The organism is Scytonema hofmannii PCC 7110, from assembly GCF_000346485.2.
Lineage (GTDB): Bacteria > Cyanobacteriota > Cyanobacteriia > Cyanobacteriales > Nostocaceae > Scytonema > Scytonema hofmannii.
On the sequence record NZ_KQ976354.1, the window covers coordinates 1,948,892 to 2,005,772 of the forward strand.

The window sequence follows — 56,881 nt, forward strand, 5'->3', positions numbered from 1 at the left end:
AAAGACAGCCCTTTTTATATAGTGACGAGCAAGAATGGGTAGAAAAAGGGAATCGCTTAGTCATTGTTGGAGTGCGCGAACCCGTGACAGCTGCAAAATTTACCACAAAGCAAGAATCCTCGGCTGGTGAAGTCAAGATTGATACACGACGGCGACACCCATTTAATAAAGGAGAAAAAGTTAGTTTGGGCGATCGCTTTGGTGCAATTGTGTGGGAAGAAAATTACGGTAAAGGAACAGCAATTTTTGTGATTCCTTCCTACTTAGGTGCTAATGCTTACCAAGATAATCCAGAGAATTTCCAATATTTAGCAAATTTAGTCAGCCAGAAAGGTAACTTATTATTTGTAGACGAGTACATTCACGGTTATAAAGAACCCAGTGTTAGGAAACAAGAAGGCAAAGGGGACATATGGAGTTACTTAGCACAAACCCCCTTAATGCCAGCGTTCGTCCAAGGAGGTGTACTGTTACTGGTACTGATTTGGGGACAAAACCGACGCTTTGGTAAAGCAGTCGTCTTAGAGACGCCCATTCTTGATAACAGTGAAGCTTATATTCAAGCGTTAGCAGGAGTTTTACAAAAAGCCGAATCTAGGGATTTTGTAGTGGAGATGGTTGGGAAAGAAGAACAACTGCAACTCCAAAAAGCTTTGGGCTTGGGACAGCAATTACTCGATCGTCCCAGTTTAGTTAATGCTTGGGTACAACAAACAGGGGTTGCTGCTACAGAATTAGATGAAGTGTTAAACTTACAATCGCAAAAACGTCGCTTGAGTGAAAAGGAACTGGTCAGTTGGTTGGAAAAATGGAAAATACTAAGGCAGCAGATCTTAGTTAAGAATCGTTAAAAACGAAAAGTGTATTCCATCTCAAATCAGTTTGGGTAACTTTTCACCATTTAAGGGACTTCCAAATAAAAAAAAAGGTACGGTCGAACTTAGAGATGTATTTATCAACTCTGAAGATTTTTTTGTATATCAAATAGAAATAGTACACGAAGATAACTCTAAAATTGATATTAGGACTATTTATTGCGATGAGATAGTGGATGAATACTTACCAGACACTGGTCAGATAATTCAATATTGATTTGTGACAATTGACTGTACCTAGATCCCCGACTTCTCCAAGAACTCGGGGATCTAACTTTTCATTAATGATTGAGGACTGCTATATAACTATAGAGTAGCCAAAGAGTAGCCAATTAACCTACTCCTAACATATAACAAAAATCGGTATGCTTATGTGAGATAAGCATTGTGTCAGTTCTTTACGAACAGATAATTCTTCTATTTTGTTTAATTTTGTATCAATAAATGAATTCAACCAATCCTGTATTAAATCGCCTTAACCACGAACTGAATCAAGTTGTTGTCGGTCAATCTACCCTAATAGAGCAGTTATTGGTGGCACTGCTAGCAGGTGGACACGTTATTTTGGAAGGAGTACCGGGAACTGGGAAAACTCTTTTGGTCAAAGTCTTGGCACAGTTCATTCAAGCTGAATTCCGCCGCGTTCAGCTGACGCCCGATGTCTTACCTTCTGATATCACTGGTACAAATATTTTTGATTTAACAACCCGCAGTTTCAGTTTAAAAAAGGGACCAGTGTTTACTGAAATATTGCTTGCAGACGAAATCAACCGTACTCCTCCCAAAACGCAAGCAGCACTGTTGGAAGCAATGGAAGAGATGCAGGTTACGCTAGATGGTGAAAGTTTACCTTTGCCAGATTTATTTTGGACGATCGCAACGCAAAACCCCCTAGAGTTTGAAGGGACGTATCCATTACCAGAAGCCCAGTTGGATAGGTTTTTATTTAAACTGGTGGTCGATTACCCAGATCAAGCTGCAGAAAAGCAGATGTTACTCAATCGTCAAGCAGGATTTGCCGCACGACGAATGGATATTTCTCGCTTGCAACCAGTTGCAACTGTAGAGCAAATTTTGGAAGCACGACAAGCTGTTAGAGAAGTCAAAGTTTCTGAGGTGACCATTGATTATCTTTTAGCCTTGGTAAGATCGTCGCGACAATATCCCGATCTCACATTAGGTGCATCACCTCGTGCGGCGGGTGCTTGGCTACAAACATCCCAAGCAGCTGCATATTTGGCAGGAAAAGATTTTGTCACACCTGATGATGTAAAATCTGTTGCACCTCCTTTGTTGCGCCATCGTTTTATTCTTAAACCAGAAGCAATGCTAGATGGGGTACAAATTGATGCAGTTATTTCTTCAATTTTGAATAAGGTTCCAGTTCCAAGGTAAACAGTAATACCTGCGTTTTTCTGTTAATCATAACCTATAGATTAGCAAAACTAAATTGACCAATCTTGAATGGTTAATCCCGGAACTTTCTCAAAATCTTGTAGGTTTCTTGTTAAAAGAATACCGTTATGAGCTAGTGCGATCGATGCGATGCGTAAATCTTGAGTACCGATGCGAATCCGTTGCGCTCTAAGCGCTTGGTAAATCTCATAAGATTTTGCATCATACTGAAGAATATTAAATTCAGACAGTAGCATAACCGTTTCTACAAGTCGTTGGTAAGCACTGGACTGTGTAGCTCCATCCTTGGCTTCAGCAACTTGAGCCAAACGACCCCTTAACTGTTCTTCAACATTGATTGCAGTCGTAGTTAGTCGTACCTGAGCAGCCAAGAGTCTTGCGATAACTGTTGGGTGATTCCGTCCGTAGAGACTAAGATGATCCGTGTCTAAAATATAAATTGTCATCATTCATCTACTGCATTGGACTCCTTACGGATGACGGCTAGTTTCTCCATAAAATCATCAAATGTTGGATCGTCAGCAAATATTCCCGCGTACCTCATTTGCGGTTTATCTTCATGTGCTTGCTCTTGTGAATTTACTTCGATGGTCACAAACTTACCCGTTGCTAACTTTGCTTCTAGAGAGGATTTCACTTTGAAAATTGCTTCTTCTTCCGTGCTAGCCTCAACAGTTAAATTTGGTATCCCAACAACAGATGCTACAAAATGCTCTTCGGATTGATTCTGAATAAAAACTTGATACTGCATGATAGCTGTTTATTTTAAATATAGTACATGGAGACGAAAATATTCCATCCACACCAGCTACAACATCCACAAGACTATTCTATTCTACTATCACAAACTTAATCATTACTAACTGTGCTTCTAGATGATAGAAAAAACATTTTATTCTCGTTATTTAATCGGCGATCGCGAAAGTGTTTGGTCTGAACTTCAAGAATTAGGTGAAATTATTGAGCCGTCTGTGAGGACTGATGCTCTAGCTGTTGCACGTGAGACGATGAGGCGTGTTAAACTGAATTTAGAGATAATAACACCTCGGCTCAGGAAATTAGGTTTTGAATTTTCAGATTCAGAACGGGTATTTGTTCCAGTTCACTCCCGTAGCTTACAACTATTAGATGATTTTGAACAAAGCTGGGGAACACTACCATTTTCGGTTCGTGCTTGGTATGAATGTGTTCACTCAATCAATCTGTTTGCGTCACAACCTATATCAAAAGATTTAATTGAGTCTCTTGACACAAATTTGATATCGGTCAGCTTTTCCAATTGCTTAAGTAAGTCTGTTCGTTTAGATGATGAACTACGTTGGTATATGCAAGGAATTACCTTTTTGAGTTTAGAAGAAAGCTTGACAGAAGTTTTAGAATCAAAGGAACAGTTTAAGCAAGATTGGAGAGAAGGAAAGGTAGATGACTGGACTCGCAACTATTACCTTCAAAACAAAATAGACCCAGAGGTTTTGACTGTAGAATTCTTACCAGTTGGTATGACTATGAGTAATTGTGAGCCAATGAAGTTTGAGGTTGGTATGGCTAAAGCAGACTGTACTATATCTGACGATGGTAATGAAATTAAATTTGTTGATTTCCTTAGAGAACGCTTACTTTTTGGAGAATTTCTACACGGACACTGTTCCAAGAATCAACAATATGATTACCTATATATTGGAAAAATGCCTAATCACCTTCAGATAACTTCTGAAATTTTGGAAGGTCTATTATTATTTTAGTTGAGTCTAGCAAAAATTAGATTTACATAACTTAACATAAATTAGAGACGAAAGCAGATACCAGACGAGGAGTCCGAAGACAACTACATTTTCTGTGAGTCCGCGTAGGCGGACTTTGCCTGTATAGTAGTGAATTATATTCGCCAAAACTTTTCGGAAATATTCTAAACTAAGCATTTATGATTCCCTCAAAACAAGTCTATTTCTTATTAATATTAGGAATTTTGCTTGCACCAACGATCGCCATCTTTCTTGGCATTCCACACAGCATCTTGTTGACTTTGCTGTTTGATTTTGCGGTGCTAGTGTTGATGCTTGTCGATGGTTTGCAAGTACGACGCCATCGAGTGCAGGTAACGCGGGAGTTACCATCAAGATTGTCTATTGGGCGGGATAACCCAGTTTTACTCAAAGTCAGATCGGGAAAAGCCACAGCAACTCTTCAAATCCGCGACTTCTACCCAACTGAATTTGGGGTGTCTGTACCACTCCTAAATACCACCGTCCCCAGTAACAACACTCAAGAACTCACTTATACGGTTCACCCAAGTCAACGTGGAGAGTTTCCTTGGGGTGATATCCAAGTTAGACAACTCGGTGCTTGGGGTTTAGCTTGGGATAATAGAAAGATTCTTCACAGTTTGAAAGTTAAAGTTTATCCCGATTTGGTGGGGTTGCGATCGCTTTCCATTCGCCTGACACTACAATCTTCTGGAGTCAACCGTCAATCCCGCCAACTAGGTATTGGTACTGAGTTTGCCGAACTGCGTAACTACCGGATGGGTGACGATCTGCGATTTATTGATTGGAAAGCCACAGCCCGTCGCGTAGGGACTCATGGCAATACACCGCCTCTAGTTAGGGTTTTGGAACCAGAACAAGAACAAACTTTGCTTATTCTGCTTGACCGAGGACGGTTAATGACTGCACGAGTACAAGGTTTACAAAGATTTGACTGGGGTTTGAATGCGACTTTATCCCTAGCTTTAGCAGGATTGCAGCGAGGCGATCGTGTTGGTGTAGGGGTATTTGACCGTCAAATGCATTTGTGGATACCCTCAGAAAGGGGTCAACATCACTTGAGCCATCTTATAGATCGCCTCACTCCCATTCAACCCGTATTACTAGAATCTGATTATGTAGGCGCAGTCACGAGTGTTGTGCAGCAGCAATCTCGGCGTTGTCTTGTGGTTGTCATTACCGATTTAGTTGATGTGACTGCTTCTGTAGAACTCCTTGCAGCACTCACCAGACTAGCACCCCGCTATCTACCCTTCTGTGTCACCCTGCGCGATCCTCTTGTTGACCGCATAGCACATACACCAGAAAGTGAGGTCACGGCTGCTTATACCCGTGCTGTCGCCCTAGATTTATTAGCACAACGACAAGTCGCATTTGCCCAGCTTAAACAAAAAGGGGTCTTGGTACTTGATGCGCCTGCAAGTCAAATAAGTAACCAATTAGTTGATAGATATTTAGGACTCAAAGCACGCAATTTACTGTGATTTTACATTCATAAAGTTTACGTGTGCTCTCAGTATTCTTTCCGAAACGGCAGAAAGTCCCAGTGTAGATACAGATAGATTGAATTTAATAAACCGCACTGAATTATCTACACTGGAATCCTATGAAAAACCTTCTAGCAGAACAAACCAAATTCAACACCTGCAACTTAGTGAAGTTAGGCTTGATTTCGTTGGCGCTATCTCTTTCACTAGGAACAAATACTCAAGCACGTGCTGGAGAAGTTGAAGTTCTGTCAGTTCCACCCCAAGAAGCATTTTTTATAGAAGAGAAGACAGCAATAACTCCAGGTAATGATAACACTGCTTCACAAGGTGTCACCACCTCTACTGATGAAATAACATTGCCAAGTAAGCCCCACAAAGAGGAAAATTTGCAGAGTATTGGAAATACAACCAATTCCGTACTTGTAGTTCCTCAAGCTTCAAGTCAAGTACAGATGTAGAATTTATACGTAGTCAAGAATGACTTGGCGATACCAGTCGCGAGGATTTGCTGCAACGGTTATGATGAATTATTGGTTGTTTGAATTTTAATTGAATGCAGCAGCTTAGTATCGGCAATGTTGTCAACCTTGGTTTTTACTTATACCGCCTCCACTTAAAATTGTATTTAAAATTAGCATTCACTGCACATTTATGGTTGTTAGTTCCTATTTACGGTTGGGCTAAATTTTATGCGATCGCTGGTCTAATATCTCGTTTAGCTTTTCAAAATTTAATTGGTCATCCAGAAACCATTCAATCTGCAAAAATTCAAGTAAATCGTAACTTTTGGAAATTTTTATTAACAGCTATACTCGTTACTTTGTCAGTCTTTATACTGTTTTTCATATTTTACATATTATCTTCTCTAATTGCTGGAAGCCTGTTTTTAATTATTTCTTTTGTCATAGGCTCTTCGCCAACATTGTTTTCTAATAATCCGTTTATTAGTTTTTTCTTTATCATAATTATAGTACCAACAATTGCAGCTATATACATTAGTCCCTTTTGGTTTTATACTTACTTTTTTGTTACCGATATACCTTTAATTTTAGATAAGATAAACCCCTTTCAAACCATTAGTAAAAGCTGGAAGCTTACCAGAGGTCACATCAGACGCATTTTAGGAATTATTTTGATTTCTGGATTGATAACATTCCCTATACTTACGTTATCTTGGTTTGTTTGTAGTTTATTTATAGGCGGAGTTTTAGGGATATTCTTTCAGTCTTTCTTAGATAACCCTGACAATGATTCACTTTTAGGTGTGTTAGTTTTTTTTGTATTAAATACAGTGACAGGAATCTTGACAATGCCTTTTTGGCAGTCCGTCAAAGCTGTTGTTTACTACGATATTCGTTGTCGGAAAGAAGGGTTAGATTTGAAGATTATGAGCTGCTCGGTTAGAAAGATTGGTAGGTTGGGTTGAGGCTTTGCGAAACCCAACATTTTGCAGAGTTTGTTGGGTTTCTGCTCGGTTAGAAAGATTGGTAGGTTGGGTTGAGGCTTTGCGAAACCCAACATTTTGCAGAGTTGAGGAACGAAACCCAACATTTTGCAGAGTTTGTTGGGTTTCGTTCCTCAACCCAACCTACATATTGTTATTGTTTCATCTGACTACAAGCAATTCTCCCCATTATAAACCCTTTTGCTGACGGCTGAAATAGACTACTAAACCAATAAATAATCCCATTCCTACAACATACTTAAATGGATCTGGCACAGAGGGATTGGGAGAGAAAAATCCTTCAATGATACCAGCAACAACTAACATTGGTACAATACCAAAAACTAACTGTACTGCTTTAGAACCATAAAACTTGAGAGCATCCACGCGGCGATATTTACCGGGAAATAAAATGGCTCTTCCTATTAAAAAACCTGCCCCACCTGCTAAAAAGATTGCAGGTAACTCTAAAGATCCATGGGGCAAAACAAAAGCCCAAAATGGATATGCCAGATTATTTTGTCCCACAAGCGTAGCAATAGCTCCAATTAACAAGCCATTAAACACCATTAAGTAAGCTGTGTACAATCCAGCTGTCATCCCACCTGTAACAGCACCAAAAGATACCGACAAGTTATTGATCGTAATACCACTTGAAGCTAAAGGTTCAATACCAACTATCGACCCCATCCACAATTTGCGCTCGTCTCGCACCATTTTGATTAATCTCTCTGGGACTACACCAGACATAAAAGTTGGATCTTGCCATGCGTACCACCAAGCTACTAAGGCTCCTAACAAGAATGTCGCGAAAGCTGCAGCAATGTAGGGAAATGTTTGCTGCACCGCCGATGGTAGTCCCCAACGGTAAAATTGCACCACTGCTTGCCATTCCTGACGGCGCGAACCTTGATAAATTTGTGCGTAGCCTCTATTTGTTAAAAAATGTAGATTTTGTAGTATTGTGTTACCTAGCTGCTGAGTGCGGGCGCGTGCCAAATCTGCAGCAACCGAACGGTACAAACTTGCTAATTCTCTAATTTCACTAGATTTCAGCGATTTTAAACCTTTTTTCTCTACTTGGCTTAACAATACGTCGAGACGCTGCCAATTGGGTTCTCGTCGAGCAATCCAACGTTGAATATTCATAAAGTTTGGGAATACTAAGTATTAATTAACCTAAGATAGCCTCAAATTCACTGCTCTACTTGATAAGAGTCTTTAGAATCATGTCCCATAATCCCGGTTCTCCCAGCCCCATTCAGCCTCTCAGTCTTGGTAATGTTGTCAGTGCAGGGCTGAAATTATACAGTTCTCATCTTAAGTCCTATCTTACGCTTGCATCTGTTGCTTATTTATGGATATTTGTACCTGTCTATGGTTGGGCAAAGTGTTCGGCGACTTTGGCTCTAATATCCCGTTTGGCATTTGGTGAATTAGTCAGTCAACCAGAAAGCGTTGAGAGTGGTCGTCGTTTTGTAAATTCCCGGTTGTGGCAGTTTTTAATTATGGGCTTGTTAATGTTTGCCATTGGTATAGGGTTGGCTATAGTTATAATAATACCCTTTGCTATTTTTGCTGGAATTTTAACTGGGATCTTTGTTGCAAGTCAGACAAGTGGTGCAACTGTTAATCCTACGATTGTCTTGACAATTCTGTTGTTAACACTTATTTTACTGCCAGTTTTTATAGTAGCTCTGCTGTGGATACAAGCCCGGTTTTGCCTTGTTGAAATTCCACTAGCCGTTGAAGATAATGTTGATGGGACTTCAACTATTAGCCGTAGTTGGGAATTAACAAAAGGAAATGTGTGGCGAATTGCAGCAATTTTATTTGTCGCCTATTTGATTACCTTTCCTATACAGCTTCCGTTCACTTTTGCCAGTGCTATTATTCAAGGAATAGTAGAGACTTTAGCTCAAGATAACCCAGGCTACGCCATACTCTTATCTTTGTTACGTCTAGTTATTACTTTGGTAGGTGCTGCTTTGGTAGTCCCATTCTGGCAATCAATTAAAGCAGTGATTTACTATGACTTGCGAAGCCGTCGCGAGGGATTAGGCTTAAGAATACGGGAAAACAGTGACCAGTAACCAGTGACCAGTGACCAGTGACCAGTGACCAGTGACCAATGACAAATGACTTATGCATATATTTAATCGTGTAAAATTTCGTACACCAGAAAGTGTAGAACTCGAATTTACTCTCGCTGGTATTGGCAATCGAGCTTGGGCGTTACTGATTGACTATCACGTTCTAGCTGCAATTATGGTGGCGTTAATTATCATATGGACAACAGTTTCTGTTCAATTGAATGAGCTATGGACATCTATTTTTGGTAGCAAAGCTGCTCTTTGGTTGATTGCGATCGCATCCCTCATTGGGTTTACTATTTATGCAGGATACTTTGTGATTTTTGAAACGCTTTGGCAAGGTCAAACTCCTGGTAAACGAGTTGCCAAGATTCGAGTTGTCCGAGATGATGGTAGACCTGTAGGATTGCCACAAACAACATTACGTGCTTTGCTAAGACCGATTGACGAGTTTTTATTTATTGGTGCTTTTCTGATTATGTTTGCTCGACGTGAAAAGCGTCTGGGAGATTTAGCTGCTGGCACAATTGTGATTCAAAATCAAACAGTGACGGCATCAAGAACTTTTACTTTATCAGAACAGGCGAAGCAAGAAGCAGATAAATTGCTACAAATTGCCGATTTATCAGTCATGTTACCAGATGATTTTGCTGTGATTAAAGAATATTTGCACAGACGAGGTGCTATGACTGCAAAAGCAAGGGCTTCAGTCGCTTTGCGGCTTGCTAAAGATGTTCAAGCAATTCTTCACTTAGAGACAATACCAGAAAGTACTTCCCCTGATATTTTATTGGAAGCAATTTATATTGCTTATCAGAATAAGGTTAATGGTTAGTTGTTAGTGGTTAGTTGTTAGTTGTGTGGAACGGATAAGATTTGCCCTCACCCTAGCCCTCTCCCAAAGGGAGAGGGGACAAGAATTCTCGCTCCCTTCTCCCTTTGGGAGAAGGGTTGGGGATGAGGGTATTTCATACTGTTATTCAGCAACTCCGGATTTCTTTATTCTCAGTAGCTTTTGTGCTATCATAGCTAAAAGAGCCAGTTTAAAGATCGGTGTCAAAAGTGATGAGTGCTTACCCTAACCCTCAAGAAGAATGGGATAACATTCCTGCCGATCGCCTCTATGAAAAATGTTTGCTGGAACTCCGGGATCTTTTACGATCGCGGTATTCTTTGATTTTTTTACGTTCGTCTGAAGAAAACCGTGCTGTTCGATGTGCCATTCTAGCTCACGACAAGTGTGTCGATCGGGTCAACCTTAAGGAAGGAAGTCTGTGTCGATGGGATAGCAAAACTGGTTTTCAAAAACGTTTATCAGCTATTCAAGGCTCTGATGAAACACGGTGGGAGCAGTTAGCGAATCCATCGTCTGAGAATACCAGTGCTGTTATTCAAGCTCTCGATACTTTACAGAGACAGTTACAGGAGTGTGCGATCGCAAATCCCGATAAACAGTATACCTATATTCTTCCTGATTGGTCAGCTTTAATCGGCTCTGATGATTGTTCAATAGCACGTAGATTAAAAGAATTACTCCTAGAGATTGAGGATAGGATACCCCGTCCACGCATGACATTGATTGTTATTGGTGCAGACTGGTCGATTCCCACAATTCTTCGTAATAATGTTCATATTCTCGATCTACCTCTACCGACAGGACAGGAGCTTTACGATAAGGTCTTCAGTGTTGCATCACAGAAGTATGAACTTTCAGAAGCAGAAGCAAAACGACTTGCTGAACTCGCCCAAGGTATACCACTACAAGCAGCTATTCAAACAGCTCGGTTAATTAGTACCCGTGTATTGTGGTCAAAACCAGAGGCTACGGGGAAATTGTTGCTAGAAGTTAAGAAGCAGGAAATCAGAAAAACAGGTGTTTTAGAATATTACGCTCCTCAAGGAGAAGGTCTCAAAGGTGTAGGTGGACTAGAAAATGTCAAAGCTTGGATTGAGAGTCGTAAAGTTTGGTTTGAGCAGGATTTAGAACCGGAAATGCGCCCACGGGCTATTTTACTGGAAGGTTTTCCTGGCTGTGGTAAGACGTTCATCGCTAGAGCGATCGCTCAAGAATGGTGTGTCCCACAAATTAACTTTGAAATTTCCCGTCTCCAATCTAAATTTGTGGGTGAGTCGGAAAGTAATACGTTCCAAGCTTTAAGAGCTATCGAAGCCTCTGCTCCTAATATTTTGTTTATGGATGAAATTGACAAGGCTTTTTCTGGTACAGGGACTGACACCTCTGGAGTAAGTACGCGTCAATTTGGGACTTTCTTATCATGGTTGAACGATCATAAATATCCTATATTTTTCATTGCGACCTCAAATGACAGAGAAAAGCTTCCTCCTGAACTTTTTCGGGCTGGTCGTTTTGATGAAATATTCATCGTTATGCCACCAAATACTCAAGAACGAATAGAGATAATTCAGAAATGTATTCAAACACATAAACTCTTACCTATTAATCGTTCTGCTTTAGAAGAATTAGTGAGCCGAACATCAGGTTTTTCTGGTGCTGAGTTAGATAAATTAGTTAAAGAAACAAAATATTTGGCAGGTTTTCAAGGTACACCAACTGATAGTCATTGGGAGCAAGCTTTATCAAAAATTAATCCTCAATATCGGACTAGTAATATGCAAAGATTGCTGCAAAAGTATCTAAAACTTTTGGAAGATGGCGGAGGATTGCCAGCTTCATCGATTGAAGAAGGTTTTTTAAATCAACTGATTTTATAAGTCTTTTATATAAATTTGGAAGTTTAGAAAATGAGTGGGACAAAGACATTTGCAGTATCAGGTATTGCACCACTAGCAACACAAGCAGTCGCAACGGGAGTGTCTGTAGCAGGCTCTGTTGTTGCATCAGGTGTGAGAGCAACAAGAGCAGCGGTCGTTATGGCTGCTAAATCCGCTCAAGCATATCAAGAAAGAATTCGCAGAGAAAGAGAACAAGCCTTACAGCAAGAAGAAGAAATCCAACGCCAAATTGTTGAGGCTCGACGTTCTTATCCTAGGAAAAAGACGATAGTGAAATTACCTGAGACAGTTTCTCAGCCAAGATTTACAAATGTGCTTGTCAACAACGATGCAGAGTTAAAATCCAGAGATTTACAAATCAAAATTCGCGAACAAAAATCTCGTTTGCCAAGAATTCGGGAAGAGTATCAAAGCTTGATAGAGCGGGAGTTACTAGATGAGTTAACAGTGTCACAAGCTCTAAAAACTGTTGACCAAGCACTTGATTCTGGAGATGTTACAGCAGCAGAAGTTCATCTACAAGCACTGGATAACGCTCGGATAGAAGCATTTGAGCACTTGCGATCGCAACAGCAATCTGAAACCCAATATGCTCAAGCAAGACTGGATAACATAAAAGACCGTTTGCCAAAAATGCTCCTTCAAGAATTAGAAGCTGAGATTGAGCAAATACATAAGAGCGATCGCCCATTGAGTGAACCAGATTTGCTAGCAATTCATCAACAAATTACCACAGCAGAAGTGCAGGCGAATAGAGTTTGGGAAGCAGCAGAAAATATAGTGAAAGCATGGCAAACTCCTACAGTTGACTACAAATCTCAAATTATAGGCATTGATGATGGTGACGTTATTGTAGAAATTGAAACTCATAAAAATCCGGAAACAGGAGAAAAAGTTAACACAGTGATGCGAGTCCAATTTGACGGACAGCAAATCGATTTATTTGGACCTCGTGAAGAGACTTCTCACTGCGCTGCTAGAACCGGACAAGCACTGCAAATCTTTCAAGAGCAAGGATATTACTTAGAGTGGGATAGTTTAGACGGTCAACCTGTCCCAGAAGAATATAAACAGGTATATTCAGCGCAGGAAGTAGCCACTTTAAAAGTTGAGCCACAAGTACAAGAGTCCCCCAAACGTCGGTTAGAAACTGAAAGCTATTAACAATGACAAAAGAGTATTTATTAAACTTAGCTTCGTGGCTACCCCGTTCTTGTGCTAACGGTCCTGGAACGAGAATGGTGTTATGGGTACAGGGTTGTCCATTTCGATGCTCTGGTTGTCAAAATCCAGACTTTCTGGAATTTCGCATGAATCAGGTTGTAAGTGTAGATTTTGTATGGCAAGTTTTTCAACAACTACCGGATTTAGCTGGTATTTCCTTCTCTGGTGGTGAACCGTTCGCGCAAGCAGTCGCTTTAGCTGAATTAGCGAGTCTTGTTCAATCTGCTGGTAAAACAGTAGTTTGTTGGACGGGATACCGCTTGGAACAATTACACTCAGGTCAGGTAAAAGGAGGCGATCGTCTATTACAGCACGTCGATTTATTAATCGATGGTCTTTTTCAACAACAACAATCCAGTGATGATGTGTTGCGGGGTTCACGCAATCAACAGCTACACTTTTTATCTGGACGAATTATACAAGCAGATCTAAAAGATATTCCCCGTCAGGAATGGATCGTTAATGATACACTCCTGACTTATACAGGGTTTCCAATTCAGGGGTAGGGAGTAGAGCCAGAAGGTACAATTTCATGAGCGTAATTGTCATTGGTGATAAAGCAGTTGGTAAGAGCAGCATGATCTTGGGCTTATGCGAATCATCTTCCCAAGAGAGGTATGTTGTTGTTGATGAGGATGATTGCAGCAGACTTAGAGAGCAACTGAGTCCCTATGGAACAGTACTTCCCACAGAATATCCTATCAATTTGCATTCACTCTCTTTATATTTAAGACTACCAAGACCTAAAGACATTACAGTCGATCTCATCGATACTCGTGGGGAATTGTGGGGAGATATAAAAGCCACAGAGAGTCCCCAGAATAAATTTCCGAGCGCTTACCAAGATTTTATGCAAAAGATTGGGAAGGCTCGTTACATTATTTTAGTTCTACATCCGTATCAAGAGTTAGTCAGAGACGAGTATTTGAAATCCGAACATAATCCGCTTGATAAAGTTAATAAAGAAGAGGATTTGTATCCCCGTGATGTCTGGGTCAAAAATCTCAGAAGAAATCTAGAAACTCTGAAAAATAATTGTCGTTCGGTCAAGCATTTTTTCATTTGTCTTCACAAAGCTGACCTTTTTTGTAACTATAGAGAGGAGAGTGCAAGATGGAAATATAATCCCTCCGGTAGTAATGATTTTAGCACTTATTTAGATCGCATTATGAATCGCTATTTTGGTGTTGCTAAAGATGTCATTCGAGAATTTAATGCTAGCCAAGGTGGTACTTCAAAGTTAAGTTTTTTTATCACTACCAAGAAAGCTCGAAACTTACTAGAAATTCCTTGGTTGAGCTTGGGAACATATCTGAGTTTAGATGAAGAGAGATAGAGATGATACCGACAACCAAATCTATATATTTAGAAATGTGTATCATGGGACCGAGAGCTTCAGGTAAAACAACTTACTTGGCTTCCTTGCTGGCTCCTGGATTAAAGAAGCAGGAAGGAAATACTATTAGAGCCGGGGGATTGAAGATAGATAAACTGAAAGAGATAATTGAACACTTTCTTCAACAAAAACAAGCAACTCCTGCAACGGAGTTAAACGCAGAATACGATTATCGGTTTGATATTACTATTAAAAATGCTAAACGCTTTCGTCAAGCTAACAAGATAGAACTCAGTGCAAAGGATCTTTCTGGAGAACGTTTTCAACGGATTTCTAATGCCTTTATAAATCCCGAATCAAAATCTGCCAAAGAGCAGAAAGAACTTGAACAGGATGTTTACGAGTTCCTCTCTCAATGTCTCAGACTCAACCGTTGGATGTTTATGCTGACGGAATGGCAAACTGACAAAGATGAAGATTATTTTAAAGTTTTTGAATGGCTGTGCGATCGCATCGACGAGAACAGCAAGCAAAAGTCCATACAAACCTTGAGAGTTGCTGTTGTCATGTCTAAATGCGAACGAGGTGAAATTTGGGGTGGTCGTCTCGATCCAGAAGCTGACTTATTCAAAATTCGATTACCTAGGACTTATAACTTACTGAAAAGTAGGTTAAAGAAAAAAGTTAATTTTTTTGCTTGTTCAGCCTATGGTATTTTAGGAAAATACGATCCCCGACCCAATCGATTTTATAGTGAAGAAGAGGGAATTGATTTAGAGTGTCGCGCTCGCTTGCGAGATTTTGAGAACTGGAATCCATATGGTGTAATTGAACCAATTTACTGGCTGGGTACAGGAGAAAATTTATACAATGAATTTCTTTAATCTGAACTTCCTCAGCGCAACTCCTCTTAACCTACCAGGTGGTGATATCCGCACGATTGGGACTCGCGATGCAGGGAAAACATCTTACCTTGCAGCACTCTCTACCTGTTTGCAAGCTGAAAGCTACTTAGAAGGACGTGTGTTATCTGTCGATCCCTATGGATATGGAGCCGAACATCTCCAAGCCAATGCTGAAAATGTCTTAAAAAATGGGATTGAAATGCCAGCAAGTGAATACGCTGACTCCTGTAGATTTTCTATCAAGCTGAAACCGAAATTCTTCATGAATCCAATTGCAACAATCTTAAGAAGACCTCTCAGGCTAAACATATCCATAACAGCACCGACTGGAGAATTAATTGAGAATTTGATTGTGGGAAATGCTTCCCAAGATGCTCTTAATGATTGTGCTTCTGTGGTCGGTCTCATGATTATGCTTGATAGCACGACTCCTACACGAGATAGAGATTATGCAAAGGCGATCGCTAACTTACAAAGAGAACTAGGAAATATTCTTGGGTTGCAGAGAAATCGCCGCAGGTTGAAAAGACACAGAATTGCAGTTGTATTTACCAAAGGCGAACAAAATGATGTTTACCGCCATCAGCCTAAAGAGTTTGCCGAACTCAAATTTTCCCACACTTTCACAAATTTAAACAATTGGCGGAAAACTTGGGGTTGTTCAATGAACTTTTTCATGTGTTCTGCATTTGGCTTTATTGGTGATACACTTCAACCTAATTGTAGGCAAGTTAAGGGAAGCAAAGCATATACTTTAAGCAAACCAGAAGCTTGGCGACCCTTTGGTTTAGTTGCTCCCATATACTGGCTGCAAACAGGTAAAGACGATCGTCAGTTGCGATAAGCATAGTAGAGGTTGAATTATGTCTTCCTTAAACATCCGCAATGCAGAAGTTGAAATCTACGAGTTTTCTAGAGGTTTTAGTGAAGTATTAGAAAATGGTTGCTGGATATCTGGTGGTTTTGGAAATGCAATTGACCGTTCTAATTATGACGGAGAAATACCTGCTCCCATTCAACAATATATCAACAACAACCAGAACATCTTTGGAATACCCACTGGTTTTGCACCTCCGAAGAAGGAAGTAGCGCTGATTGCTAGAGTTATAGATGCTCGTTACTGTGTTTTAGCAGTTGCCAATTATCTGGGGAAAGATAATAAAGGAAGAGATGGGATTATTGGATATCGCTATTTTTGGCTAGATAGAAATTCTGAAATTAATCAACACCTAGAATTAGATGGTGTCGGAACTTTACTAAATTGGTGGCTGCAGAATCCTTTTGTCTTTAAGATGAATCCTGACTCGTTCACAGGAGATAAGTTAGTTTGCAATGAATATCTAGAATATTTCTCCAGTCATAATGTTAATTCTAATGACCAACAAAATTATCCTATTTATCCTGTCATTTTAACATTAGCTGAACTTAACAGAGATAACCCACTCCAATTACATACTCAAGCTGCTGAAGAAGCAGAAAAAGCTGGACTTCCTCTTGCATGGGCTTGGAATGTACGCAGGCTAAATTTTCCAGAAATGTATGTTGCTATTTCATGTGAGGATGAAACTGCAAAACAAGCCATTGAGCGCGAATTAGCAAGAAAGATTGTCAACAAGGTAAATCCTTTAGGAACACCTGTACAAAAGGAAATCAGCAAAAGAACGGATAGAGAGCGTTTGACTGGAGACGAAAAGTCAATTGAGATGACACTAGACGAGTTTGTAAGCGATCGCAGTGCATCCAATGAAAGACGTAGTTTAGAAACAGCAAATGCTATTGTCAAAATATTGTGGAGTAATAAAGATTTAGATTGGCAGAAATTTTTTGTTGCAGACAATCAACACGTCAAGCATCTTAGGAAAGATGAAGATCCTCAAACAGAATCGGTGAAATATTATGCTCTTCTACCTATTTTAATTCCAGAGAACATTATTATTTGGTTAAGTTGGCTGCGAGAGAAAAGGAATCAAAAACAGACAAAAATTTCTTTTAAAACACAGAATTTAATCTTGGAATCTTGCACGCCTATACAAAGAGAATTTATTGTTCAGTACATCTATGATGGAATTTCCGTTCTCTTAAATGAATTAGTATATGGGAATCAAAATGCTTACAATCTTTGTAGATGGTTGTTCGTAACTCACAAGGAGAATATTTGGTCTAAATCTTTCAATATGTATGCTGCAAAGATTCTAGAATGTCTAGATAGTACACCTTATAATATATCAGAATTGTTTGACAGACAAGCTACACAAGATTTTTTAATCAAACTGAGAAACAATTTTTTGAGTGAGAAAGTTACTACAAATAAACATAATTTTAGAAATTTAGGAGAACTCTTCTCTCAACGAGTGAAAACTGAACTGAATCCAATTAAAGTTTTTCTCAACCAGTACGACAAGAAACTACTAGATGTTAATTTGTTAGCAGCTGTTTGCTATCACTGTAGTGAAGGCAAAATTCCCTATACTGTTTTCTCAAAACTAAAAACTGAGGATAAAAATAAGATAGATAGAATTTTGAGCGTTGCTTCTCAAGAGGAGATATTAGATGAAAATCATGATGCTTCTTCTCCAAGCAGACAAAATCATCCTACGAGAAGACACAAAACTTTGAAGGGTAAGGGACTGTCAAAAAAACAAGAAATATTCTATAAGCGGAGAAGACAACAAGAGCGTTTTTTACTGGTTATTCTGATATTCAGTGTTCTCATTTTCTTGGTTTTGTTTTTTCCTAAACTATCCAACCACCTATTTCAGTCTTTGCCAAGTTTTTCACGTTTATCTTTGAAAGAAAGTATTGAGAAGTGCGAAAATCTAGATACTAACACCACTCAATCTTCAGAAAACAAAGAAAAATTACAAAGATGTCAAGCAGAACTCAAGAAATTACTCGTTAGAGAAATGGATAAACTCAGTGTACTTCAGAAAAATGAAACACGTGATGCTGAAAAAAATCATCTGAGAGAGAGTCAAACATATATGGACATAAGAGACTTATTTATCAATCGAAGCGTGGCTTTACAACTTAAGACATCAGGAGCAGAGAAGTATGAGGAGCTTGACCAACATATCTTATCTATTATGAATTACTTGAAACAGTCTCTTGACGATAAAAAACCCGATCGGGAAATCTTTCAACCTCTAGAAAACTGTGCAAAAAAAAATCAATCAGAAGAATTTAAAGCTTGTGTAAAAAACTTACCACTCTATGAAAATAAGAGGTAAAATGTGAGACCTGAAAGACTGTTACTATATATATTATCAGGCATTATTGCTGCTTTAATAAGTTGGGATATTGCTCAAATTATTCTAGGACTGGTGCGAAAGATCGGTGATGGAACTTTGCCATTTAGACCAGACTTTATCTTATTACCTTTTTTAGCATTTTTCTTTGCTATTACAATGGTAGCTACAGAGATATTCCTGAGCAATCCTACTAGGTATAGAAATAACTTTCAGACACTACGCAGCTATTTTTTAAAAACCATATTGTGGAGTGCGATCGCAGGTTTATGTGCAGCAATCTCTACTTTTATTCTTTATGAAATGAAAGGCTTAACAGCTGAAAATGTCAAGCGCATTGCTTGGTGTATTATTGGACTATCCACAGGTATATGTGAAGGCTTAAGCTGGCGATCGCGAAGTGCGGAAGGCTTAACCAGTAAAGGAACTAAACGCATTAAGAATACAATTTTGTTTGGTAGTATTGCAGGATTTAGTGCGGCTTTGATTGTGGAAAACTTGTTTCACAACGCCAATTTTCTCAAGCAATATCATGAACCATTTGGGTTCTTAGCTTTCGGTTGTATTTTGGGAGCACTTCTCAGCTTTGCTACATCCCCAACTTACCAAGTAGCCTTACGAGCAGGTGAGGGGCTAGCATCTATCAATCCAAAGGTCTTGGAGGAAGAAGTTAAGAACGGCGCGATCCGCGATTTACCTAAATTAACACCAAGAGGCGCATTTCAATTTGTTGTTGAACCACCAAATGAAGGAGCCAATGCAAAAGAACCGGATGTCATTGAAGAAGGGTTATCTATTCAACTACCAGATGGTAAACCTATTACAATTGGTGGTGGCGATCGCGATGATATCTATCTTCCGCAAATCCCTCCCAAATGTGCAGAAATTATGGTCAAATTTCCCTATGCTAAGATAACTTGCAATAGCACAAACGCCGTTGAAATTTTCCCACAACCAAAAAAGAAATCGCAGACTTCTGAATACACACTTTGGCATAATCAAATTATTACTTTTAAAAGCCCAGATGCTGAAAAAGTTTATCGATTTGTTTTCTACGATCGCTTCCTCGATCCGCAATAACAAGCTAGATCCCCACGTGCGGCGATCGTCACCCCCTACCTCCTACCCCCTACTCCCTATTCTTTACTTCCTACTCCCTATTCCCTACTCCCTATTCCCTACTCCCACACTAGCTGCTAATGGTTCTGTAGAAATTCTCAATAATTACAAAACCGATGGCGATCGCGTGATTTTAAAAGTCAGAGTACTAGACTTAGAAAATCAGCCTGTTTCCGGTCTTAATCGCGAGAATTTTCAAATAAAAACCGTTGACGAGCAGGGAAAAGAAGCGACTTTTCCTGTAGATAAAGTCGTCTCACCAGAACTTTCCCAACCCGATCCTGCCAATATTATTATTTTATTAGATATGAGTGGTAGCATGCAGCAAAGAGATGCTACCAAAGTTAGAAAACTCAATGGAGCGACCAAAGCAATACGAGAGATTTTACAACAACTCAGAAAGGAAAACTTACCTTATCAAATAGCTCTTGTACCCTTTGGCTTTTCGGATTCTAAAAAAACGTGTCCTATTGTATATGATGTCAGCGAAAATATAATTAGAAACAGCTTTCGCGACATCAAAGATATCAATCTAGACAGTCAAATTGATGAACTAGCCAACCAGAATGTATGTGCTGCAACAAATCTTTATCAACCAGTTGAAGAAGCTGTAAAGTTTTTAGGGACTCAGGGAAACTCCCTACAAACTCAAGAAAAAACAGATTCTCGACTAGCAGTCATTTTACTATCTGATGGCTATCATGTGATTGAGCGTTCACGCGAACAGCAGCAGTTTGAGAGTTTAAGAGATGTTTTGCAAAAATATAGTACTAAAGTCACAGTTCACACTCTAGGCTATGGAGAGACTCTACAGCAATTGCGCGATCGCACCAAATGTCGCCTCAAAGATACTGAGTTAACAGTTAATAAAGTCAGCGCTACCTGTAAACTACCCAATCTGACATCTGAAGAATTTATCTTTGAAGCGATGCAATTAATTACAGAAACTGATAATCAGTATGCTTCTCCTTCTACCGATATCAATACATTTATTGTTGACGAGCAAAGACTCAATGATATTGCTAAAGCCACGGGAGGATTATATAAGTTTTCTACGAATTCTCAAGATATAGCAAATAGTTTAATTAACTTCTTTAAAACGCTTCGAGAATATGAAGTGACATATCAACAAAAAGATGCTAAACAAGCAACACAGTATAAAACTATAGTCACAGTTTTTTCTCAAGAAAGAAACTTTGATTTTTCTTCTCTAGAAAAGCTCATTCGACTGAATAACATTGGATTTCAAGCTGAACTTTCTTTGCACGATTATCTTCTTGTGTTAGCAAGCACTTTTGGTTTTGCTATTATATGGTTTCTTATCTTTTGGTGGTGGAGTCGCCAACTGAGATCTGAATCTGAAAGAGTTATCAACAATTACAGTGATTCCCACACTCATGAGGTACAAGAAGAAAGAATTAACCGCAGATAAACGCAGATGGACGCAGATAAATAGGAAACGCTATATTTCAACCCTTAAGAATTACAGTATTTGTTAAAAGATATTAATATTTTTTTCTCTTCTATAATAGATTGTTTTATTTTATCCAGACTATTGTATCCACTTTGAGGGTTAGTCGCTATCTTATTTGGTTTGATAAGATTCGACCCTGCAGAAGTATAGCTGTCATATAAGTTAAAAAACTGATTCTGAAAATTAACTAGTGACTGGTCGTTAAATGTTGATTGATTTATTATTTGATCAGCCGATTTTTCAGTAACTTTGATAAATTGTGATAACGCCTCTTTGTCGAATTTTGAATTCTGCTTCACTGTCTGAGTTTCGTCAACAACAGTTTGCATAACTTGAGTGAATCTTTGGCACTGCGCCTGAGTACTCTCAGTTTGATTACAACTTGCTAGTAAAAAAGTGCTTACCATAACCACTGAAGAGTAGAGATACCGTTTTTGAAGTTTAGACACGGCAGTACTTATAATTCAGACAATTTGTTTTATTGTACACTATAACCAATAGAATTCTCAAGTTATAATAGATAAATTTACACTAGCAAGCAATTAGAAAAATGCCTGAGTACACGCTGATAGTCCGAGACATAATATCAGGCAACAAAGAAGTAGTTGTACACTCTATATTGTTGTCAGGAATATATGAGCAGTATCCAAAAGACTTTTTTGAATCTAAAGTAGAAGGAGTCGCGAATCGAGCCACATTACGTCAGAATTTACAAGAAAAGCTTCACAGATCCGAAATTAGCACTGAAATTTTGGATTACATTATTGCAGAGTGGTGCCAAGGTATCAAAGAGCATTACAAAAGACGTTTTGTTTTACCTTTAGAGTTACCTTACACCCAACCATCTGTTACACAAAATCCTATTGAAGTCAATACCCATCGCGCTTCCACTTACCAAAATGTTACACAATATACAGATGTAACTCAATTACGAACAAACGTTGTTGATGTAAAAAGAGCAGACGGTATTCACTCTGTTACAAACAAGCAAGAGGTGGATAAGCAGAATGATAAGTCCGCAACTCCGTCACAGCCGGTTCAAGAAACAGAGTCGCAAATTAGCTCACGCGCTGCTACAGATAAGTGGAGTTTCGATTAGAAGCACTCACAACTGTACGGGCGCAATGCAAGAGCGCCCCTACCAACCACTAACTATCCCAAGCCAGTGTAATCAAAGCATTGACGATCGCAGCAGCAACTGGAGAACCACCTTTGCGTCCTTCAACTCGAATTTGATGTACGGAAGTCTTTGCTAGTGCTGCTTTTGACTCTAAAACAGAAATAAAGCCCACAGGAGCACCAATAACCAACGCCGGAAGTTGTGCTGAAGGTATTGTCAATTGTTGACAAAGTGCAAGTAAAGCTGTAGGAGCATTGCCAATTGCAAAAATTGCTTCTGGGAATTCTTTATAGCATTGCAACAAACCAGTTTCAGTGCGTGTTTTACCTGGAAGTGGTGTTTGGGCAATTTCCACTGCACTAATTAAAGGATTTCCAAAGGTTTGGGCTACTAATCCTGCAACTCCTTGCTTGACCATACTCACATCAGTCACGATTGGGACACGGCGATGTAGAGCTTGAATTCCTGCTGCGATCGCTTTTTCGGAAAATTGGATGAGGTGCTTGAACTCAAAATCAGCAGTGCTGTGAATAACCCGGCGAATAATAGCGTACTCAGCACTGCTGAAATTATGGTCGCCAATTTCGCTGTCAATGACTGCAAAACTCTGCTCCATAATCGGATGCATGGGCAAATTCATTTTAGAACTTGGTTAGTGGTTAGTGGTTGGTGGTTAGTAGATAGTGGTCACTGGTCACTGGTCACTGGTCACTGCTTAGTAACCACTATCAACTAACTCATCCAAAATTCAATATTGGCCAATCTGGTTCCCGATGATAGCGGGTCATATCGTCAAATTTCCGTAACTCAGCACGGTGTATGAGAAATGTAGGTGCATTTTCGATCCATTGCTGATTGAGGTTATCGAACAGGTCAGCTAAGCGATCGCGGTCTATATTGGGGGAAATTTCCCCGAAGTATCCTAAGGTAACGTGTGCTGTTAAGTGATAGTGTTGTTCAATTCCTAATGGCAAAAGATTGGAGTTTTGATAAATTGTGCGACGAAAGTTAATAATTTGCTCGTAGGAATACTTATCCTGGGGGACTAAACAAATACCTATGGCTCTTGGCATAACTGTTAGCCCTTGCATTTGCCATCGTATCGGTTGAGTCGGGGGTACTATTGATTGCTGGTACTGTTGGAAAATTTCTGCGAAGAGCGATCGCAACTGCTCGTCGAACTTTGGATTCTTTTCACAAGCGTCTCGGTAAGCACTATCCCAAATTAAATCCGCTAATGTCAGATGAAAGCTAGCAGGAGGGATAGGTACAATCAATTCCGAGTTGTTGACAGGTAACTTTAAAAGTTCCTCTTGGTAGTTTTGTAAATATTTGTAGAAATCTGTGTTTTCTGATTCCTCTTCCTGGGGAGGGGTAATGACTGTATAACCGGGAAAAGGTACTGCTTTTCTACCTCCAGTCGGAAACGGCTGAAATTTAGAAGATCCCTGAATATGCTGAATTTGGGTTTTGTAGGCTTCTAACAGCGTCATCCGCGCTACTCTATTTAAGTAAGTTTGATAGTTGTCGTCCAACCTATATGTCCTCGCACTCTCACGCTTATTGATTGTAGGCAACACCAGTCAACTTCACTACGTGATTTAAGAAGTATTTAGCTTTTTTTGATATGCCAATCCATGTTTACTGGGGAGAGGATGATTTTGCCATAGAAAAGGAAGTTTCTCTCCTGCGCGATCGCCTACTCGATCCATTATGGGCTAGTTTTAACTACACTGTACTGTCAACTGATGAAACAGATGCCCCGATCCAAGCGTTAAACCTGGTCATGACACCTCCGTTTGGTGCAGGTGGACGTTTGGTGTGGCTGACAAATAGTACCATTTGCCAGCAATGCCCGGAAAATTTGTTCTCTGAATTGGAGAGAACTTTGCCTGTCATTGTTCCTAACTCCTACTTATTACTAACAAGCAGCAACAAACCTGATGAACGTCTCAAGTCCACCAAACTCCTAAAAAAGTTTGCTGAATTTCGAGAATTTTCTCTGACCCCACCTTGGAAGACGGAAGCCCTCATACAGTCTACCAATCAAGCTGCCCAAACTGTAGGTGTCAAACTGACGGCTTCGGGTGTGGAGATGTTAGTGGAAGCAGTAGGAAATGATACACGCTTACTATACAACGAACTCGAAAAGCTACGGCTTTACGCTGAGGGTAGCAATAAACCTTTAGATACAGACGTTATAGCTCAATTAGTTAGAAATACGACTCAAAGTAGCCTAAAATTAGCAGAGGCAATCAGAACAGGAGATACAGTTCGAGCTTTGATAACTTTGACAGACTTAATTAATGCTTGTGAGCCTCCTTTAAGGATAGTGGCTACCCTCATCGGTCAGTTTCGTACCTGGTTGTGGGTTAAGCTGATGATGGAAAGTGGAGAACGCAATCTACAAGCGATCGCTAAGGCTGCAGAAATAGCCAATTTTAACCGGGTTTATTTTTTGCAGAAAGACGTTAAGTCTATTTCTGTAAAACAACTCATAGCCTGTTTACCCTTACTACTAGATTTGGAAGTCAGCCTCAAACAGGGAAACTCAGAAACATCAGTACTGCAAACTAAAGTTATAGAACTTTGTCAAGTCTGCCAGGGAAAATAACATTAGAAATAAGGGTTTACACATAAGGTGTACCTTTTGTGGAACTTCTCCCTCAGAAAATAATTCAGAGTAAATTAAGATATCCCTGCTGTAGTTGTTTTGTATAAAGCTGATGAATAAAATTCCCTATCGATTACTCCGACTTAATCTAATTCGGATACTCTCCCAGTCTATGTTTGTGGGCATTATTGCCACTACCAGTTTAGTTTCTAGCGTTTGGATCTTAAACTCAAAAGCTTATGCTCAAAATCCACCAACAGTCACTTCTAATGAAGTGACTAGTTACGCCAAAACAATGCTAACGATGGAACCATTGCGCCAACAGGCTTTTGATGAAATCAAAAAGATGATTGGCAGCAAAGATGTTCCTAAAATAGTTTGCAACGATAAAAACAGTTTTAATAGTTTGCCAAACAAAGCTAAAGATATTGCCGTTAATTATTGCCAGCGTTATCAAAAAGTTGTTGAAGATAATGGGCTTACCATTGATAGATTCAACAAAATTACCTTAGAAGTCCAAAATAGTGAGGACTTAAAACGGCAAATATATAATACATTACTCCGCTTACAAAAGAATCCAGAATCCTAATAAATGGAGTTTTTAATAGTTGACATCACAAACTATTAAACCCGACTTTAAGTAGAACATCACAAATAAAGCTAAATAGTCAGCAGGTCAGAGGTAATCGACCACAATAATGGAATTCAAATTTCTTACTCCTACTCCCTACTCCCCACTCCCTACTCCCTATTCTCAACATAGATGTAAAAAGTCAAAAGTCATTTCAGGTTTGACTTTTGACTAAGTATGAAAGATATCCCGTTTCTGTAGTAGACCTCTTGTAAAATAACCCAATGACTAAAATCGTAAAACTACAAAGACAGCAGTTACCTAAATTGCTCGTAGATAAGAACTAAGAACAAGGACGCATTATATGTGTAGATCCAGACTTTAGCCTCAAAGGGTAAGATGATTTTTACAAGGTATCTAGGTTTACACGATAGATGATTATAGTTTGCGAGGGTAGTACCCATAAGGGTACTGTTTGACTTGAACTTTTACTAAAAATACCGTCTATTCCAATTTAATTAACTGGTCACTGGTTACTGGTCACTGGTCACTGGTCACTGTTATGTCGTTTTGCATGAATATTTTTCATATGTTTTTTAACGGTATTAACAGTAATGTAAAGCTGGTGAGCAATCTCTTTGTAGCTTAGTTTAGCCCGGTAAAGATACCAAATTTCAGCTTCTCGTGGTGTTAGGTCGTATTTTTTAATCTCCGTTAGAGCAATGTTTTTTAGAGATTCGTATCTATTTTCAATAGTGACTAAAAAACAAGACTGAAGTAATTTGTCTGCATTTAACCATCTGACACGTACTCGAAAAACAGTGGCTTTATCTAAAGCTATTTCATTAGATAAGACGATAGATTCTTCTGGAAAAAAATTTTTATTTTCTAATAATGATTTACAAAGATTCCAGATAGCAGTTGGTACAAGATCGGAGTGAGAATTGTTTTGGTTTAATTGAGTCAGAATATGATAAGCTGATGTATTAGCATGAATAAGTTCGCCTGTTTTTGTTAAAATCAAAATACCATCTTGTAAACTTTCAATCACTTCTTGCAGAAAAGAAGCTCCTTGTACGTCATAACATTGAGCATCATGTGATTGTTGAGTGTGAACTGCTTTTGTTGTAAATGTCTTTGTTATCGTTATCATATGGGGTGACTCTTCTTGCTCAATACTGTTAATTTAGTAGTTTCATTTAAATTGAGATATGCACCCTGTCTTGAAGAAGGCAGTGGGGAGTAGGGAGTAGGGAGTAGGAGATATTCCTTTTCCATGGCAAGGTGAGTGAGATTTTCCCGTGAATGACTTGTAGTTGTTTACCTTCAAGTCATGACAATAGAAAAATCAAATTACTGTATTAGGTATTACACAGTATATTGCGATTCGAAGTTTTCAAAAATTTATGTAGTTCTTTATGAAGACAATTTTAAATACAAGTTTAAGATCGCCTATTTCGGATATACGTAATTATCGGCGCTCTCAGAGATTAGAAATCGCAGCTATACAAACGCTCGTCCGCCTGCGCAACACACTCTCAATACTACAAGGGATACGATAATTGAGGTGTCAGAACCCCGGTTTCTCAAAGAAACCGGGGTTCTAATTCCCGCTTAGGAGAGTAGTATTGAGACAGGACAGGCGAGATGCCCGTCCCACAAAAAAATCACAAATTTTAAATTTCCTAAAACTTTAAGCTCCAAGCAGCGAAAGCTAAAGCACCCCAACCAGCAATTAAAGCAGCCCCTCCTAGAGGCGCAATTGCTCCTAAAGACTTAACTCCACTTAAGCTCAGAGCGTACAAGCTACCTGAGAAAATGGTAATGCCAATAATAAATAACCACCCACTTGCTAAAAGAGTAGGTGATTGGGAGTCAGTACGAGTTAGTAAGATTGCCACTGCTAATAGTGCAAGAGCATGGTACATTTGGTAGCGAGCACCAACTTCAAAGATTTCGAGCGATCGCTCGCTGATTTTCTCTCGCAGTGCATGAGAGGCAAAAGCACCTGAGGCGACGGACAAACCTCCCAAGATAGCTGCCAAGCTCAAAAAAATTCGTATCATGTTGAAGACTTTCTAAAGGTCAAAGTGGTAAGATATTCCGCCATCTTCACTCACCTTAAAACTAGCATTAAATATTTTTGCTTGCTCGTCTAAATATTTTCTAGCAGTAGCTGGAGGTAGTTCTGACTGCATGGCAAAGCTCAGAAGTGTAATGCGTCCGCTATTGTCTTGGAGCATTCGGTAAAAAGTAGATTGCATTTCCTCACTTGCTTGCTGCTTGAGGACTTTTTTATCCTGCTGACTTTGGCGGAACAATCCCATTGCCAGCCATACTCCCAGTATTGAGGTAGGAACACCAAAAACTAGTCCGTGCAGCGCAGTATTATCCAGTACATATATAGCTTCTTTATTGAGAATTTCTTGCGCCCCATACAGACTTGGTGGAAATGGCTTCTGCATGGAATTCTTCTGGATGGCTGCAGATGCTGATATTGTCAAAAACATAAAGCCTAGTGAGAGTAGCCAACCCGCCGCCAATTTTTCAGCAGTCTTCATAATTCTTGTTGTATCTCTAAATTGAAACCTTGCTTGTGATTCTAACCTCACTTTTTAGTAATCAGTGATCAGTGACCAGTGACCAGTGACCACTAATTACTAACCACTAACTACTTCGATTTGCTTCTAGTAAGCGGGAGAAGTAGAAGCTAGTTTTAGTCATGGATTGACGTTGCACTGAAAATCCGTTACTTTCCAAAATCTTTACTACATCCGCCTCTCGGTGTAAATAGGCACGAGTTGCTTTACTAGGACCGGGAAAGAAACTGCCGATCTTCTTTAAGATACTGAGGGCAAAAGTTTTCGGTGCAAAACTGAGAATAAGTCGCGACTGCGATAAAGAACAAAGGTGAGAAATCATCTCTGCTGCTTTATCTTGAGGATAGTGGATGAGAACATCCAAGCAGATAACAGTATGGTAGCTACCGCTTAAGGTTTCTAAATCCTGCACGGCAAAAGTGGGGTTTTCACCCTGTCCCAAGGTATTTAAAGCCCGTTCCTTGGCTTCTTCTACCATTTTGTCAGAAATATCACTGGCGTAGACCTTTGCTCCTGCTTGTGCAAGAGGAATGCTGAGACTACCTACACCACATCCAGCATCGCAGATGGACATTCCTGCTAAGTTATTATCTGCTGTCAACCAGGATATGACTGTATCAACAGTTTGTTGATGACCGTTACGGATATCTAGCTGAACTTTGTTGACTTCGCCATCACCATAAATACGTCTCCAACGGTCAAAGCCTGTGGAGTTGAAATAGTCCTTAACAATGGTTTTATCGTCAGTTACGTTCATGAAATTCAATTTTCAAGGTTTCCCAATGGATCATGATCTCACGCCAAGGTTGGCAGCGCATACGGTAACATCCTTTGCCAGGACAGTTCTTTTGTGGATTCTTTTAAGTGCCAGCGCAACAGTTGAGTAGCAGGAACGTTAGAGATTATAGTAGGTAAACCGATCGCGCTTCTTGGTGCCACCGTAGCAAGTGCGATCGCTTTATCCGCGTCACATATTTCCCACTTCACCAAGTTTTGCACACCTGCAAGTACAGGAAGAGTTGTTCCTGATAAAGTTCCATCAAAAAGACGTGCTGTTCCTTGTTTCACTTCTATTTGGCGATTATCCCAAGGATACACCCCATCTGGTAGTCCCAAAGGGGCTAGGGCATCGCTAACAAGGAAAAGCCCATCCCACAAGTGTTCGTGTATCTCCTGCCTGGTGCGAGAAACGCTAGCACGGAGTAAAATTTGTAACATAATTGGGGAGACGTGCTGACCATCGGCAATAAAACCACACATGACATTAGGGTTCACAATTGCTGCACCTAATAATCCAGGTTCGCGATGGTGTAATGGAGGCATGACATTAAAAGCATGAGTCACCATTGTTGCGCCTAACTCAAAAGCATTTTGTGCTTGGGCTGCTGTAGCTTGAGAATGCCCTAGACTAACGGTAATACCCAAAGAACGTAAAAATGGAATCACTTCACCCTTAAGATCTAACTCTGGTGCTAGGGTGATAACCTTGACAATGCGAGCGCGATCGCCCAAAACTCTTTTGACTTCTTCTAGAGTCAGTGGTAAAAGATACTCGGCTGGGTGTGCGCCACGCTTGCCATAGTTCAAAAATGGTCCTTCTAAATGCACGCCAAGAATTTTTGCACCCACTTCTTGGTTCGCCATATACTGAGCAAAGACCGCAAGCGATCGCTGAACATTTTCGACTGAAGTTGTAACAAGAGTCGGAAGAAAAGCATCTATTCCCAAACTCCACAAAAATTTACAAATATCTGCCAGTCGGTAAGCATTTTCTATTGAGAGGTCAGTAAACGCCAATCCCAACGCACCGTTAATTTGTAAATCAACACCTCCCAAGGAAATCCAGTCGCCCCCAACATCCCAAACTTGCAAATTTTCTGGCGGAACTCGTTCGAGAACTTGAGACATTGGTAAAACGTGCTCAACTATACCCTGGTGATTTACCAAGAGCATCTGTAACTCTTTGTATCCAGGTACCCTAGCGTTAATAATGTCTATCGGAGTAGCAATAGGGCGATGCGTCATAAGATTTTGGATTTTAGATTTTGGATTTTAGATTTTGGATTTTAGATTTTGGATTAACCGATTTTGGATTAACCGATTTTGGATTTTAGATTTTGGATTTTTTGATTGGGCATTAGTATTTCTTCCTTGTCTCCCTTGTCCCTAACCCCTTATTGCTAATCTTTCTACATAACGATAATTCATCTTACAAATACAGGCGCATCATGTACGTCAATAGATGAGATGATCGTGTATACAGCTTACCCAATTCCCAAATCAAAAATCCAAAATCGGTTAATCCAAAATCCAAAATCCAAAATCCAAAATCCTATGACTCCCCTTGTCGGCATTATCATGGGTAGCGATTCAGATCTACCAACCATGCAAGGAGCGATCGCAATTTGTGAAGAATTTGGCGTTGTCTGTGAAGTCGCGATTGTGAGCGCCCACCGTACTCCAGAACGCATGGTGGAGTATGCCAAATCGGCACACCAGCGCGGTCTGAAAGTCATCATTGCTGGTGCTGGTGGTGCTGCTCATCTTCCCGGAATGGTTGCGTCTTTAACTCCGCTTCCCGTCATCGGTGTTCCCGTTCCCAGCCGTCACTTACAAGGGGTTGATTCGCTGTACTCTATAGTACAAATGCCCGCAGGTATACCAGTCGCAACAGTTGCTATAGGTAATGCTCAAAATGCTGGTCTTTTGGCAATACAGATTCTTGCTACCCATCAGCCGGAACTACAAGAACAAGTGCAGCAATACCGCCAAAATTTACTAGAAACAGTTACAGCAAAGCAAACAAAGCTAGAAAATCTTGGCTATCAAGAATATCTCAGCCAAATGCGATCGCCTGAATAATCAATGTTCTTTGAGAGATGTTAAAACAAGACTGTCAAAGAAAAATTAGAAAGTTTTCAAGAAAAACTGTATTGAAATTTACAGAATGGAAATAGAATTTTTATAGTGACCAGTAACCAGTGAACAATAACCTATTACCAATAGGATACAAGTTCCTAAATTTCTTTATGGAAGAAAGAAATAGATTCATTATTTAAATCCCCTACTTTTAACTATGATGATTAACTGGTCACTGGTAACTGGTCACTGGTCACTGATGACTGGTCACTGATGACTGGTCAAGTGTTAACAGTTCATAATTTTACGAAATGAATTTTAACTATATTGCTACACTGCAAAAGAAATAGCAATAACAAGTAAATACAAGTAAAAAGCCTTATTCGTAAAAAAATACCACTAATATAGTATTTTTTAACTTACAAACGCTTATTAAGCTTTTTGAGATGGTGCTACAAAGGTGGTCTGTAAGTATATAAAGTATCCGGTTTTAACTAGATATCCAGAACCCCGACTTCTTGAAGAAGTCGGGGTCCGGATCCATTTTTAGTAATTTCAATTATATTTTTAGTAAAAAGTCAATAAAGTGGTCTTGACTGTTTTGCAAAATACATAATAATTTTTTAAGAATATTAGTAACATCTGTAGAGGTAGCAAAATTAGTTGATTGACGGCGAACTCATTTATTGACATACTGATTTTCACTTAACCGCTTGAGGGAATGAAAATCAGTTAGTGGAAACAGCTGACTTGCCCAAATGTCGAATATCAAAAACGACTTCCACAACGCTTCAGACGTTACCCAACCTTTACTCAACGTATTTTTCCGGTATTTCAAGGATTGGTTGAGAGCATAATGATAAAGAGCACAAACAAAAACAGATTGAGAACAAGAAACAGGCGGCGGTTGTTACATCAGGGTAGCAGCTCACAAAATTACTTATTTATCAAGCAATTGAGCGGAGCCATCAAACGGTTATCGCCAAGTTGGCAAGCTTGTATTCCAATAGCTTGCATGATTGTCCTGGCATGGGGCTGTGCAGCAGTTGCCCAAACCCCTGCACCAGCAGGACCAACCACAGCCGAATTGAAAGTTGCAATCGATACACTATGGGTAGCGATCGCAGCCTTCCTGGTATTTTTCATGAACGCCGGTTTCTGTATGTTAGAAACTGGTTTCTGCCGTCAGAAAAACGCGGTTAACGTACTTGCCAAAAACCTGATTGTATTTGCCCTTGCCACTGTTGCCTTTTGGGCGATTGGTTTTGGCTTGATGTTTGGTGACGGCAATGACTTCATCGGATTAAATGGCTTCTTCCTACAAGGTGCAGACAACAGCCCTGCAACGGCAAGTGCTTATAAGGGAATATTTAGCGCTCTTAACTGGGCTGGTGTACCCCTTGCTGCCAAGTTTTTGTTCCAACTCGTGTTTGCAGGAACAGCAGCAACGATTGTTTCGGGCGCTGTTGCCGAACGGATTAAGTTTGTTGACTTCCTGATTTTCAGCCTTTTGCTCGTAGGGATTGCCTACGCAATTACCGGTCACTGGATTTGGGGCGGTGGCTGGCTTTACAAGAAAGGTTTCTTTGATTTTGCAGGTTCCACAGTAGTTCACTCCGTTGGTGGATGGGCAGCATTGATGGGGGCTGCATTGCTTGGACCGCGTATTGGTAAATATCAGGATGGGCAAATTGTTGCCTTACCCGGTCACAACATGAGCATCGCCACCTTAGGTTGTTTAATTCTGTGGTTGGGCTGGTTTGGTTTTAACCCAGGTTCCACAATGGCTGCAGATCCCAATGCTATCACTCACATTGCTTTAACAACCAACATGGCAGGTGCTGTTGGTGGAATTGCCGCCACAATCACAGCTTGGCTGTACTTGGGTAAACCAGACCTTTCCATGATTATTAATGGTATTCTGGCTGGTTTGGTTGCTGTCACCGCACCCTGTGCTTTTGTCACGATTCCGAGTTCCTTTATCATTGGTCTTGTAGCTGGAGTTTTGGTTGTTTTCTCCGTCACCTTCTTTGACAGAATTGGTATTGATGACCCTGTAGGAGCCACCTCCGTTCACCTCGTATGTGGTATTTGGGGAACTCTAGCAGTAGGTTTGTTTGCCGTAGGTACTGGTAGTGCTGCCTTCCCCTGGTATACAGACGGTCTTGGTCCAGCTAAAGGTTTGTTTGCAGGTGGTGGCTTGGGACAACTAGGCGTTCAGTTTCTGGGCGTCCTGACTGTTGGGGGTATCACTGTTCTCCTCAGCACAATCTTCTGGCTTGCACTGAAAGCCACTTTGGGTATCAGAGTTTCTAGAGAAGAAGAAATCGAAGGCTTGGATATTGGCGAACACGGTATGGAAGCTTATAGCGGATTCGTCAAAGAAGCTGGTGCAACCGGATTTACAGAAGCGGGTATCCATTCAGCTGCAGTTGCTCGCTCAGGCGACATACCTAATACGTTGTAAAATGGGCATTCGATTTTTGAGTACAAAAGCGTAGGGCTGGCATTGCCCTACCTCCAAAAATTTGTAGAGACGCGCCATGGCGCGTCTTTATGTATATTTAAACGCAAAACTGAGAAATCATGCAAAAAGTGCTTATAAAATCGCAAAAATTTATTAACTTCAGATAATCTCATAATTTTTCAGTACTTGACAACTTGCATAAGAAGTATTAAATCTATAAATCTTGCTAAAATATCAAGAATTTGTAACTTTCGCTACTGTTTTTTGTATCAAAAGTTACTGAAATGAATATACCTCACACAAAAAAATTGTTGGTGCGCGGGAACAAAAGTAAGTGTTGAAAAAAGTGATGACGATTGGGGCTATGACCCTACTGTTTCTGGGTGGACCGTTGATGGCTAACGCCGTTGCTCAAGGAACCGGAACTCCACCTGCTCCCGATACAGGGTCTACAGCTTTTATGCTGATTTCAGCAGCATTAGTGCTGCTGATGACACCTGGTCTGGCGTTTTTCTATGGAGGCTTTGTGCGATCGCGCAACGTTCTCAACACCCTGATGATGAGCTTCGTGCTAATGGGAATTGTGGGTGTGACTTGGATCTTATGGGGATATAGCCTTTCGTTCGCACCCAATGAATCCATACTGGGGAAAGTTATTGGTGGATTTCAGTGGCTGGGTTTAAATGGGGTTGGTTTTGAGACAACTGAATACGCACCGAAAATACCCCATCAAGCATTCATGATTTACCAAGCCATGTTTGCCATTATTACCCCAGCTTTAATTTCAGGTGCGATCGCCGAGCGAATGAACTTTACAGCATATTCTTTGTTCGTCTTGTTATGGTCAACATTTATTTACACTCCTCTTGCCCACATGGTATGGGGTAAAGGAGGATTCTTGGGGTTATTGGGTGGTATAGGCGCTCTTGACTTTGCTGGTGGAACAGTTGTTCATATCAGTTCTGGAATTTCTGCCCTCGTTGCAGCGATTGTCCTCGGACCTCGAAAAACCTATCCAGATCGTCTTAGCCCACCTCACAACGTTCCTTTTATCTTGTTAGGTGCTGGTTTGTTATGGTTTGGTTGGTTTGGCTTCAATGCAGGTAGTGCTCTAGAGGCAAATAATTTAGCAGTAGCAGCTTTTGTCAACACCAATACAAGCGCAGCCGCAGCAACCTTAACCTGGTTGATTCTAGAAAAATCACTGCGTGGTAAACCAACAGCAGTAGGAGCAGCCACAGGAGCCGTTGCAGGATTGGTAGGCATTACACCAGCTGCAGGATTTGTCACACCCCTAGCATCAATCTTAATTGGTAGCATTACTGCCTTTGTCTGCTTTTATGCCATTAGCTTTAAGCACAAAGCTCAAGTTGATGATGCTTTAGATACCTATCCCGTGCATGGCGTAGGCGGGACAGTGGGAGCAATTCTGACAGGTGTATTTGCAACCACAACAGTCAACTCAGCAGGCAAAAACGGCTTGTTATATGGCAATCCTGGAGAATTACTGGTAGAAATAGTAGCAATTGTTGTTGCGTATGTTTTTGCTGGGGTCGGTACCTGGATTATTCTAAAAATTCTAGATGCCACAGTTGGTTTGCGGGTCAAAGAAGAAGAAGAATTCCAAGGTATGGATATTAACGAACACGGTGAAGAAGCGTACAACGACGAGATTGGAGACCGGATTAACATCTCTCAAAAAGGATGAAGTATAAAGTATGAAGTATGAAATTTTCTCCTTTATCCTTCATACTTTATACTTTCGGAGGAGTGTGGGCTAATTTTTAGAATTCAGTTAGAATCTGAGTCAAAAATTTACTGTATTTAGTTACTCGTGAACACTCCTGCAAAAACCTTCCCCACCTGGGTGTTTCTATCTCTCGCCACCAATGTCATTTTAATCTTCGCGATCGCTCTGCTGATTGCCCGACAGCAGGAATTGGCAGCGTTTTTTGGGCTAATCCCTAATCCCACTACAATCAACCCAGAGAGTCAATCCAAAGCTCAAGCCGCCACCTTACCTGTAGTGCCTAAGTTGGGACCGCGTCACCAACTTAGTTACTGGGAATGGGTAGACATTCTCAAACAAGAAGCTAAAGTAGCTGCCAAAAAGAACCTGCAGCATTTGACAATACTAGCAGGAGATTCTCTCAGTCTGTGGTTTCCTTCTGAGTTATTACCCAAAGACAGAAATTGGCTAAATCAGGGGATTTCTGGAGAAAAGACAACAGGATTATTAAAGAGATTAAACTTATTCAACGCCACCAATCCAGAGACAATTTTTGTCATGATTGGGATTAATGACCTGATTCGAGGGGTCAGCGATGAGACAATTTTAGAGAATCAGCAGCAAATCATGCGCTCTTTGCGAAAGAGCCATCCAACAGCGCAAATTGTAGTCCAGTCGATTTTGCCCCATGGAGTCGAACAAGTCACTTGGGAAAGCAAAGAGAAACTGCTCGCAATTCCTAACAGTCGCATTCGCCAATTAAATCAGCAACTAGAAGGCATAGCCAAAAAAGAAGGCGTAAAGTATTTAGATTTATATCCTTTATTTGCTAACAGCCAAGGCAATCTGCGTTCCGAACTCAGTACTGATGGGTTACACCTGAGCCAGAAAGGTTATTTGGTTTGGAGTTCTGCTATACAGTTATATGGTGCAATAGAATTACACAACACGAAGAAAATGGCTCAACAGATACGCTGATAGAACATTTTGTACATCAGCTTTTCAAAATCCTTGTGCCAACCCATCGAATTCACGTCTTTGCAAGGGAAAATAAAAAATGACAATTTAAAATAAAAACAATGGATACCAAAGCTTTTAAACGTTCTCTACAGCATTCAGAAAACTACCATCGTAAAGGGTTTGGTCACCAAGCAGAAGTCGCTACACAGTTAGAGTCGGAGTATCAGAGCCAATTGATTCAGGAAATTCGCAACAGTAACTACACCCTAACTCGTGGAGATGTTACCATTTACCTAGCCCAAGCTTTTGGTTTTTGTTGGGGTGTGGAACGTGCTGTAGCAATGGCTTATGAAACCCGCACCCATTTTCCCACCGAACGCATTTGGATTACGAACGAGATTATTCACAATCCCTCGGTGAATCAACGAATGCGGGAGATGGACGTAGAGTTTATTCCTGTAGAAGGAAGCAAAAAAGACTTTTCTGTTGTGGGTTCTGGAGATGTCGTCATCCTACCCGCTTTTGGGGCAAGCGTCCAAGAGATGCAAATCCTGAACGACAAGGGTTGCAAAATAGTCGATACAACTTGTCCTTGGGTGTCTAAAGTGTGGAATACTGTTGAAAAGCACAAAAAAGGCGAACACACTTCTATCATTCACGGTAAATACAAGCACGAAGAAACAGTTGCAACTAGTTCTTTTGCTGGTAAATATCTCATAGTACTGAATATGGGGGAAGCTGAGTATGTAGCTGACTATATTCTCAACGGTGGCAACCGCGAGGAATTTCTAGCAAAATTTAGTAAAGCTTGTTCTTCGGGTTTTGACCCCGATAAAGATTTAGAACGGGTGGGGATTGCGAATCAAACCACCATGCTCAAAAGCGAAACCGAGCAAATTGGAAAACTGTTTGAGCATACTATGATGAAAAAGTATGGACCTGCTGAGTTAAATCGGCACTTCCAAAGCTTCAACACAATTTGTGATGCTACTCAAGAACGTCAAGATGCCATGTTGGAGTTAGTGGAACAAAAACTGGATTTAATGATAGTGATTGGTGGGTTTAATTCATCAAATACCACACAATTGCAACAAATAGCAGATCAACGGGGAGTTGTTTCGTATCATATTGACAGTGTCGCACGGCTTTTATCGGGCAACAAAATTGAACATAGAGAACTCAATGGGCAAATAGCGATCGCAGAAAATTGGTTACCAGACGGGAAAATAGTAGTAGGAATCACCTCTGGTGCCTCTACACCGGATAAGGTGGTAGAAGACGCGATCGAAAAGATTTTTGAATTTAAGGCGACAGCCGTTGTTGCGTAATTGAGAATTGGGCATTGGGAATTGGGAATTGAGTGATAAGTTAGGATAAACTTCTTTGTCTACCTTGTCCCCCTTGTCCCCCTTGTCCTCCTTGTCCTCCTTGTCCTCCACTCCCCACTCCCTACTCCCTATAAATAAAAAACCCGGTGGTGTACGAATACCGGGTTTTGTAGTTGTTGAACTTGTTTTGGTTGACCTACTAAACATAAGGTAGATCGAAAATTAGTCTTGTGGATTCTTTATAGAAGAACTTTGCTAAAAATTTAACTGAGGTTCATTCAAATGTATACTATTATGAAAAAAATGTTAATTACAGGAGTGAGTGGCTTTTTAGGTTGGCACCTTTGCCAGTTAGCTAAACAAGAATGTGTTGTATACGGAACCTACTTTTCCCACTTTGTAGAAATCCCTGGTATAACCACCTTAAAAGTTAACTTGACAGATTTTCAGGAGCTAAAGCAAGTTTTTAGCGATATCAAACCAACAGCAGTGATTCATACTGCAGCACAATCCCAACCCAATTTTTGCCAAACGCATCCTCATGAATCCTATGCAATTAACGTAGAAGCCTCATGCAATATTTCCGGGCTTTGTGCAGATGCTTCAATTCCTTGTGTTTTTACCTCAACAGATCTAGTTTTTGATGGTTTAAATGCTCCGTATCGAGAAACAGATCCAGTTTCTCCCGTCAATCTTTATGGAGAACATAAAGTTATGGCAGAAAAAGGTATGTTAGAACGTTATCCTAGGACAGCTATTTGCCGAATGCCATTAATGTTTGGGATGGCAACACCCACCGCCACAAGTTTTATACAGCCCTTTATTCAAACTCTCAAAGAAGGAAAAGATTTAAATTTATTTATAGATGAATTTCGGACTCCAGTGAGTGCAAGAACTGCAGCAAAAGGATTATTGCTAGCATTAGATAAAGTACAGGGATGTATTCATTTAGGAGGAAAAGAGCGGATTTCGCGATATGATTTTGGTCTATTGATGGCGGAGGTGTTTCAACTTTCAAGCAGTCATATTAAAGCTAGCCGACAGCAAGACGTGAAAATGGCAGCCCCTAGACCTTCTGATGTTTCTTTGGATAGTTCCAAAGCTTTTGCGTTGGGGTATCAACCTTTATCTTTACGAGAAGAATTAGCTATAGGGTAGCCATCATCCCAATGTTAGCAAGCGGTTGGGCATATCAACTAATAATCGTCGTGTTGTTAACCATTGACGCCCAAGTAAAACTTCGGATAAACCTTTACCAACGTGAACGGGAATATCATATTCTTGACCGTCTATTTTTATTTTACCTGCGTAAATATCAAACTTAAAATTCCCCCGTGCGGTTTGCATCGTTTGTCGGTCAACATAAACCCAACCAAACCCATCTATATCTTGCTTGTCCATCGCTAGCCAGTACGAGAAGCCGGTGTCGAATAAAACTTCAATTTGTAGCTCTAATCCCTGGCTATCAATCAGTGCTATCTCAATAAACAATGCATCCTCATCACCAAATTGACCTTCAAGTGTCATATCGTGCCGCAAACCCCTGTTTCATTAATTCGGAAAGTGTGGTGTATCTTGCCTGGATGTTTCTCCCGACATTTATGCCAAGCAGTTTCCAAATCTTTATCAATAAAATAGTCTCCACTATCAGGTTCAACAGTAACATACCAGTTGTAATGAGTCTCAATCAATTCCGATTTGACTTTATCAAAAATAGGTTTACAACGTTGATAAAATTCCTCCTGCTCCGCTTCCCATGCGGCAAATTGTTCTTCTGTCCACTGGATTTCGGGGAAAATGCGTCCTCGACGTGCGGTACGAATTATTTTGGTTTCAGTCATGGCTAGCTATAAAAATCCCAACACTTCTATTTTCTCTTATATATACCAATTGTAATTCAATTGAATTGGCATCTAGACAAGATGTATAATTGAAACTTAAGACAAAGTACAGAGGCGATCGCTATCATTATTCCTTAAATTTTTAAAAAAGTTTGGTGAGACTGTTTTGAAGTGAATTTTTATCTGGATAATTAACGTCAATACTTTCCGATAAATCAAGGTTGGAACTTGCAGCAGGAATTCACAAAAATGTAGGGTTTAATGTTACTATTAAAATCAACCAACTGGTAAAAAATTTAAGGTGAATTCAACGTTTTGCTTAAAGAGTTCTCGTAACGTATTTATCAACCATCAACACAAGGATTTTATCCATGAAAATTAAAGGAATCAAACGCGGTCAAATTATTGAACTTTTAGAACCAGTTGAGAATTTTCCAGATGGAGTAGAAATTGTCGTTGATTTAGAACCTCCCACTGAAAATAATAATACGAAAACTAAAAAAATACTAACACAGGAGGAGAGATTGGCAAGACTTAATCAATTATTTGGAGTTTGGAAAGACCAGCCTGAGTTAATAGAAATTTTTGCTGAAATTGACAAAGAACGCCATGCTTCTAGAGGAAGAAGTATGGACTCGATAGATACTCAAGATCATAGCTAATGTATCTACTAGACACTAATATCTGTATTGCACTGCTTAATGAGAATATAAAAGTAGTCTCCACATTCAATCGCTTTTTCAGTCAATGCTATCTTTCTACAATCGTCCTTTCAGAGCTTTATAAAGGGATTTACTGCTCTCAACAGGTTAAAAAAAACCTAGAAAGTCTTGTAGAACTGACTGAGTTACTACCTGTTGAGCCATTTGATTTAAATGCTGCTATGGAATTTGGTAAGATTCAGCGTACACTGAGACAGATTGGTAAACCCACAGGAGAAATAGATGCACTCATTGCAGCTGTTGCTCGTTCTCGTCAAGACATTCTCGTCACTAACAATATTAAAGACTTTGAAAATATACCTAACTTACAATTAGAAAACTGGTTATAGACTTGAAAAAACACTAAAGATACAAGATTGTTCGCAATCCTTCATCTACTTCTTCCTGTAAATGTGTTGGTAGTGCTCCAACACGTTCTACCAAAAACGTTTTATCAACAGTAAAAATTTGAGACACATTAGCTACAGAATCTTTGGGTAAACCTGTAGCTTCACACGGTAAAAACACATTCCCCGGAGCATCACTCAACCGAATGTTAGAAGTAATAATTACAACAATAATAGTTCTGATATGACTTTGAGTAAAAGTATCATCTTGAATAACTAAAACCGGACGACGATACCCAGGCTCCGAACCGACTGGATCGGGCAAATTTGCCCACCAAATTTCTCCGCGATACATTACCAATCCTCACATGGCAGTGACATAAATTGCATTTTTGCCAGAACTGGATCTAGTTCAGAGGACTCTTCAGAATAAACCTGATTTAATTTATTCAAAGTTTGATTGCGGTTGTATTTCCGTAAATATGCTATTAATGCTTTGGTATAAAGTTCACTACGTGATAACCCTAACTGTCCAGCCAGAGCTTCTGCCTCTTCAAACACTGAATCTGGAAGTGAAATTGCAGTTTTCATAGCTAGTCTCTTACTTGGTTACTACACATCCAGTTATACCATGACGGCAAGGAAAGCTACACCAATCTTGACTTCAACTATCTCGCGATCGTAGAGCGCTGGGGTGATGGTAAGGAAGGGCGTATAGATTGGCAATCCTATTTGATTTTTGAAAATGTTATGCTTGTTTAAAAAGGATTTGAGTTGCAAGATGAATGCTCATAAAGTAGAAGCCGTTTTAACTGAAAATGGAACTCTGATGCTGCAGGGGTTACCTTTTCACGCAGGGGATGCTGTAGAGGTAATCATTCTTGAAGCTAAAACCCCACAGCAGAATGTGACACCATCTAGTCAACAAGAAAAAAATCTTTATCCGATGCGTGGGAAAGTAGTCCGTTATGATGACCCAACAGAACCCGTTGCTTTGGAAGATTGGGAAGTTTTGCAATGATTGTACTTGACACGCATATTTGGGTTTGGTGGGTTGACGGTAACAAACGATTAACTGAAAAACATCAAGAAGATATAGAAGAATATCAATCTCAGGGTTTGGGAGTAAGTATTGTTTCTTGTTGGGAAGTTGCCAAGTTAGTAGAAAAAAATCGACTGTTTTTTTCTTGTTCAGTTAGTGAATGGCTAGAAGGGGCTTTGTCTTATCCTGGAGTAAAACTGTTAAATTTGACGCTACCAATAGTAGTCGATTCAACCCAACTAAGTGGGTTTCATAGCGACCCTTTTGACCAAATTATTGTAGCTACAGCTAGAAATTATGGGTGTCCTTTGTTAACTGTTGACACAAAAATCCTTAACTATTCTGGCGTGAAAACGCTTTTATAGATACTCCTACCTAAAAACGTTTTATCAACAGTAAAAATTTAAGATACATTAACTACAAAATCTTTAGTGTAAATCATGGGATATTTTTCAAGTAGAAGACTTTATCAGTCATTTTGACACTCTCGACTCATCACCAATTTCCCATCCCAGAGTCGATAAACTCCTTGTGGTTCAATGATAGGGTCGCCTTTTTTCCAATGAAATGATGTATTTTCATTTGTAATATTGCGGACATCACCTGTAGAATAATTTGACATTGATGCGTCACTAGGACGATTGGGTAAACCACCTGTACCTGTAATAATGAAGCTGCTTTGTTGTTTTTCCTGACTGCGGACTATACAACTATTGGCGAGAAGTGCGTTGGTATCAATCAAGTTCTGAGAGAGTTCAGTGAGGCTGTTTTGAAGCGAACTGTTATCCGGAGAATTCACATCAACACTTCCCGATAAGCCGACTCCAGAAGTTGCGGTAATATAGTTAGAAACATCGCTGAGCTTATTACCAACAAAGACACCTTGGGCGTTGATTCTGACTCGACCACCGCGAAAATTATCAGAGTTAGCGCTGATGCGGCTATTCTCTGGAGCGATTAAGAATTTTGTATTGATGTTGATGTTACCACCAATGACATTTTCGCCACTAGCGTTGGTGGTGATACTGCTGTTGCGACGGAGAGTTAAATTTTGGGTGTTGAGGTTGATGGTTGCTTGTTCTCGATTGGGATCTTTGTTAGGACTGCGGGTGTTGGCGTTGAGGGAGGCTTGATTGTCCAAGCGGATGGTGTCAGCGTTGATGGTCATAATACCAGCATTACCTGTTCCGCGACTATTGACAAATACTCCAGCGCGATCGCGTACAAATAGCTGACGGGTGTTAATAGTCAAATCTCCTGCATTACCAGTAGAACCCTGTTCAGTTGCAGTAAACAAGCCACTAGGATCGATATCGTTAACAGTCTTACCAATCAGTTGAACGTGATTGGCATTGACAGTTAAATTTCCTCCTTTACCCCTACCAAATGTGCCAGTACTAACCTGTGCCCCCATTACCAGCAAATCTTGAGTATTAATCGTAAAGTTTCCTCCATCCCCAGTTGAGCCAGGTTGAGCAGAACTGAACAAGCCACTGGGAAGACGATCATCAGCAGATCCACTGATCGCTTTCATGCTATTTGACGCATTAACAGTCAGGTTGCCTCCTTTACCCCTACCCAATGTGCCAGTACCAACTTGTGCTCCATCTCGTACAAGCAGATCTCGGGTATTAATCGTCAAGTCTCCCCCATCTCCACTTAAGCGACCTCGAACATCGGCAAACAAACCACTGGAAAAACGACCATCAGCAGACGTACCAATCAGTTGGACGCTATTTAAAGCATTAACAGTTAAATTCCCGCCTTGACCCCTACCAAATACGCTAGCACTAACTTGTGCTCCATCACGCACGAGTAAATCTTGAGTATTAATTGTTAAATTTCCCGCATTTGCAGTTGAACTGGGTTGAGCAGTAGCCAACAAAGCACTGGGAAAATCACCATCAGTAGATGTACCAATTAGTTGGACGCTATTTGAGGCGTTAACATTTAAATTACCTCCTGTGCCTCTACCAAAAGTATAAGCAGTAATGCGTGCGCCATCACGTACAGACAAATCTTTAGTGGTAATCGTCAAGTCTCCTGCATCCCCAGTTGAGCCTCGACTAGCAGGAGTTCCCAAGCCACTGGCAACACTACCATCTGCAGACGTACCAATCAACTGCACATTATTTGAAGCATTGACAATTAAATTACCTCCTTTGCCTGCACCAAACGTACCAGCAGTAACTCTTGCTCCATTTTGTACAAGCAAATTCTGAACTTTAATAGTCAAATCACCTCCTTTACTGGCACCAAAAGTGCTAGCGCTAACCTCTGCTCCATCGTCTACGAGTAACTCTTTTGTAGTAATTGTTAAATTTCCTGCTTCTCCGGTTGCAGCATCTCCTATTGAGTCTAGAGTAGCTTCGGCAAATAAACCACTGCTAAAACTACCATCAGCAGACGTACCAATCAGTTGTACGCTATTGGAGGCATTAACTGTTAAGTTTCCTCCTTTACCTGTACTAAATGTGCTAACAATGACCTCTGCCCCATCGCGCACAAGTAAATCTTTAGTAGTGATTATCAAATTTCCTGCATCGCCCGTTGAGCCTTGGTTAGCAGAAGCAAACAATCCACTGCTAAAACTATCATCAGCAGACCTACCAACGACTTGCACGCGACCAATTGCATTGACAGACAAATTACCTCCTTTACCTGCACCTAAGGTACTAGAACTAATCTCTGCCCCATCGCGCACAAGTAAATCTTGAGTATTAATCGTTAAATTTCCCACATCACCAGTTGAACCTCTGCCAGCAAAAGTAGACAAGCTACTGCGACCATTAATAGACGTACCAATAAGTTGCACGCTATTTGAGGCATTAATTGTTAAATTACCTCCCTTACCCGCAGCGAATGTGTTTGTTCCCACCTTTGCCCCATCGCGGACAAATAATTCTTTGGTGGTAATTGTTAAATCTCCACCTCTGCGAGTAGCGTTGGGAAACACATCATTTCTTATCTGACTTCCCTGCTCTACTTTTACTTGTTCTGTAGCATTTAGCGTAATATCTCCAGCTTTCGTCTCAGGTGTTCCCAAACCTTGCCCAATACCAGCAGAGAGTAAACTTCCTGCCAAAATTTCTACATTTCTAGCATTGACTGTAATATGACCTCCATCAGTCCCTTCTACATATATGGCTGCTTGATTTGTAAGCGATACATCAGCACGAGTCACATTCTCAATAAATCCCAACCTCAAATTATCCCCATCTAAGACAAGATTGATATTTCCAGATTCCGCCAATCCTCCCAACTCAACTCTCCCACCAAGAGCATTTAATTGTCCGCCATCCATGCTGACATTCCCACCCAGTAACAGCAAGCTCTTACCATCTGGTACTCGTAAACCAACTGCATCAAAACCTGCTGGATCTTTTCCTGTAGGCGCGATCGCGTTATTTTGAATTGACGCAGTTTTATTGATTTGGCTAAACAGAAAAGCAGATGGATTAATTGCCAATAGTTGAGGAACTTCCGGATTGGTGGCACTAAAATTTCCTGTCTCCCCAAACTGAATCGCATTAGCTGTAGTTGCTGCAAACGAACCATCAACATCTAAACTCGCATTCTTACCAAAAAGAATCCCATTGGGATTTATCAAAAATAAATTAGCTTTCGACTCACCAAAAGTACCCAGTCTGCCCAAAATCTCAGAGCGGTTTCTACCTGTGACTCGTGCCAGAATATTTTGGATATCTGTGTTAGGACTGGAAAAATAAGCTTCCCTACCCTCACTGATGTTAAATTCTCTGAAACTATGGAACAGGTTAATTGAGCGAGTTGCACCACCAGTAATCACCTCAAGCGGTTGTCCCTGAAAATTTTGTATGATTTGAGACGATTCAGCCCCAAGTGTGTCATCTGCTTGGATATTACTAGGAGTATTCTGAGGCAAAGCTCTATCAGCGAAGCTATTTAGCCATACTGTTGTCAAAAATCCTAAAAATCCTAAGTGCCAACAACCCAAACAGCGTTTTGTTTTCATTGGACTCACTCCCCATATATCTGGAGTATCTAACGATTTGGGATGAAAAAGCAATCATCTTTGTTACTGTGAAATTTACCGTCACCTCAGGATTTGCGATCGCGAAGCGCAAGCTGTACCCAGCTTATCGCATGAAGGCGCAAGCCGTACCCGGCTTATCGCTAAGCGCAAGCTTTACGCAGCTTATCGCATCGGAACTTGAGAGCGATCGCGTGCCAAACCTTAGTAAGTTCGTCACCTCATTATTTATTGTAATCAATAATACATTTTTGCATAAAACTGCAATCAATCTAGTAATTCTATGTATATTGATCGGCAGAAATAGTGCATGAATTTAGTTACTAAAAATCTGTATTCTACTGTTAATTAAATCAAACTATTGTTGGAGTCAAATATGATTTTTCTCAAGAATTATGTTCCTCTTGTAATGTTTGCATTCAGTTTTTTTACTGCCTTATTCCTACTTGGAGTACTAGTCAACAACAGCCTTACAAATGAAGTGCAAATTATCGATGGTCTTTTACTATCTGTTATGAGTTGTCTGTCATTTGTAGTAGGAAAATGGTTGGGTAGCAAGATTGAAACTGGTAATTCTCTATTAGAGAATCCTATGGATGAAAGCCTCGCACAATCAGTCCTCAATCTTTGGATTATCACTGGAGTAGCAGCGTTATATATCAGCTTTAATGGTCACAGAAATTTAGAAGATTTTGTTTTGCTAGAAGTAGTTGTCTTTTCTCTAGTTTTGTGGAAAACTTCAGCCAATCAATTGAAGGTAACGGTTACAGATCTTAAAGGAGTCAAGAGTGAGCTAGAAACAATTCAGAGTACGCTAAAAGTAACTCAGACTGAATTAAAAACAACTGAGACTGAATTAAAAACAACCGAGAGTAAACTGAAAATGACTGAAACTGAATTGAAAGCTACTGAGAGTAAGCTAAAAACGACTGAGACTGAATTAAAAACAACCGAGAGTAAACTGAAAATGATTGAAACTGAATTGAAAGCTACTGAGAGTAAACTAAAAGTTACTGAGACTGAACTGAAGACAACTGAGAGTAAGCTGAAAATGACTGAGAATGAACTCAATGCATCTCAAGAAAGGTTGACTAAATTTAATTACTCAGTATAAAACCAGAGTCTTTAGTTTAGCAATAAAAATTAATAAAAAGAATGTATTTTTATCATGCATATTTTGACTTTGCTTATAAAAATACTGAGAGGTGCAAGATACGAGAGAAGCTAATTTCGATAAAGAACATTTAAATGATTTAGCTTCTCTCGCTCAAACAATATCTTCAGTGAACTAATTACAAGCTTGAATGAAAAGAAGAACTCAACACAATGGAAACTTTAATCGATTTCGTTAATACTTTCTTAAACTGGCTAAGCACTACGTTAGAAAGTGTATTAAATTGGAGCATTATTTGTGTACAGGCGATCGCTTTTTTAGCATACTTTCTGTACACGGCTGCAATCAGAATTTTGATTGCAGTTGGTCATTGGTTAGCTACTTCATTGCAGTGGCTATTCAATGTCATTGCTACACTCTGTCACTGGCTCATTACATCCTTGGGAATTGTGGAGAACGGGCTTCTATACATTTTGGGTCTGATAATAGTTGCAATGATAATTCTGCTTTCCCAGCTAATAGGTCAGATCGCTTATCTAAAATCGGAGAACTATCAACTCAGAGCAGATAGACAGGAACAAATAGAGCGAGAAAATAGGAAAGCTATCATCCACGGTGCTATCAAGCTTATAGAATGGTTCATAAAACAGTAATGCATTTTGTTTGGTGCCGATCTTCAATATCTTTTTTTAACAATTCAGTAAGTCATGGGATATTTTTTAAAGAGCTTCCCAGTCATCTTTACTGACTTGAGCTTGCCGTAAGATTTTCGACAACAAACTTTTGCTAATATCTCCTTCATGGGGATTAGGAATAATTAACCTCAGTTCATCCTTAATCATAAATTGATGCCTCTTACCTGAATATGGTCCCTCAAAACCAAGTTGTTTCAAGTAATAAATTAAATCCCGTCGATTAATCGCTCCAAAGGTTGGCATTATGCCACATCCTGATTAAACGCCAGAGAAATTCCGTCTAGCACTGGCATTGTATGCCCTAGCTGCAATCCTAAAACTATCCACTCTTCCAAAGAATCTTTTAATTCTTCTTGACAAGTTTCAAGTGTAGGAGCATTGGCGTATAATCCTTGCAGTTCAGGCACTTCTCCATAAAAAGTGCCATCCTCTAATATTTCATAATTAGCACGCTTTAAAGCTGCTTTAATATACTCTGTCAGCATTTTTTATCTTTTAGAGATTTTTGCTTTATCTAGCAAATACATATCAGGTTTCAGGCGTGTCTGCTTTCTTCAGAGCAGGACTGGCGGTATTCTCGTCCTAAAGCCATCGCTTCTTCAAACGCTGGCTCGTCGGCAAAGATACCTGTGATGTCCTCCCACCAAGGTTTTGTTGGAGTTGCGCTGTTGAGTGTTGCGTGTTTGAGTTGGGTTTCAGCTTCGAGTTTGCTGAGTTGTTCTTCGATTTGCACAGAAGACATGGCTTTTAGTTAAACTTGAGGTTTTGAAGTTACTTGAGATTATAGCTCACTGAATTTTCACTTGTTAGGTATTTATGCGCTCATTGGGATGCTCCTTGTACAACTTATAGGCGATCGCACATATATTTGAGTTTGTTGGGTGGATAGTATTTTAGCTAGAAAGAATTAGAATTCTAATATTTATGATACGCTCCTAACTGGATATTTCATCTGTGTTAGGATGTGAGAAAATGATTCCGGAATTTGATGAAAATGGTAATTTACCACCAGGTGTTTATTTTTGTAAATGGGAGGAGTTTAAAGAAAGATTTGGAAATAGTTTCAAGAGAGAACGAATGATAAATGGTTTAGAAGTGGCAATGACGCAATTAAAAGCAGCAGGTTGTAGAACAATTTATATAAATGGTAGTTTTGTTACCAGTGAACCAAACCCTAATGATTTTGATGCTTGTTACGATAATGACACTGTAGATATCGATTATCTTAGAAAGAATGCTCCTAAACTAATTAATAGTTTTGACCGACAAGCACAAAAATCTAAATATCAAGGTGAAATTTTTCGTTCAGATGAGCCAGTTGGTGATTTGGGTTTAAACTCATTTGAATTTTTTCAACGCGATAGAATGCAAAATAGAAAGGGCATTATTGCTATTGATTTAGTGAGGTGGGAACCATGATTAAAAATGAAAAGCAATATGAGTATAGCAAAGAGTGCGCTAAAAAATTTGAATATTCTATAGCTATAGTCGAACAAGATGAAGCATGGAAGCAAAGAGATCTCGATAGCTGGCAGCTTGACATTGATGTCAAAAAGTCTCATTTAATAGCTTTACAAGAAGAAATTGCTGAATATGAAAAGCTGATTCATTGCGAGCAAAGACAGTCAATTAAAATTCCAGTTGAAAATTTCAACAAGCTGCCAGATGTATTAATAAAAGCTCGCATAGCAGCAAAAATGAGCCAGAAAGAACTAGCTGAGATTTTAGGTTTTGAAGAACAACGAATAAAAGAGTGTGAAGATAAAGATTATCAATGCGCTAGTTTTAGCGAAATCCTCGAAGTAAGTGCAGCTTTGGGAGTAGAGTTTGACAACGCTTTTATTCTGGTGAATTTTGAGGAAATAGAAGAAGGAAAAAAAAGTGCTCAAAAGTGGCGTAAATGGCGAGAATTAAGGATGAATCTAAAATCTCAAGCTTCCTAACGCGCTTCTATTATGTTTGCGTGAGATAATGAGTGCTGTGTATCGCCTGAACTGAGTAGATTGGCACTCAGCATATTTTATCAGTCATTTTGACATTCTCGACTCATCACCAATTTACCATCAGAAAGTCGATAAACTCCTTGAGGTTCGATGATAGGATCGCCTTTTTTCCAGAGATGTGATGTATTTTCAGTGGTGACATTGCGGACATCACCTGTGGGATAATTGGATACTGTATCCGAAAATAAAGCGCTAAGAGATCCCCTTTCTGAACTAGTTCCAGAAATAGTGACTGCATCTTTTACATTGATATAAATATTCCCCGCATCCCCCTGTCCATAAGTTGAGGTAATAAGTTCAGCCCCGTCTTGTAATGACAGTGATGCAGAATTAATGTCAATATTGCCCCCCTTACCTATACCTCCTACTGAAACCGTGCTCAAAATACCAGCGCTACCTGCAAGAAAAATAGAATCTGATGCGCGTACTGTTACATTCCCCGCATTCCCCTGTTCGGAACTATTACCCCCATTGCCTACTGTTCCTGTTTCCACTGAACTGCGAATCCCACTGACAAAACCGTTTTTCATCCCAGCAATATCAACAGCACCACTGACTTTCACATTGACATGACCTGCATCCCCTCTTTCTGCTCGTTGAGTAGCAGATGCATCACGAGTACTGGTTGATAGTTGAGCGCCATCTCGTAGTGTTAGTGAAGCAGCATTGATGTCGATATTGCCACCCTTACCTACTCCTCCGGCTGCTACGTTGCTGAGGATGTCACCACCTGCAAGGGAAACAGCATTTTTTATCTTTTAGAGAGTTATGCCTTATCTAGCTAAATACATATATAGAAGGAGCACGCTTTAATTAGCCAAATTAAAAATTTGTTGCGCGGTGAGATTAAATTGTGGGAAGGTAGGAGAGACAATCACATCATTCCCTCTAAACGTTGTTTTTACATATTCCCCATCAACCAGCTCGTGTACAAAAATAGTAGGTTGTTTGGGATGACCAATAAAATTACGCCCTCCCAAAGCAGCATAATCTACAATCCAGTATTCAGGAATACCCATACCTTCATAATCACGGAGTTTATCGTAATAGTCGTCCTGCCAATTGGTACTAACAACTTCTACTATTAAGTTGACCGAAGTTGCATTTTGGATAATTGATTCACTTTCCCAGCGCGTCTCAGTAGCGATAGTTTCTTTATTTAAAACAATGATGTCCGGTTCGTACCCAGACTTGTCTCGGTACGGTTTTACAATCGATTCTCTGGGTATTGTCCAAATATCCCCTTTCCCCATTTCTCTAATAGCTATAAGTAATCTTTCAGCAAGAGAACCCGTCAAATTTGAATGCTTCCCTTTAGGTTTTGACATCTCGACAATGACTCCATCATGCAATTCGTACCGGAATTCTGAGTTTTCTGGATACCATTCGATAAATTCATCAAAGGTATATAACTTTGCTTCGGTTTGTGCTTGTGCTTGGTTCATAGTTACAACCTCCACATCATATATTTGACTTTAACATCCCTAGAAAATCAACGCTCAATGCCATAAACCGCACCCCGAACCAATTAGATCTGCCAAATCATTTTAAATCTAATACCCGTGAATGAAATTGCCCCTGAGAACGAGAAACCCTTATTGAGCAAGGGATACAAGCGTTCAAACGGCAATTGTTAATCCACACAACTTATTCACGAAAATACCGCGCACTGCGATCGCAAAGCGCAAGCTGTACCCAGCTTATCGCCTTTTTTGTTGGCTTTGGCGATAGGCGAACCGCCTAACGGCTTAAGCCGTATCGCCAAAGATTCGATAAAAATGCCCAAAAGCATTTCATTGAGGGTGTTCGAGAGATTTGACGAAATTCATTCACGGGTATTGATTTTAAATCCCGTTAATACTTTCCAACATACTTCAGACATATTCAGGCTTCCATGGGGTCTGGTCTACCAATTCCGAGTTCTTGAAGTTTGGTTTTCACGTCTTGCCATTCAGTACCACAGTAATAGTATTTTTTATCCAAAATATTTGCTATATAAAAGCCTTGTTTTGCACCGTTGATACATCGCAATTCTGCTGCAATTTTCTCCATAGAGGTATCGAAGACAGCAAACAAGTCTTCCATATCTAGGTCAGGGGCATTAAAAAAATTAACGAACGGCTTTCCTTCTCTAAAAGCCCATACCTTATTACGGCGCTCAATAATTTGATAATAAATTGGACGAACGATCGTTTCAGTTTCTAACATAATGATTTATCCTAAAAGTATCGCAGTTAGTCAGCCTCTAGGGGCAAGCTAGAGGCTGACTGCTAATGTCAACTAGTTATCTTCTTGAGAGTTGTCTTGCGGTTCATCCGCAATGTCATCTAACTCGGCGTTGACATCTTCTGAATCAACAAGGTATCTCTCGCCAGTGATTTTATCTTCTTTCATCCACCGATTAAGGACAAGACGGATAAAAATCTTAACTGGGTTCCAAAAACCTTGATGACCGTTACCGTTTTTATTCAATCAATCACCTCCTTAATTATTATTGAGTAACTGGGGACTAAGTATCCCCAGATTTATTTTAGATTACTTTTACCTCATAAATTTAACCACTTTTAGTAGATCAAGTGACTAAATAATTCGTGATTCGTAAGAAAAAAATTTATGAATTAGGAATTAATTAATAATGATGTATTTGAGGGTAAAGTACTAAAATAATCATAATTCCTAGTATGCACTCCTTTACGCACACTTAAAAAGTATAACTACTTAATATAAAACAGTGATCGCATTGTTAAATGTTTATGCACTCATTGGGATACTACCTGTAAAACTTACAGGCGATCGCAACTTAGTAGTTATTTTGAAATAGGGTCAAAGTTGATGAGTTTATAGAGAAAAAGACCTTTGCTGAAATTGGCAAAGAACGCCATGCTGATAAAGGAACGCTAATTATTATTTTATCAGTAGCGTTGACTGTGATTTTTCCTGCGATCGCCTTTGAAAGACAGTGCGATAAGCGCTCTTTCAGCTTGCGCTTCGCGATAAGCGCTCTTTCGGCTTGCGCCAAGGGCGATCGCGCCATCTTGACACTATACAGTGCTTTTGTACTAATATTGGTTAAAGCGGTTATGTATCTTATATCCTGCACTTGTAAAATAGACAAAGACTCACTTAAAAAAATATAGTAAGCAAGTAAAAAGGAACTCAAAAAATGGCTTTAACTATACCCAAACAAGTAACCTTTGAAGAATTTATAGCTTGGTATCCAGAGAATTCTAATCGCCGTTATGAACTACACGATGGAGTAATAGTTGAAATGACACCACCAGTCGGTCCACACGAAGAAATTGTAGGTTTTTTAGCTCGAAAATTAACTATTGAATTTGACAGACTAGACCTGCCCTACATTATACCCAAAACAGCCTTTATCAAACCTGAAGAAAACGAATCGGGTTACTCTCCAGATATATTACTGTTAAATCGTCCTAATTTAGTAAATGAACCTTTATGGAAAAAAGAATCGACAGTTAGTCAAGCTGCATCAATCCCGCTAGTTATTGAAGTTGTAAGTACCAACTGGCAAGATGATTATTATTTAAAACTTGGTAGATATGAATGGATGGGTATTCCAGAATATTGGATAGTGGACTACGCTGCTCTAGGCGGAAGGAGATTTATAGGAAATCCCAAACAACCTACGATTTCTGTATATTCCTTAGTCGAGCGAGAGTATCAAGTTCTTCAATTTCGAGGTAATGACTGTATACAATCAGCAATATTTCCAGAATTGAATTTAACAGCACAACAAATTTTTGATTCTGCCAAATAATAGGGGAAATTATTTCATGGGCAACTTTAACTACTCCCGAACCACCGTATAACACTACATCCAAGTTCTATACCCCTTTACAATTCAGTCCGCGCAGGCGGACTTTGTTTGTATAGCCGCGATTTCTAATCGCTAGGGCAAAAAGGGTTTATAAAAGCGGATTTAATATTAAATTTTTTACATAAGTAAATACCATCAGCGTTCATCTGCAGTTAATAATTAATTTCTTAAACTTTTGCAACAAGCCCATTAATCAGCCCTTTGTAACTGAGCCACTTTAGGGTCGATAATTTTTTGCCCTAAACTAGCAAACTTAATCGCTAATGAAACCTTACTGCTAGAACCAAAAATGTGAGTAATCTCCCCAACACCAAAAGTTTTGTGAAGAACCCGATCGCCTACTTGCCAATTTTCTGTCACACCCTTTTTCCCACGGGCTGCACTCTGCTGTAGATTAGCACCCGCACGTTGAATATAAGCCATTTGACTCTTGCGTTGAGACGCCATAAGTTCTTCAGGCAATTCATCCAGAAATTGCGATCGCAAAGCAGGTTCCCTAGATCCATACAAACGACGTTCTCTCGCATAGGTTAAATACAACCGTTCTTGGGCGCGAGTAATTCCGACATAACACAGACGGCGTTCTTCCTCTAATGCTGCGGGATCGTTCATGGAACGGTAGTTAGGAAACAGCCCCTGTTCCAAACCCACCAAAAACACTACAGGAAATTCCAAACCTTTGGAAGCGTGTAGAGTCAGCAAAGAAACAGCAGTTTCTCCTTCCTTCAAATTATCCAAATCGGAACTCAACGCGGTACTTGAAAGGAACGATTGTAGCGTCACCTCATCGTTTTCTTCCTGAAACTGTAGTACAGCATTGAACAATTCTTGGACGTTTTGCACCCTATCTTCGGCTTCATCTGTCCCTTGAGACATCAAGTCTTGGATGTAACCCGAACCGTCAAGGACTCCTTGTACAACTTCTGAAACAGGAAGCTTATCTAATTGTTCTTGCCATTGACGAATCAAATCCGCAAAGCCATTAACAGCTTTGGCAGAGCGTCCAGCTAATGTATTAACTGATGTCTCATCACTCAGTATTTCCCACAGAGTCGTGCCTAATTCTTGAGATGCTTTGATAAGTGAATCCACCGTAGCTTTACCAATACCGCGCCGGGGAGTATTGATAACTCGTAATAAACTGACAGTATCCGCAGGGTTTGAGATCGCTCGCAAGTAAGCCAAGACATCCTTAATTTCTTTGCGATCGTAAAACTTAATCCCTCCCACTACAGTGTAAGGAATATTACCACGAACCAGCAACTCTTCAAACGGGCGTGATTGAGCGTTGGTACGGTAAAGAACAGCAAAACTACCCCAGTTCAACTCTGGATGTTGATGTTCTAAAGTCTGAATTTGATTGATAACAAATTGAGCTTCAACAAGTTCATCATCAGCTTTGTGACAATAAATTTCTTCTCCCGCACCCCGTGTAGCCCTGAGGACTTTATCAATTCTTTGGGTATTGTTCTCAATCAGGTGGTTTGCTGCTTGTAAGATATTTTCACAAGAGCGATAGTTTTCCTCTAGCTTTACCATCGTACCCGTGTCTTCATCTGGTAAGCCATCGCCAAAATCTTGCTGAAATTCCAATAAAATGGTAAAGTCTGCCATCCTAAAGGAATAAATCGACTGATCCGCATCACCAACCACAAAAGCAGAGCGGTTTGTCCAGTCCCATGCACTCTTTTTCGGTTCCCCATTTGTCACTAACAGGCGAATCAAATTATACTGAGTTCGGTTAGTATCCTGATACTCATCCACCAAAATGTGGCGAAATTTGTTGTGCCAATAACCCAAAACTTGCTCGTTCTGCTCAAACAATTTCACGGGAACTAGGATGAGATCGTCAAAATCAAGTGCGTTATTTTCTGCGAGCCGATTTTGATAGTGAGTGTAAACCTCTGCAATCACCCGTCCCCGATAATTAGGTTGTTCTCGTTCAAATTCTTGAGGTGATAAACCCTGGTTTTTAGCGTTACTGATAGCGTAGCGGACAGAACGAGGTTCAAATTTCTTATCATCTAGGTTAAGTTGTTTAGTCACAATGTCTTTGATAAGAGTTTGAACATCAGACTCGTCAAAGATAGAAAAATTCTGCGTCCAACGCCGTCCTTTTTCATCTTCATATTTTCCGATATCAAAGCGAAGAATCCGCGAGCATAAACTATGAAAAGTGCCGCACCACAAGTGTTTAACGATTTTTTTCCAAACTTTTGACTCCAGTTTCGTTTGTTCGGATTCTGGCAACAAATCAAACCGTTCGCCGTGTTCCGTCATAGCCAACTGTTCGGCAAACAGCTTCTTAATCCGTTCTTTCATCTCCCGTGCGGCTTTGTTCGTGAAGGTAACCGACAAGACATTCTCCGGATCGACACGGTGATGGGAAATAAGGTTAGCAATGCGATAAGTCAGCGCTCGTGTTTTGCCAGAACCCGCACCAGCAACAACTAGTAAGGGACCGCAAAAATGTTCAACAGCGCGGCGTTGACTTGGATTGAGGTGACTGAGAAAGTCAGTTGTTGACATGGGATTACAGTGAGCAGTGACCAGTGAGCAGTGACCAGTGACCAGTGAGCGGTGACCAGTTAATGGTTACATTAATAAATAGTAGCTCTTACAAAGGCTGCTCAAGCCAAACAATTTTCAGCCAATTAAAAGTTAACGACGGCGAATCGCAGTTAAAATCCCCGAACCAATCGACAGCAGCACCAAACCCCAAATTGCTTCTTTGGGAATGTTCTTGACAACTCCAAACGCTTGTAAGATAAGGATTGTAGCTAAAATCACCAATAAAATTCCAGTAATATACAAAAAAATGCTGACACCAAGGCTGGGTGGTCTAGTCACAAACTTTACTCCTCACATTCAAAATATAAGTATTTGTGCATTCGCTTTTTGATGCAATCTAGATATTAACGTACCTATGTGTTTTCCTTTATAAAAAATTGCTGCAACTCATCAAATGTATTAGGGCATGACCCGACTTAAAATATTTATAGTTGATCCGCCAAATTAAGCAACGTTATACAATGCATGGATTTTGCATTAATAAAGCTTTGCATAGATTTAATGTCACCCAACTTATAGATAAAATTTATGCAAGTCCAGTTAAGAGGCAAAAATAAGATGCTTTCATCTCCTATCTTTTTGCAGATGCCGATGTCCAAGAAATAAATTATCCGGTGATTGTGGGACGGGCGTCCTCGCCCGTTCTATATCAGTGGCGGGTTGTGAGCACCGCACCACAAGAGAAAGTTGGATATTTTTTTATTTGGAAGTCCCTAAACTTCTTGTGCGGAAAGCGCAAAAATCAAGGTTCTGAAACCCACGTAGGTGGGTTTTGCCTGTGTAACCGTAAATTCTATTCACCAAGGCTTTTGAGACATCCTCTAAGCCCCCATTCCAGAATATCGCTTTAATCCCCGCCGCCACAGCATACGGTTGAAGCCCAGGAATAGCAAAATCCAGCCTATCATTAACCAAAATCCTCGCCCAACATTTGTAGGTAGACCTATCAAAAGACTTGCAGGAAAATCAATCATATAGGGAAATGGGGTACAAAGAACGATCGCCCGTACAGGTTCGGGAAAAACCTCTAAAGGTGCAATCATCCCAGACAAAAACAAGTAAAACAAAAACCATAAATTTTCTATAGCACTAGCTCGTTCCGTCCAAAAAGCGAACATTGCAAAGGTGTATTGGGTAAGAAAGCGCAAAGCAAACGCTAGTATTATTGATATTACAAAGAGCAAAAAGTTCGTTAAACTTGGCATCCAAAAAGCTTGAGGATAGATAAGAAAAAAGACTATCAACAGCAACATGGTAAAAGGTAACCGAGCCGATCTTTCAGAAACATGAGAAGCAATATGATGCCAAACTGGATCGATTGGTTGTAG

Annotated in this window: 65 protein-coding genes (2 of these 65 cut by a window edge); 37 read left to right on the forward strand and 28 right to left on the reverse strand. The window is 40.0% G+C overall.

The window, feature by feature from the left end; all coding sequences use genetic code 11:
• The 3 genes from WA1_RS08435 to WA1_RS08445 form a co-directional block, all read left to right on the forward strand.
• Positions 1–851, forward strand: the 3' portion of a protein-coding gene (locus tag WA1_RS08435) for a DUF4350 domain-containing protein (protein ID WP_017745507.1). It extends 253 nt beyond the left edge of the window; the window shows 851 of its 1,104 coding nt (coding positions 254–1,104); its start codon lies off the left edge, out of view; it ends in the stop codon at positions 849–851.
• Positions 852–882: 31 nt separating this feature from the next.
• The gene (locus WA1_RS61605) at positions 883–1,092 is read left to right on the forward strand and encodes a DUF6575 domain-containing protein (protein WP_017745506.1); all 210 of its coding nucleotides are present in this window, start codon (positions 883–885) and stop codon (positions 1,090–1,092) included.
• 227 nt (positions 1,093–1,319) lie between these two features.
• Entirely contained in the window at positions 1,320–2,270 is a 951-nt protein-coding gene (locus tag WA1_RS08445) for an AAA family ATPase (protein ID WP_017745505.1), read from the forward strand.
• Between the two features lie 50 nt (positions 2,271–2,320).
• On the opposite strand, the gene WA1_RS08450 is transcribed toward WA1_RS08445, so the two are convergent.
• On the reverse strand, positions 2,321–2,740 hold the full coding sequence (locus tag WA1_RS08450) for a type II toxin-antitoxin system VapC family toxin (RefSeq protein ID WP_272819102.1): 420 nt from the start codon (positions 2,738–2,740) through the stop codon (positions 2,321–2,323).
• Complete coding sequence (locus tag WA1_RS08455; protein WP_017745503.1) at positions 2,737–3,042, reverse strand: hypothetical protein; 306 nt, start codon at positions 3,040–3,042, stop codon at positions 2,737–2,739. Before WA1_RS08455 ends, WA1_RS08450 begins: the two co-directional genes overlap by 4 nt.
• 124 nt (positions 3,043–3,166) lie before the next feature.
• Between WA1_RS08455 and WA1_RS08460 the strand changes: the two genes are divergently transcribed.
• The 4 genes from WA1_RS08460 (at position 3,167) to WA1_RS08475 (ending at position 6,970) form a co-directional block, all read left to right on the forward strand.
• Complete coding sequence (locus WA1_RS08460) at positions 3,167–4,033, forward strand: hypothetical protein (protein WP_017745502.1); 867 nt, start codon at positions 3,167–3,169, stop codon at positions 4,031–4,033.
• A 179-nt stretch (positions 4,034–4,212) separates the two neighbouring features.
• Positions 4,213–5,538 (forward strand): DUF58 domain-containing protein, encoded by a 1,326-nt coding sequence (locus WA1_RS08465; RefSeq protein WP_017745501.1) that lies wholly within the window; start codon positions 4,213–4,215, stop codon positions 5,536–5,538.
• Positions 5,539–5,660: 122 nt separating this feature from the next.
• Complete coding sequence (locus tag WA1_RS08470; protein WP_017745500.1) at positions 5,661–6,002, forward strand: hypothetical protein; 342 nt, start codon at positions 5,661–5,663, stop codon at positions 6,000–6,002.
• 95 nt (positions 6,003–6,097) lie between these two features.
• Entirely contained in the window at positions 6,098–6,970 is an 873-nt protein-coding gene (locus WA1_RS08475) for a hypothetical protein (RefSeq protein ID WP_017745499.1), read from the forward strand.
• A gap of 207 nt (positions 6,971–7,177) precedes the next feature.
• On the opposite strand, the gene WA1_RS08480 is transcribed toward WA1_RS08475, so the two are convergent.
• Positions 7,178–8,137 carry a stage II sporulation protein M gene (locus tag WA1_RS08480; RefSeq protein WP_017745498.1) on the reverse strand — a complete coding sequence of 320 codons (960 nt, stop codon included), beginning with the start codon at positions 8,135–8,137 and terminating at the stop codon, positions 7,178–7,180.
• 80 nt (positions 8,138–8,217) lie between these two features.
• Here WA1_RS08480 and WA1_RS08485 point away from each other — a divergent pair, with 80 nt between their 5' ends.
• From WA1_RS08485 to WA1_RS08535, 11 genes are all read left to right on the forward strand, one after another.
• Positions 8,218–9,081 (forward strand): DUF7847 domain-containing protein, encoded by an 864-nt coding sequence (locus tag WA1_RS08485; RefSeq protein WP_017745497.1) that lies wholly within the window; start codon positions 8,218–8,220, stop codon positions 9,079–9,081.
• 52 nt (positions 9,082–9,133) lie between these two features.
• Positions 9,134–9,916 carry an RDD family protein gene (locus WA1_RS08490; RefSeq protein ID WP_017745496.1) on the forward strand — a complete coding sequence of 261 codons (783 nt, stop codon included), beginning with the start codon at positions 9,134–9,136 and terminating at the stop codon, positions 9,914–9,916.
• 230 nt (positions 9,917–10,146) lie between these two features.
• Positions 10,147–11,814 carry an AAA family ATPase gene (locus WA1_RS08495; protein ID WP_017745495.1) on the forward strand — a complete coding sequence of 556 codons (1,668 nt, stop codon included), beginning with the start codon at positions 10,147–10,149 and terminating at the stop codon, positions 11,812–11,814.
• A gap of 30 nt (positions 11,815–11,844) precedes the next feature.
• On the forward strand, positions 11,845–12,999 hold the full coding sequence (locus tag WA1_RS08500) for a hypothetical protein (RefSeq protein ID WP_017745494.1): 1,155 nt from the start codon (positions 11,845–11,847) through the stop codon (positions 12,997–12,999).
• Between the two features lie 2 nt (positions 13,000–13,001).
• On the forward strand, positions 13,002–13,565 hold the full coding sequence (locus tag WA1_RS08505; RefSeq protein ID WP_017745493.1) for a 4Fe-4S single cluster domain-containing protein: 564 nt from the start codon (positions 13,002–13,004) through the stop codon (positions 13,563–13,565).
• A gap of 26 nt (positions 13,566–13,591) precedes the next feature.
• Positions 13,592–14,395 (forward strand): hypothetical protein, encoded by an 804-nt coding sequence (locus WA1_RS08510; protein ID WP_017745492.1) that lies wholly within the window; start codon positions 13,592–13,594, stop codon positions 14,393–14,395.
• 2 nt (positions 14,396–14,397) lie between these two features.
• A complete protein-coding gene (locus WA1_RS08515; RefSeq protein ID WP_051077075.1) occupies positions 14,398–15,279 on the forward strand; it encodes a TRAFAC clade GTPase domain-containing protein in 882 nt (293 codons plus the stop codon).
• Positions 15,266–16,144: a hypothetical protein gene (locus tag WA1_RS08520; RefSeq protein WP_017745490.1), complete on the forward strand. Its 879-nt coding sequence runs from the start codon at positions 15,266–15,268 to the stop codon at positions 16,142–16,144. Before WA1_RS08515 ends, WA1_RS08520 begins: the two co-directional genes overlap by 14 nt.
• Positions 16,145–16,163: 19 nt before the next feature.
• Positions 16,164–18,527, forward strand: a complete 2,364-nt coding sequence (locus WA1_RS08525; RefSeq protein WP_017745489.1) for a hypothetical protein — start codon at positions 16,164–16,166, stop codon at positions 18,525–18,527.
• A gap of 3 nt (positions 18,528–18,530) precedes the next feature.
• Positions 18,531–19,625, forward strand: a complete 1,095-nt coding sequence (locus WA1_RS08530; RefSeq protein ID WP_017745488.1) for a hypothetical protein — start codon at positions 18,531–18,533, stop codon at positions 19,623–19,625.
• Positions 19,570–21,096 (forward strand): vWA domain-containing protein, encoded by a 1,527-nt coding sequence (locus tag WA1_RS08535; RefSeq protein WP_017745487.1) that lies wholly within the window; start codon positions 19,570–19,572, stop codon positions 21,094–21,096. Before WA1_RS08530 ends, WA1_RS08535 begins: the two co-directional genes overlap by 56 nt.
• 44 nt (positions 21,097–21,140) lie before the next feature.
• On the opposite strand, the gene WA1_RS08540 is transcribed toward WA1_RS08535, so the two are convergent.
• A complete protein-coding gene (locus WA1_RS08540; protein ID WP_148662655.1) occupies positions 21,141–21,587 on the reverse strand; it encodes a hypothetical protein in 447 nt (148 codons plus the stop codon).
• A gap of 101 nt (positions 21,588–21,688) precedes the next feature.
• On the opposite strand from WA1_RS08540, the gene WA1_RS08545 reads away from it, so the two are divergent.
• Positions 21,689–22,237, forward strand: coding sequence for a hypothetical protein (locus tag WA1_RS08545; protein ID WP_017745485.1), 549 nt, complete (start codon positions 21,689–21,691; stop codon positions 22,235–22,237).
• A 49-nt stretch (positions 22,238–22,286) separates the two neighbouring features.
• Here the strand turns inward: WA1_RS08545 and WA1_RS08550 are convergent, their stop codons facing one another.
• Both WA1_RS08550 and WA1_RS08555 read right to left on the reverse strand, forming a co-directional pair.
• Positions 22,287–22,898: a cobalt-precorrin-8X methylmutase gene (locus WA1_RS08550; RefSeq protein WP_017745484.1), complete on the reverse strand. Its 612-nt coding sequence runs from the start codon at positions 22,896–22,898 to the stop codon at positions 22,287–22,289.
• A 97-nt stretch (positions 22,899–22,995) separates the two neighbouring features.
• Positions 22,996–23,793: a DUF1868 domain-containing protein gene (locus tag WA1_RS08555; RefSeq protein WP_081402863.1), complete on the reverse strand. Its 798-nt coding sequence runs from the start codon at positions 23,791–23,793 to the stop codon at positions 22,996–22,998.
• Positions 23,794–23,885: 92 nt separating this feature from the next.
• Between WA1_RS08555 and holA the strand changes: the two genes are divergently transcribed.
• Both holA and WA1_RS08565 read left to right on the forward strand, forming a co-directional pair.
• Positions 23,886–24,872 carry a DNA polymerase III subunit delta gene (holA, locus tag WA1_RS08560; protein WP_017745482.1) on the forward strand — a complete coding sequence of 329 codons (987 nt, stop codon included), beginning with the start codon at positions 23,886–23,888 and terminating at the stop codon, positions 24,870–24,872.
• 112 nt (positions 24,873–24,984) lie between these two features.
• Positions 24,985–25,461, forward strand: coding sequence for a DUF4168 domain-containing protein (locus WA1_RS08565; RefSeq protein ID WP_026134890.1), 477 nt, complete (start codon positions 24,985–24,987; stop codon positions 25,459–25,461).
• Positions 25,462–25,990: 529 nt separating this feature from the next.
• Here the strand turns inward: WA1_RS08565 and WA1_RS08570 are convergent.
• The 5 genes from WA1_RS08570 to nagA form a co-directional block, all read right to left on the reverse strand.
• Positions 25,991–26,596, reverse strand: coding sequence for a helix-turn-helix transcriptional regulator (locus WA1_RS08570; protein ID WP_017745480.1), 606 nt, complete (start codon positions 26,594–26,596; stop codon positions 25,991–25,993).
• Between the two features lie 532 nt (positions 26,597–27,128).
• Positions 27,129–27,509 (reverse strand): DUF423 domain-containing protein, encoded by a 381-nt coding sequence (locus WA1_RS08575; RefSeq protein ID WP_017745479.1) that lies wholly within the window; start codon positions 27,507–27,509, stop codon positions 27,129–27,131.
• A gap of 12 nt (positions 27,510–27,521) precedes the next feature.
• Positions 27,522–28,004 carry a hypothetical protein gene (locus WA1_RS08580; protein WP_017745478.1) on the reverse strand — a complete coding sequence of 161 codons (483 nt, stop codon included), beginning with the start codon at positions 28,002–28,004 and terminating at the stop codon, positions 27,522–27,524.
• A 106-nt stretch (positions 28,005–28,110) separates the two neighbouring features.
• Positions 28,111–28,800 (reverse strand): magnesium protoporphyrin IX methyltransferase, encoded by a 690-nt coding sequence (bchM, locus tag WA1_RS08585; protein WP_017745477.1) that lies wholly within the window; start codon positions 28,798–28,800, stop codon positions 28,111–28,113.
• Between the two features lie 38 nt (positions 28,801–28,838).
• A complete protein-coding gene (gene nagA, locus WA1_RS08590; protein ID WP_017745476.1) occupies positions 28,839–30,068 on the reverse strand; it encodes an N-acetylglucosamine-6-phosphate deacetylase in 1,230 nt (409 codons plus the stop codon).
• Between the two features lie 309 nt (positions 30,069–30,377).
• On the opposite strand from nagA, the gene purE reads away from it, so the two are divergent.
• The 6 genes from purE (at position 30,378) to WA1_RS08620 (ending at position 38,544) form a co-directional block, all read left to right on the forward strand.
• Positions 30,378–30,905 carry a 5-(carboxyamino)imidazole ribonucleotide mutase gene (purE, locus tag WA1_RS08595; RefSeq protein ID WP_026134889.1) on the forward strand — a complete coding sequence of 176 codons (528 nt, stop codon included), beginning with the start codon at positions 30,378–30,380 and terminating at the stop codon, positions 30,903–30,905.
• 853 nt (positions 30,906–31,758) lie between these two features.
• Positions 31,759–33,369: an ammonium transporter gene (locus tag WA1_RS08600; protein WP_026134888.1), complete on the forward strand. Its 1,611-nt coding sequence runs from the start codon at positions 31,759–31,761 to the stop codon at positions 33,367–33,369.
• 349 nt (positions 33,370–33,718) lie between these two features.
• A complete protein-coding gene (locus WA1_RS08605) occupies positions 33,719–35,077 on the forward strand; it encodes an ammonium transporter (protein ID WP_017745473.1) in 1,359 nt (452 codons plus the stop codon).
• 126 nt (positions 35,078–35,203) lie between these two features.
• The gene (locus WA1_RS08610; RefSeq protein WP_017745472.1) at positions 35,204–36,076 is read left to right on the forward strand and encodes an SGNH/GDSL hydrolase family protein; all 873 of its coding nucleotides are present in this window, start codon (positions 35,204–35,206) and stop codon (positions 36,074–36,076) included.
• Between the two features lie 101 nt (positions 36,077–36,177).
• Entirely contained in the window at positions 36,178–37,386 is a 1,209-nt protein-coding gene (locus WA1_RS08615; RefSeq protein ID WP_017745471.1) for a 4-hydroxy-3-methylbut-2-enyl diphosphate reductase, read from the forward strand.
• A 294-nt stretch (positions 37,387–37,680) separates the two neighbouring features.
• On the forward strand, positions 37,681–38,544 hold the full coding sequence (locus WA1_RS08620) for an SDR family oxidoreductase (RefSeq protein WP_017745470.1): 864 nt from the start codon (positions 37,681–37,683) through the stop codon (positions 38,542–38,544).
• 3 nt (positions 38,545–38,547) lie between these two features.
• Here WA1_RS08620 and WA1_RS08625 read toward each other — a convergent pair whose 3' ends face one another.
• Both WA1_RS08625 and WA1_RS08630 read right to left on the reverse strand, forming a co-directional pair.
• Positions 38,548–38,913, reverse strand: a complete 366-nt coding sequence (locus WA1_RS08625) for a hypothetical protein (protein ID WP_017745469.1) — start codon at positions 38,911–38,913, stop codon at positions 38,548–38,550.
• Positions 38,910–39,227, reverse strand: coding sequence for a hypothetical protein (locus WA1_RS08630; RefSeq protein WP_017745468.1), 318 nt, complete (start codon positions 39,225–39,227; stop codon positions 38,910–38,912). The genes WA1_RS08625 and WA1_RS08630 overlap by 4 nt, the downstream gene beginning before the upstream one ends.
• A gap of 371 nt (positions 39,228–39,598) precedes the next feature.
• On the opposite strand from WA1_RS08630, the gene WA1_RS08635 reads away from it, so the two are divergent.
• On the forward strand, positions 39,599–39,889 hold the full coding sequence (locus WA1_RS08635) for a hypothetical protein (protein WP_017745467.1): 291 nt from the start codon (positions 39,599–39,601) through the stop codon (positions 39,887–39,889).
• The gene (locus WA1_RS08640; protein WP_017745466.1) at positions 39,889–40,278 is read left to right on the forward strand and encodes a type II toxin-antitoxin system VapC family toxin; all 390 of its coding nucleotides are present in this window, start codon (positions 39,889–39,891) and stop codon (positions 40,276–40,278) included. The genes WA1_RS08635 and WA1_RS08640 overlap by 1 nt, the downstream gene beginning before the upstream one ends.
• A 13-nt stretch (positions 40,279–40,291) precedes the next feature.
• Here the strand turns inward: WA1_RS08640 and WA1_RS08645 are convergent, their stop codons facing one another.
• The 3 genes from WA1_RS08645 to WA1_RS56770 are packed head-to-tail and all read right to left on the reverse strand — an operon-like array spanning position 40,292 to position 41,055.
• On the reverse strand, positions 40,292–40,630 hold the full coding sequence (locus WA1_RS08645; protein ID WP_017745465.1) for a type II toxin-antitoxin system PemK/MazF family toxin: 339 nt from the start codon (positions 40,628–40,630) through the stop codon (positions 40,292–40,294).
• Positions 40,630–40,866 carry a hypothetical protein gene (locus WA1_RS08650; protein WP_017745464.1) on the reverse strand — a complete coding sequence of 79 codons (237 nt, stop codon included), beginning with the start codon at positions 40,864–40,866 and terminating at the stop codon, positions 40,630–40,632. Before WA1_RS08650 ends, WA1_RS08645 begins: the two co-directional genes overlap by 1 nt.
• A gap of 33 nt (positions 40,867–40,899) precedes the next feature.
• A complete protein-coding gene (locus tag WA1_RS56770) occupies positions 40,900–41,055 on the reverse strand; it encodes a hypothetical protein (RefSeq protein ID WP_158516615.1) in 156 nt (51 codons plus the stop codon).
• Position 41,056: 1 nt separating this feature from the next.
• On the opposite strand from WA1_RS56770, the gene WA1_RS08655 reads away from it, so the two are divergent.
• Together WA1_RS08655 and WA1_RS08660 are read left to right on the forward strand one after the other, a co-directional pair.
• A complete protein-coding gene (locus tag WA1_RS08655) occupies positions 41,057–41,296 on the forward strand; it encodes a hypothetical protein (protein WP_017745463.1) in 240 nt (79 codons plus the stop codon).
• Entirely contained in the window at positions 41,293–41,682 is a 390-nt protein-coding gene (locus tag WA1_RS08660) for a type II toxin-antitoxin system VapC family toxin (RefSeq protein ID WP_017745462.1), read from the forward strand. Before WA1_RS08655 ends, WA1_RS08660 begins: the two co-directional genes overlap by 4 nt.
• Before the next feature lie 104 nt (positions 41,683–41,786).
• On the opposite strand, the gene WA1_RS08665 is transcribed toward WA1_RS08660, so the two are convergent.
• Positions 41,787–45,311: a two-partner secretion domain-containing protein gene (locus tag WA1_RS08665; RefSeq protein ID WP_017745461.1), complete on the reverse strand. Its 3,525-nt coding sequence runs from the start codon at positions 45,309–45,311 to the stop codon at positions 41,787–41,789.
• Here WA1_RS08665 and WA1_RS08670 point away from each other — a divergent pair.
• The 3 genes from WA1_RS08670 (at position 45,302) to WA1_RS08680 (ending at position 47,096) form a co-directional block, all read left to right on the forward strand.
• On the forward strand, positions 45,302–45,643 hold the full coding sequence (locus WA1_RS08670) for a hypothetical protein (RefSeq protein ID WP_148662656.1): 342 nt from the start codon (positions 45,302–45,304) through the stop codon (positions 45,641–45,643). The genes WA1_RS08665 and WA1_RS08670 overlap by 10 nt on opposite strands.
• A 62-nt stretch (positions 45,644–45,705) precedes the next feature.
• Complete coding sequence (locus tag WA1_RS08675) at positions 45,706–46,443, forward strand: hypothetical protein (RefSeq protein ID WP_017745459.1); 738 nt, start codon at positions 45,706–45,708, stop codon at positions 46,441–46,443.
• 212 nt (positions 46,444–46,655) lie between these two features.
• Positions 46,656–47,096, forward strand: a complete 441-nt coding sequence (locus WA1_RS08680) for a hypothetical protein (protein WP_017745458.1) — start codon at positions 46,656–46,658, stop codon at positions 47,094–47,096.
• Between the two features lie 66 nt (positions 47,097–47,162).
• Here the strand turns inward: WA1_RS08680 and WA1_RS08685 are convergent, their stop codons facing one another.
• From WA1_RS08685 to WA1_RS08695, 3 genes are read right to left on the reverse strand one after another with little or no spacing between them, the layout of a single operon-like run.
• The gene (locus WA1_RS08685) at positions 47,163–47,381 is read right to left on the reverse strand and encodes a type II toxin-antitoxin system HicA family toxin (RefSeq protein ID WP_017745457.1); all 219 of its coding nucleotides are present in this window, start codon (positions 47,379–47,381) and stop codon (positions 47,163–47,165) included.
• Entirely contained in the window at positions 47,381–47,623 is a 243-nt protein-coding gene (locus WA1_RS08690) for a type II toxin-antitoxin system HicB family antitoxin (protein ID WP_017745456.1), read from the reverse strand. Before WA1_RS08690 ends, WA1_RS08685 begins: the two co-directional genes overlap by 1 nt.
• Positions 47,624–47,673: 50 nt before the next feature.
• Positions 47,674–47,880, reverse strand: coding sequence for a hypothetical protein (locus WA1_RS08695; RefSeq protein ID WP_017745455.1), 207 nt, complete (start codon positions 47,878–47,880; stop codon positions 47,674–47,676).
• Between the two features lie 230 nt (positions 47,881–48,110).
• Here WA1_RS08695 and WA1_RS08700 point away from each other — a divergent pair, with 230 nt between their 5' ends.
• Complete coding sequence (locus WA1_RS08700) at positions 48,111–48,557, forward strand: DUF6932 family protein (protein WP_017745454.1); 447 nt, start codon at positions 48,111–48,113, stop codon at positions 48,555–48,557.
• The gene (locus tag WA1_RS08705) at positions 48,554–49,081 is read left to right on the forward strand and encodes a helix-turn-helix domain-containing protein (RefSeq protein WP_017745453.1); all 528 of its coding nucleotides are present in this window, start codon (positions 48,554–48,556) and stop codon (positions 49,079–49,081) included. The genes WA1_RS08700 and WA1_RS08705 overlap by 4 nt, the downstream gene beginning before the upstream one ends.
• Positions 49,082–49,161: 80 nt before the next feature.
• Here the strand turns inward: WA1_RS08705 and WA1_RS08710 are convergent, their stop codons facing one another.
• The 5 genes from WA1_RS08710 to WA1_RS54785 all read right to left on the reverse strand — a co-directional run bounded on the left by WA1_RS08710 (position 49,162) and on the right by WA1_RS54785 (position 52,256).
• On the reverse strand, positions 49,162–49,704 hold the full coding sequence (locus tag WA1_RS08710) for a hypothetical protein (protein ID WP_017745452.1): 543 nt from the start codon (positions 49,702–49,704) through the stop codon (positions 49,162–49,164).
• A 246-nt stretch (positions 49,705–49,950) separates the two neighbouring features.
• Positions 49,951–50,586: a Uma2 family endonuclease gene (locus WA1_RS08715; protein ID WP_017745451.1), complete on the reverse strand. Its 636-nt coding sequence runs from the start codon at positions 50,584–50,586 to the stop codon at positions 49,951–49,953.
• Positions 50,587–51,025: 439 nt separating this feature from the next.
• Positions 51,026–51,349, reverse strand: a complete 324-nt coding sequence (locus WA1_RS08720; RefSeq protein WP_017745450.1) for a hypothetical protein — start codon at positions 51,347–51,349, stop codon at positions 51,026–51,028.
• Positions 51,350–51,421: 72 nt separating this feature from the next.
• A complete protein-coding gene (locus WA1_RS08725) occupies positions 51,422–51,613 on the reverse strand; it encodes a hypothetical protein (RefSeq protein WP_017745449.1) in 192 nt (63 codons plus the stop codon).
• 328 nt (positions 51,614–51,941) lie between these two features.
• Complete coding sequence (locus WA1_RS54785) at positions 51,942–52,256, reverse strand: hypothetical protein (RefSeq protein WP_148662657.1); 315 nt, start codon at positions 52,254–52,256, stop codon at positions 51,942–51,944.
• Positions 52,257–52,304: 48 nt separating this feature from the next.
• On the opposite strand from WA1_RS54785, the gene WA1_RS08730 reads away from it, so the two are divergent.
• Entirely contained in the window at positions 52,305–52,922 is a 618-nt protein-coding gene (locus tag WA1_RS08730) for a Uma2 family endonuclease (protein ID WP_017745448.1), read from the forward strand.
• Between the two features lie 249 nt (positions 52,923–53,171).
• Here WA1_RS08730 and pcrA read toward each other — a convergent pair whose 3' ends face one another.
• From pcrA to WA1_RS08745, 3 genes are all read right to left on the reverse strand, one after another.
• Positions 53,172–55,511 carry a DNA helicase PcrA gene (pcrA, locus tag WA1_RS08735; protein ID WP_017745447.1) on the reverse strand — a complete coding sequence of 780 codons (2,340 nt, stop codon included), beginning with the start codon at positions 55,509–55,511 and terminating at the stop codon, positions 53,172–53,174.
• A gap of 132 nt (positions 55,512–55,643) precedes the next feature.
• The gene (locus WA1_RS08740) at positions 55,644–55,832 is read right to left on the reverse strand and encodes a hypothetical protein (RefSeq protein ID WP_017745446.1); all 189 of its coding nucleotides are present in this window, start codon (positions 55,830–55,832) and stop codon (positions 55,644–55,646) included.
• Between the two features lie 542 nt (positions 55,833–56,374).
• Positions 56,375–56,881 carry the 3' portion of an ABC transporter permease gene (locus WA1_RS08745; RefSeq protein ID WP_026134886.1) on the reverse strand. 285 nt of this gene lie beyond the right edge of the window, so only the last 507 of its 792 coding nucleotides appear in the window; its start codon lies beyond the right edge, outside the window — the gene reads right to left on this strand; its stop codon occupies positions 56,375–56,377.

Bases quoted from the DNA above. Each gene is read 5' to 3' on its own strand.
- WA1_RS08575 (WP_017745479.1), bottom strand. From the start codon at position 27,509: ATGATACGAATTTTTTTGAGCTTGGCAGCTATCTTGGGAGGTTTGTCC.
- WA1_RS08570 (WP_017745480.1), bottom strand. From the start codon at position 26,596: ATGATAACGATAACAAAGACATTTACAACAAAAGCAGTTCACACTCAA.
- WA1_RS08600 (WP_026134888.1), top strand. From the start codon at position 31,759: ATGATAAAGAGCACAAACAAAAACAGATTGAGAACAAGAAACAGGCGG.
- WA1_RS08640 (WP_017745466.1), top strand. From the start codon at position 39,889: ATGTATCTACTAGACACTAATATCTGTATTGCACTGCTTAATGAGAAT.
- purE (WP_026134889.1), top strand. From the start codon at position 30,378: ATGACTCCCCTTGTCGGCATTATCATGGGTAGCGATTCAGATCTACCA.
- WA1_RS08650 (WP_017745464.1), bottom strand. From the start codon at position 40,866: ATGAAAACTGCAATTTCACTTCCAGATTCAGTGTTTGAAGAGGCAGAA.
- WA1_RS08645 (WP_017745465.1), bottom strand. From the start codon at position 40,630: ATGTATCGCGGAGAAATTTGGTGGGCAAATTTGCCCGATCCAGTCGGT.
- WA1_RS08665 (WP_017745461.1), bottom strand. From the start codon at position 45,311: ATGAAAACAAAACGCTGTTTGGGTTGTTGGCACTTAGGATTTTTAGGA.
- WA1_RS08500 (WP_017745494.1), top strand. From the start codon at position 11,845: ATGAGTGGGACAAAGACATTTGCAGTATCAGGTATTGCACCACTAGCA.
- WA1_RS08520 (WP_017745490.1), top strand. From the start codon at position 15,266: ATGAATTTCTTTAATCTGAACTTCCTCAGCGCAACTCCTCTTAACCTA.
- WA1_RS08505 (WP_017745493.1), top strand. From the start codon at position 13,002: ATGACAAAAGAGTATTTATTAAACTTAGCTTCGTGGCTACCCCGTTCT.
- WA1_RS08715 (WP_017745451.1), bottom strand. From the start codon at position 50,586: ATGAACCAAGCACAAGCACAAACCGAAGCAAAGTTATATACCTTTGAT.
- WA1_RS08675 (WP_017745459.1), top strand. From the start codon at position 45,706: ATGATTTTTCTCAAGAATTATGTTCCTCTTGTAATGTTTGCATTCAGT.
- WA1_RS08615 (WP_017745471.1), top strand. From the start codon at position 36,178: ATGGATACCAAAGCTTTTAAACGTTCTCTACAGCATTCAGAAAACTAC.
- WA1_RS08660 (WP_017745462.1), top strand. From the start codon at position 41,293: ATGATTGTACTTGACACGCATATTTGGGTTTGGTGGGTTGACGGTAAC.
- WA1_RS08525 (WP_017745489.1), top strand. From the start codon at position 16,164: ATGTCTTCCTTAAACATCCGCAATGCAGAAGTTGAAATCTACGAGTTT.
- WA1_RS08475 (WP_017745499.1), top strand. From the start codon at position 6,098: ATGCAGCAGCTTAGTATCGGCAATGTTGTCAACCTTGGTTTTTACTTA.
- WA1_RS08465 (WP_017745501.1), top strand. From the start codon at position 4,213: ATGATTCCCTCAAAACAAGTCTATTTCTTATTAATATTAGGAATTTTG.
- WA1_RS08625 (WP_017745469.1), bottom strand. From the start codon at position 38,913: ATGACACTTGAAGGTCAATTTGGTGATGAGGATGCATTGTTTATTGAG.
- WA1_RS08535 (WP_017745487.1), top strand. From the start codon at position 19,570: ATGCTGAAAAAGTTTATCGATTTGTTTTCTACGATCGCTTCCTCGATC.
- WA1_RS08450 (WP_272819102.1), bottom strand. From the start codon at position 2,740: ATGATGACAATTTATATTTTAGACACGGATCATCTTAGTCTCTACGGA.
- WA1_RS08700 (WP_017745454.1), top strand. From the start codon at position 48,111: ATGATTCCGGAATTTGATGAAAATGGTAATTTACCACCAGGTGTTTAT.
- WA1_RS08605 (WP_017745473.1), top strand. From the start codon at position 33,719: ATGACGATTGGGGCTATGACCCTACTGTTTCTGGGTGGACCGTTGATG.
- WA1_RS08690 (WP_017745456.1), bottom strand. From the start codon at position 47,623: ATGCTGACAGAGTATATTAAAGCAGCTTTAAAGCGTGCTAATTATGAA.
- nagA (WP_017745476.1), bottom strand. From the start codon at position 30,068: ATGACGCATCGCCCTATTGCTACTCCGATAGACATTATTAACGCTAGG.
- WA1_RS08490 (WP_017745496.1), top strand. From the start codon at position 9,134: ATGCATATATTTAATCGTGTAAAATTTCGTACACCAGAAAGTGTAGAA.
- WA1_RS08720 (WP_017745450.1), bottom strand. From the start codon at position 51,349: ATGTTAGAAACTGAAACGATCGTTCGTCCAATTTATTATCAAATTATT.
- WA1_RS08630 (WP_017745468.1), bottom strand. From the start codon at position 39,227: ATGACTGAAACCAAAATAATTCGTACCGCACGTCGAGGACGCATTTTC.
- WA1_RS08685 (WP_017745457.1), bottom strand. From the start codon at position 47,381: ATGCCAACCTTTGGAGCGATTAATCGACGGGATTTAATTTATTACTTG.
- WA1_RS08705 (WP_017745453.1), top strand. From the start codon at position 48,554: ATGATTAAAAATGAAAAGCAATATGAGTATAGCAAAGAGTGCGCTAAA.
- WA1_RS08565 (WP_026134890.1), top strand. From the start codon at position 24,985: ATGAATAAAATTCCCTATCGATTACTCCGACTTAATCTAATTCGGATA.
- WA1_RS08460 (WP_017745502.1), top strand. From the start codon at position 3,167: ATGATAGAAAAAACATTTTATTCTCGTTATTTAATCGGCGATCGCGAA.
- WA1_RS08680 (WP_017745458.1), top strand. From the start codon at position 46,656: ATGGAAACTTTAATCGATTTCGTTAATACTTTCTTAAACTGGCTAAGC.
- WA1_RS08655 (WP_017745463.1), top strand. From the start codon at position 41,057: ATGAATGCTCATAAAGTAGAAGCCGTTTTAACTGAAAATGGAACTCTG.
- WA1_RS08730 (WP_017745448.1), top strand. From the start codon at position 52,305: ATGGCTTTAACTATACCCAAACAAGTAACCTTTGAAGAATTTATAGCT.
- WA1_RS08545 (WP_017745485.1), top strand. From the start codon at position 21,689: ATGCCTGAGTACACGCTGATAGTCCGAGACATAATATCAGGCAACAAA.
- WA1_RS08445 (WP_017745505.1), top strand. From the start codon at position 1,320: ATGAATTCAACCAATCCTGTATTAAATCGCCTTAACCACGAACTGAAT.
- WA1_RS08470 (WP_017745500.1), top strand. From the start codon at position 5,661: ATGAAAAACCTTCTAGCAGAACAAACCAAATTCAACACCTGCAACTTA.
- WA1_RS08620 (WP_017745470.1), top strand. From the start codon at position 37,681: ATGAAAAAAATGTTAATTACAGGAGTGAGTGGCTTTTTAGGTTGGCAC.
- WA1_RS08510 (WP_017745492.1), top strand. From the start codon at position 13,592: ATGAGCGTAATTGTCATTGGTGATAAAGCAGTTGGTAAGAGCAGCATG.
- WA1_RS08495 (WP_017745495.1), top strand. From the start codon at position 10,147: ATGAGTGCTTACCCTAACCCTCAAGAAGAATGGGATAACATTCCTGCC.
- WA1_RS08515 (WP_051077075.1), top strand. From the start codon at position 14,398: ATGATACCGACAACCAAATCTATATATTTAGAAATGTGTATCATGGGA.
- WA1_RS08485 (WP_017745497.1), top strand. From the start codon at position 8,218: ATGTCCCATAATCCCGGTTCTCCCAGCCCCATTCAGCCTCTCAGTCTT.
- holA (WP_017745482.1), top strand. From the start codon at position 23,886: ATGCCAATCCATGTTTACTGGGGAGAGGATGATTTTGCCATAGAAAAG.
- bchM (WP_017745477.1), bottom strand. From the start codon at position 28,800: ATGAACGTAACTGACGATAAAACCATTGTTAAGGACTATTTCAACTCC.
- pcrA (WP_017745447.1), bottom strand. From the start codon at position 55,511: ATGTCAACAACTGACTTTCTCAGTCACCTCAATCCAAGTCAACGCCGC.
- WA1_RS08580 (WP_017745478.1), bottom strand. From the start codon at position 28,004: ATGAAGACTGCTGAAAAATTGGCGGCGGGTTGGCTACTCTCACTAGGC.
- WA1_RS08695 (WP_017745455.1), bottom strand. From the start codon at position 47,880: ATGTCTTCTGTGCAAATCGAAGAACAACTCAGCAAACTCGAAGCTGAA.
- WA1_RS08635 (WP_017745467.1), top strand. From the start codon at position 39,599: ATGAAAATTAAAGGAATCAAACGCGGTCAAATTATTGAACTTTTAGAA.
- WA1_RS08455 (WP_017745503.1), bottom strand. From the start codon at position 3,042: ATGCAGTATCAAGTTTTTATTCAGAATCAATCCGAAGAGCATTTTGTA.
- WA1_RS08550 (WP_017745484.1), bottom strand. From the start codon at position 22,898: ATGAATTTGCCCATGCATCCGATTATGGAGCAGAGTTTTGCAGTCATT.
- WA1_RS08480 (WP_017745498.1), bottom strand. From the start codon at position 8,137: ATGAATATTCAACGTTGGATTGCTCGACGAGAACCCAATTGGCAGCGT.